The organism is Geobacillus sp. DSP4a (assembly GCF_013096875.1).
Taxonomy (GTDB): domain Bacteria; phylum Bacillota; class Bacilli; order Bacillales; family Anoxybacillaceae; genus Geobacillus; species Geobacillus thermophilus.
Genome location: NZ_SDLD01000002.1, coordinates 57,672 through 101,826, shown reverse-complemented (window position 1 = coordinate 101,826; position 44,155 = coordinate 57,672). Strand labels below are relative to the sequence as shown.

The 44,155-nt window shown below is 47.1% G+C and carries 44 protein-coding genes and 1 pseudogene (1 of these 45 running past the window's edge); 3 read left to right on the top strand and 42 right to left on the bottom strand.

What is annotated here, in order from left to right:
- Positions 1-665, top strand: a pseudogene (locus ETC02_RS01885) (IS66-like element ISGst1 family transposase); the annotation flags it as partial.
- 259 nt (positions 666-924) lie between these two features.
- Here the strand turns inward: ETC02_RS01885 and rfbD are convergent.
- The 17 genes from rfbD to ETC02_RS01800 form a co-directional block, all read right to left on the bottom strand.
- Positions 925-1,782 (bottom strand): dTDP-4-dehydrorhamnose reductase, encoded by an 858-nt coding sequence (gene rfbD, locus ETC02_RS01880; RefSeq protein WP_171698006.1) that lies wholly within the window; start codon positions 1,780-1,782, stop codon positions 925-927.
- A complete protein-coding gene (gene rfbB, locus ETC02_RS01875) occupies positions 1,779-2,792 on the bottom strand; it encodes a dTDP-glucose 4,6-dehydratase (RefSeq protein ID WP_171698005.1) in 1,014 nt (337 codons plus the stop codon). The genes rfbD and rfbB overlap by 4 nt, the downstream gene beginning before the upstream one ends.
- Before the next feature lie 2 nt (positions 2,793-2,794).
- A complete protein-coding gene (gene rfbC / locus ETC02_RS01870; RefSeq protein WP_171698004.1) occupies positions 2,795-3,352 on the bottom strand; it encodes a dTDP-4-dehydrorhamnose 3,5-epimerase in 558 nt (185 codons plus the stop codon).
- A 23-nt stretch (positions 3,353-3,375) separates the two neighbouring features.
- Positions 3,376-4,263 (bottom strand): glucose-1-phosphate thymidylyltransferase RfbA, encoded by an 888-nt coding sequence (gene rfbA / locus ETC02_RS01865; RefSeq protein WP_171698003.1) that lies wholly within the window; start codon positions 4,261-4,263, stop codon positions 3,376-3,378.
- Positions 4,264-4,530: 267 nt separating this feature from the next.
- The gene (locus ETC02_RS01860) at positions 4,531-5,421 is read right to left on the bottom strand and encodes a transposase (protein WP_171698002.1); all 891 of its coding nucleotides are present in this window, start codon (positions 5,419-5,421) and stop codon (positions 4,531-4,533) included.
- 166 nt (positions 5,422-5,587) lie between these two features.
- The gene (locus ETC02_RS01855; RefSeq protein WP_171698001.1) at positions 5,588-6,571 is read right to left on the bottom strand and encodes a glycosyltransferase family 2 protein; all 984 of its coding nucleotides are present in this window, start codon (positions 6,569-6,571) and stop codon (positions 5,588-5,590) included.
- Positions 6,572-7,791: 1,220 nt separating this feature from the next.
- A complete protein-coding gene (locus ETC02_RS01850; RefSeq protein ID WP_171698000.1) occupies positions 7,792-8,694 on the bottom strand; it encodes a glycosyltransferase family protein in 903 nt (300 codons plus the stop codon).
- Between the two features lie 614 nt (positions 8,695-9,308).
- A complete protein-coding gene (locus ETC02_RS01845; RefSeq protein ID WP_171697999.1) occupies positions 9,309-10,571 on the bottom strand; it encodes an oligosaccharide flippase family protein in 1,263 nt (420 codons plus the stop codon).
- 1 nt (position 10,572) lies between these two features.
- Positions 10,573-11,823, bottom strand: a complete 1,251-nt coding sequence (locus ETC02_RS01840; RefSeq protein WP_171697998.1) for a glycosyltransferase — start codon at positions 11,821-11,823, stop codon at positions 10,573-10,575.
- Positions 11,824-11,839: 16 nt separating this feature from the next.
- The gene (locus ETC02_RS01835) at positions 11,840-13,084 is read right to left on the bottom strand and encodes an O-antigen ligase family protein (protein WP_171697997.1); all 1,245 of its coding nucleotides are present in this window, start codon (positions 13,082-13,084) and stop codon (positions 11,840-11,842) included.
- A 176-nt stretch (positions 13,085-13,260) separates the two neighbouring features.
- On the bottom strand, positions 13,261-13,818 hold the full coding sequence (locus tag ETC02_RS01830) for a phosphoribosyltransferase (protein WP_371810004.1): 558 nt from the start codon (positions 13,816-13,818) through the stop codon (positions 13,261-13,263).
- Positions 13,778-14,530: a PHP domain-containing protein gene (locus ETC02_RS01825; RefSeq protein ID WP_171697995.1), complete on the bottom strand. Its 753-nt coding sequence runs from the start codon at positions 14,528-14,530 to the stop codon at positions 13,778-13,780. The genes ETC02_RS01830 and ETC02_RS01825 overlap by 41 nt, the downstream gene beginning before the upstream one ends.
- A gap of 94 nt (positions 14,531-14,624) precedes the next feature.
- Positions 14,625-15,227, bottom strand: a complete 603-nt coding sequence (locus tag ETC02_RS01820; RefSeq protein WP_371810008.1) for a sugar transferase — start codon at positions 15,225-15,227, stop codon at positions 14,625-14,627.
- A 115-nt stretch (positions 15,228-15,342) separates the two neighbouring features.
- On the bottom strand, positions 15,343-16,227 hold the full coding sequence (gene galU, locus ETC02_RS01815) for a UTP--glucose-1-phosphate uridylyltransferase GalU (protein ID WP_171698008.1): 885 nt from the start codon (positions 16,225-16,227) through the stop codon (positions 15,343-15,345).
- Between the two features lie 515 nt (positions 16,228-16,742).
- Positions 16,743-17,423, bottom strand: a complete 681-nt coding sequence (locus ETC02_RS01810) for a hypothetical protein (RefSeq protein ID WP_171697993.1) — start codon at positions 17,421-17,423, stop codon at positions 16,743-16,745.
- A gap of 123 nt (positions 17,424-17,546) precedes the next feature.
- The gene (locus ETC02_RS01805; RefSeq protein ID WP_020756702.1) at positions 17,547-18,917 is read right to left on the bottom strand and encodes an AAA family ATPase; all 1,371 of its coding nucleotides are present in this window, start codon (positions 18,915-18,917) and stop codon (positions 17,547-17,549) included.
- Positions 18,918-19,385: 468 nt separating this feature from the next.
- Positions 19,386-20,153: a tyrosine-protein phosphatase gene (locus ETC02_RS01800; protein WP_171697992.1), complete on the bottom strand. Its 768-nt coding sequence runs from the start codon at positions 20,151-20,153 to the stop codon at positions 19,386-19,388.
- 230 nt (positions 20,154-20,383) lie between these two features.
- On the opposite strand from ETC02_RS01800, the gene tagU reads away from it, so the two are divergent.
- Positions 20,384-21,322, top strand: coding sequence for a polyisoprenyl-teichoic acid--peptidoglycan teichoic acid transferase TagU (tagU, locus tag ETC02_RS01795; RefSeq protein ID WP_033011800.1), 939 nt, complete (start codon positions 20,384-20,386; stop codon positions 21,320-21,322).
- A gap of 32 nt (positions 21,323-21,354) precedes the next feature.
- On the opposite strand, the gene ETC02_RS01790 is transcribed toward tagU, so the two are convergent.
- The 10 genes from ETC02_RS01790 to spoIIID form a co-directional block, all read right to left on the bottom strand.
- The gene (locus ETC02_RS01790) at positions 21,355-22,140 is read right to left on the bottom strand and encodes an SGNH/GDSL hydrolase family protein (protein WP_033011798.1); all 786 of its coding nucleotides are present in this window, start codon (positions 22,138-22,140) and stop codon (positions 21,355-21,357) included.
- Between the two features lie 68 nt (positions 22,141-22,208).
- Positions 22,209-22,916, bottom strand: a complete 708-nt coding sequence (locus tag ETC02_RS01785) for a CpsD/CapB family tyrosine-protein kinase (protein WP_371810001.1) — start codon at positions 22,914-22,916, stop codon at positions 22,209-22,211.
- Complete coding sequence (locus ETC02_RS01780; RefSeq protein WP_033011796.1) at positions 22,897-23,637, bottom strand: YveK family protein; 741 nt, start codon at positions 23,635-23,637, stop codon at positions 22,897-22,899. The genes ETC02_RS01785 and ETC02_RS01780 overlap by 20 nt, the downstream gene beginning before the upstream one ends.
- Positions 23,638-23,780: 143 nt before the next feature.
- Positions 23,781-24,146, bottom strand: coding sequence for a hypothetical protein (locus ETC02_RS01775; RefSeq protein ID WP_063210967.1), 366 nt, complete (start codon positions 24,144-24,146; stop codon positions 23,781-23,783).
- 159 nt (positions 24,147-24,305) lie between these two features.
- Positions 24,306-24,743, bottom strand: coding sequence for a 3-hydroxyacyl-ACP dehydratase FabZ (gene fabZ / locus ETC02_RS01770; protein ID WP_171697991.1), 438 nt, complete (start codon positions 24,741-24,743; stop codon positions 24,306-24,308).
- A gap of 52 nt (positions 24,744-24,795) precedes the next feature.
- Positions 24,796-25,164, bottom strand: coding sequence for a DNA-directed RNA polymerase subunit beta (locus ETC02_RS01765; RefSeq protein ID WP_033011791.1), 369 nt, complete (start codon positions 25,162-25,164; stop codon positions 24,796-24,798).
- Positions 25,165-25,176: 12 nt separating this feature from the next.
- Complete coding sequence (locus ETC02_RS01760) at positions 25,177-25,998, bottom strand: flagellar hook-basal body protein (protein WP_171697990.1); 822 nt, start codon at positions 25,996-25,998, stop codon at positions 25,177-25,179.
- A gap of 18 nt (positions 25,999-26,016) precedes the next feature.
- A complete protein-coding gene (locus tag ETC02_RS01755; protein ID WP_171697989.1) occupies positions 26,017-26,847 on the bottom strand; it encodes a flagellar hook-basal body protein in 831 nt (276 codons plus the stop codon).
- Between the two features lie 123 nt (positions 26,848-26,970).
- Positions 26,971-27,972 (bottom strand): rod shape-determining protein, encoded by a 1,002-nt coding sequence (gene mreB, locus ETC02_RS01750; RefSeq protein WP_033011787.1) that lies wholly within the window; start codon positions 27,970-27,972, stop codon positions 26,971-26,973.
- A 103-nt stretch (positions 27,973-28,075) separates the two neighbouring features.
- A complete protein-coding gene (spoIIID, locus tag ETC02_RS01745) occupies positions 28,076-28,339 on the bottom strand; it encodes a sporulation transcriptional regulator SpoIIID (RefSeq protein ID WP_008880665.1) in 264 nt (87 codons plus the stop codon).
- Between the two features lie 311 nt (positions 28,340-28,650).
- On the opposite strand from spoIIID, the gene ETC02_RS01740 reads away from it, so the two are divergent.
- The gene (locus ETC02_RS01740; RefSeq protein WP_171697988.1) at positions 28,651-29,160 is read left to right on the top strand and encodes a BsuPI-related putative proteinase inhibitor; all 510 of its coding nucleotides are present in this window, start codon (positions 28,651-28,653) and stop codon (positions 29,158-29,160) included.
- Between the two features lie 20 nt (positions 29,161-29,180).
- Here the strand turns inward: ETC02_RS01740 and ETC02_RS18030 are convergent, their stop codons facing one another.
- From ETC02_RS18030 to nuoI, 15 genes are all read right to left on the bottom strand, one after another.
- Positions 29,181-29,309 carry a hypothetical protein gene (locus ETC02_RS18030; protein ID WP_255407700.1) on the bottom strand — a complete coding sequence of 43 codons (129 nt, stop codon included), beginning with the start codon at positions 29,307-29,309 and terminating at the stop codon, positions 29,181-29,183.
- Positions 29,310-29,354: 45 nt separating this feature from the next.
- Positions 29,355-29,876, bottom strand: coding sequence for a chromate transporter (locus ETC02_RS01735; RefSeq protein WP_253264072.1), 522 nt, complete (start codon positions 29,874-29,876; stop codon positions 29,355-29,357).
- Between the two features lie 11 nt (positions 29,877-29,887).
- The gene (locus ETC02_RS01730; protein WP_171697987.1) at positions 29,888-30,469 is read right to left on the bottom strand and encodes a chromate transporter; all 582 of its coding nucleotides are present in this window, start codon (positions 30,467-30,469) and stop codon (positions 29,888-29,890) included.
- 25 nt (positions 30,470-30,494) lie between these two features.
- Entirely contained in the window at positions 30,495-32,099 is a 1,605-nt protein-coding gene (locus tag ETC02_RS01725; protein ID WP_171697986.1) for a gamma-glutamyltransferase family protein, read from the bottom strand.
- A 411-nt stretch (positions 32,100-32,510) separates the two neighbouring features.
- Positions 32,511-33,398 carry a stage II sporulation protein SpoIIQ gene (spoIIQ, locus tag ETC02_RS01720; RefSeq protein WP_011232806.1) on the bottom strand — a complete coding sequence of 296 codons (888 nt, stop codon included), beginning with the start codon at positions 33,396-33,398 and terminating at the stop codon, positions 32,511-32,513.
- A gap of 186 nt (positions 33,399-33,584) precedes the next feature.
- Positions 33,585-34,616: a stage II sporulation protein D gene (gene spoIID / locus ETC02_RS01715; protein ID WP_011232807.1), complete on the bottom strand. Its 1,032-nt coding sequence runs from the start codon at positions 34,614-34,616 to the stop codon at positions 33,585-33,587.
- A 568-nt stretch (positions 34,617-35,184) separates the two neighbouring features.
- Complete coding sequence (gene murA, locus ETC02_RS01710; protein WP_033011774.1) at positions 35,185-36,489, bottom strand: UDP-N-acetylglucosamine 1-carboxyvinyltransferase; 1,305 nt, start codon at positions 36,487-36,489, stop codon at positions 35,185-35,187.
- Between the two features lie 31 nt (positions 36,490-36,520).
- The gene (locus tag ETC02_RS01705) at positions 36,521-37,276 is read right to left on the bottom strand and encodes a YwmB family TATA-box binding protein (protein ID WP_033011772.1); all 756 of its coding nucleotides are present in this window, start codon (positions 37,274-37,276) and stop codon (positions 36,521-36,523) included.
- Between the two features lie 276 nt (positions 37,277-37,552).
- Positions 37,553-37,792, bottom strand: coding sequence for a DUF1146 family protein (locus ETC02_RS01700; protein WP_063330495.1), 240 nt, complete (start codon positions 37,790-37,792; stop codon positions 37,553-37,555).
- Positions 37,793-38,169: 377 nt separating this feature from the next.
- Positions 38,170-39,663 carry an NADH-quinone oxidoreductase subunit NuoN gene (gene nuoN / locus ETC02_RS01695; protein ID WP_171697985.1) on the bottom strand — a complete coding sequence of 498 codons (1,494 nt, stop codon included), beginning with the start codon at positions 39,661-39,663 and terminating at the stop codon, positions 38,170-38,172.
- A 5-nt stretch (positions 39,664-39,668) separates the two neighbouring features.
- A complete protein-coding gene (locus ETC02_RS01690) occupies positions 39,669-41,210 on the bottom strand; it encodes an NADH-quinone oxidoreductase subunit M (protein WP_171697984.1) in 1,542 nt (513 codons plus the stop codon).
- On the bottom strand, positions 41,207-43,060 hold the full coding sequence (gene nuoL, locus ETC02_RS01685; protein ID WP_171697983.1) for an NADH-quinone oxidoreductase subunit L: 1,854 nt from the start codon (positions 43,058-43,060) through the stop codon (positions 41,207-41,209). Before nuoL ends, ETC02_RS01690 begins: the two co-directional genes overlap by 4 nt.
- Before the next feature lie 18 nt (positions 43,061-43,078).
- Positions 43,079-43,384 (bottom strand): NADH-quinone oxidoreductase subunit NuoK, encoded by a 306-nt coding sequence (gene nuoK / locus ETC02_RS01680; protein ID WP_033011766.1) that lies wholly within the window; start codon positions 43,382-43,384, stop codon positions 43,079-43,081.
- The gene (locus tag ETC02_RS01675; RefSeq protein ID WP_050367973.1) at positions 43,381-43,902 is read right to left on the bottom strand and encodes an NADH-quinone oxidoreductase subunit J; all 522 of its coding nucleotides are present in this window, start codon (positions 43,900-43,902) and stop codon (positions 43,381-43,383) included. The genes nuoK and ETC02_RS01675 overlap by 4 nt, the downstream gene beginning before the upstream one ends.
- Positions 43,899-44,155, bottom strand: partial view of an NADH-quinone oxidoreductase subunit NuoI gene (gene nuoI / locus ETC02_RS01670; protein WP_025949605.1) — the 3' portion only. 163 nt of this gene lie beyond the right edge of the window; 257 of the gene's 420 nt are visible here — the last part of the coding sequence; its start codon lies beyond the right edge, outside the window; the stop codon is at positions 43,899-43,901. Before nuoI ends, ETC02_RS01675 begins: the two co-directional genes overlap by 4 nt.

The following is a 44,155-nucleotide window of genomic DNA, read 5'->3' as shown; positions in this document are numbered from 1 at the left end:
TGCATGTCGCGTGTACATCGAGATATACATACTTGGCTCCTCACGCTTCTCGTGGAAAAAAAGCGACCGATGATATCGGGATTCTTCCCCGATATGAAGGGACGATGATGCACGATGCGTTCGGTACATATCCGAAATACACACATGCCACCCATGCCCTTTGTCATGCCCACCATTTGCGTGAGTTAAAAGGATTCATCGAACAGGGGCATACGTGGGCGATGCGCATGACCACGTTTCTGTTAGCCGCCAAGCAAGCCGTCGAAGCCCATCACGGTGCACTTTCCGAAGAAGAAGCGAGACGGTGGGAACGAGTGTATGATCGCATCCTAGAAAGAGCACAACACCGATTAGAAACGATGACGCCTCTTCCGAAAAAAGCACTCGCTTTTGTTCGACGCCTTCAAAAACGAAAGGAAGAAGCGCTGCGTTTCTTACGTGAAGTACATGTTCCCTTTGATAACAACCAAGCCGAACGCGATCTTCGCATGGTCAAAGTCAAAGAGAACATTTCGGGTACGTTTCGCGAAGAAACATTCGCGCAGTCGTTTTGCATCGCAAGAAGCATCGTTTCCACACTGACGAAACACGAAAAAAACGTGTGGGATTCGTTATGTCTTCTGTTGGCAGGCGAAACGATCGATCGAGTTCTTTCCGCTACCTAGGGCATTTTCTATGACCGAAATGCCCTATTTGTGCTGGGCTTTTTTATACACTAGCACTGGGGTGAATAGTTACCTTAAAATTGCTTTAAACGCCAAAACTACAAAAACACCTCTTGACAACGTAACTCTTAGAAAGATTATTCTCAAGTGTTTATTTTAAGATATGAAAAATGCTAGTCTATAACATCCACCATTCTATGGATTTCATCGTCATCAATTCCTCTTGGAATTATACATCCCTATTTGCAATTTAAAATTGTTATCTTAGTTTTACAAAACCATCATTATTAATAAAATCTTTTAAAGCATGCTTCCAGTTCCTCATTTTTTTAAATTTATTTAATCTTAAAGACAAATGGTCAAACACCGAATAAGCTGGCCTTGGCGCTGGTCTTGGAAAGTCCTTAGTTGTGCACGGATTTACCTTAACATCTATCCCTGCTTCTTCAAAAATAGCTTTCGCAAACTCATACCAAGAACAATGTCCCGAATTAGAAACATGATAAATGCCGTACTTTTCTGTTTGAATTATTTCTAAAATGCAATGTGCTAAATCTACTGTATACGTTGGACAACCAATTTGATCATGTACGACCATTAACTCATCTCGTTCTTGGGCCAACTTTAACATTGTTTTAACAAAATTATTTCCATGCTTTCCATAGACCCAAGAAGTTCTGACAATGAAAAACTTCGAATGTAAGTCGCGAACAAACTGTTCCCCGGCTAATTTGCTTTTACCGTATACACTAAGTGGATTCGTTGGAGCAAACTCATTGTATGGTGTAGTAGCCATGCCATCAAAGACATAATCTGTACTAATATAGACAAGTTTTGCCCCTACCGCTTCTGACGCAACTGCAACATTCCTCGTTCCATAAGCATTGATTAAAAATGCTTGATCTGGCTCAGATTCTGCTAAGTCTACTTTTGTATAGGCCGCAGCATGAATAACAACATCAGGGTTAACTTTGCCAATAATCTGTTTTACTTGTTCAAAGTTTGTTATATCTAACTCTTCTCGTCCATAACCATAAACTTCATACTCTCTATCAGCGAGTAAATGGACTAAATCGGTACCAAGTTGACCTTTTGCACCTGTCACAACCACTTTCATAGCTTGTCACCATACTGTTTTTGATAGTAGTTCATATATTCACCGGATTTAATATTTTTCCACCATTCTTGGTTGTCGATATACCATTGGATCGTTTCAACGATACCTGTTTCAAACGTATATTGGGGCTTCCAGCCAAGCTCTGTCATAATCTTCGTTGGATCAATTGCATAACGACGATCATGCCCTGGGCGATCGGCAACATATTTAATTAAATCTTTTGAAACCCCTAGTTTTTCGACGATTAGATGCACAATTTCATTATTTGTCCGTTCATTATGTCCGCCGATATTGTATACTTCCCCAGGTCTACCTTTATGAATCACTAAATCAATTGCCGCACAATGATCTTTAACATGCAGCCAATCACGAATATTTTGGCCGTCACCGTAAATCGGAAGTTCTTTCCCTTCCAGCGCATTCGTGATCATTAACGGAATGAGTTTTTCAGGGAAGTGATATGGTCCATAGTTATTAGAACATCTCGTAATGTTCACATTTAGTCCATACGTTTCATGATAAGCTCTTACAAGTAGATCCCCACCAGCTTTACTTGCCGAATAAGGGCTATTCGGTGCTAATGGTGTTTCTTCTGTAAAATATCCCGTTTCTCCAAGTGTACCGTACACTTCATCCGTTGAAATTTGCACATATTTCTTAATATTGTTGTCTTTCGCCACATCTAATAACGCTTGCGTGCCTAATACATTTGTTTTTACGAAAATATCAGGATCTATAATACTGCGGTCTACATGCGATTCAGCCGCAAAGTTCACAATAACGTCAATCTGGTGCGTTTTAACAAGATAATCCACTAGCTCACGGTTATTGATATCACCTTTCACAAATGTATAGTTCGGGTGATTTTCCACATCCTTTAAGTTTTCAAGATTACCAGCATAAGTTAATAAATCATAATTGACTACTTTATAATTTGGATATTTCTCAAGCATGTAACGGACAAAGTTGCTACCAATAAAACCTGCTCCGCCTGTAACTAAAAGATTCATTATTATCTCTCCCACTCAAAGTTGATTTCGGCATCTGCTAATAGTGGATGTTTCGTATCTTTGTCAGAAAGAATTGGATTCGTTGTCGGCCAATCAATTCCTAACGCCGGATCATTCCAAAGAATGCCACGATCATGCTCTAGAGAATAGTATTCATCCACTTTATATTGTACTTCCGTATTTTCCACTAACGTACAAAAACCATGGGCAAATCCCTTTGGTACAAGCAATTGCCGCTTATTATCCGCGCTTAAAATAAACCCTTGCCATTTGCCAAATGTCGGTGAACCTTTACGAATATCGACAACGACATCGTAGATAGCACCTCGAGTAACACGAACGAGTTTCGTTTGCGCCTTCGGATTTAACTGATAATGAAGTCCACGTATCGTTCCTGCTTGTTGTGACAACGAATGATTGTCTTGAATAAAATCAAAATCAAGCCCATATTCCGCAAAAAGCTTTTTATTGTAGCTTTCCATAAAAAAACCTCGGTGATCGCCGAACACCTTTGGTTCAATTAACAACACACCGGGCAATGAAGTCTCAAACACTTTCATAACAAGCACCCCATATTATAATATTATAAATATATTGGTTTCTTTTTCTGATTAGCAATATCTATTAAATATTGGCCATACTGATTTTTCTTTAATGGTTCAGCTAACTTTAATAATTGTTCTCTCGTAATATATCCTTTCACATAAGCAATTTCCTCAAGACAAGCAACCTTTAAGCTTTGACGTTTCTCGATTGTTTCGATAAATTGCGAAGCTTCAAGCAATGACTCATGTGTACCTGAATCTAACCAAGAAAAACCACGACCTAAAATTTCAACATGCAATTCGCCAAGTTCTAAATATGTTTTATTAACATCCGTAATTTCTAGTTCTCCACGTGCAGAAGGTTTAATACTTTTGGCAATTTCAACAACACGATTATCATAAAAATATAACCCCGTTACCGCATAATTCGACTTAGGATTTTGCGGTTTCTCTTCAATAGAGATTACTTTTCCGTTCTCATCAAACTCCACAACACCAAAACGTTCAGGGTCCTTAACATAATAGCCGAAAATCGTTGCCCCAGTTTTGCGCTCAACCGCTCTCTGCAACAACTGTGTCAAACCGTGACCGTAGAAAAGATTGTCACCTAAAATAAGCGCAACATTATCATCACCGATAAACTCTTCACCAATAATAAATGCCTGTGCCAAACCGTCTGGAGAAGGTTGCACAGCATAGGATAATGAGATTCCTAAGTCCGAACCATCCCCTAGCAATTCTTTAAAACGCGGTGTGTCACTAGGAGTAGAAATAATCAAAATATCTCGAATACCGGCTAACATCAGAACTGATAACGGATAATAGATCATTGGTTTATCATAGATAGGCAATAATTGTTTAGATACTGCTTTTGTTAAAGGATAAAGGCGAGTACCACTCCCGCCAGCTAAAATGATGCCTTTCACTATAAGCCCTCCTAATGATTTTTGTCCCAATATCCTTTATACATACTTAATTTCTAAAGGTATTTTCATATAACCCCATTTTCTAAAATCTACTTTTCCCTGCCATAAAAAACGCCTATATCAAAATATCTCTTAAACTCCTCAAGAATAGTATAATCATGGGAATGATAAACCATTGCTTCAGCAACATAAGCAATACTATATTCGACAAGTATCATTTTTGCCGCCACATTGGTATCTTTACTTAATATAGATGGTGTTGCAAAACTAGAGTAAAAACTCGAAGTTATGCATAAGGATGCAACATAACACATGCAGTACATATCGATGAAATCCATACCATCTTGGCTGTTCCAACCCGTCACTCTTTAACTCATTAAATACTCGTTCAATCTCACGACGAAGTCCAAACAGCCATTGGCCAAATCTCGTTTTCAAAAATACAGGAAGAACCCGGCCATAGGCATCTTTTCGTTCCTCGCTATTGCGGCGGTTGATAGGGGAAATGAATAGGATTCCTGATTGCTCTGCTGTTTGACGAACCTTTTCACTGTCATACGCGGCATCGCCCAATACAAATTCGATATCCCACTGCTTTAAAGAAACAAGCAATTCTGGTGCTACTGCCGCATCATTTCGATTCGCTGTGGTCAACACATGAGATAAAATGATTCCCTCGGCGGTGGTGCAGAGATGGAGTTTATATCCTTTAAACCAGTGATATCGGGTGGACACTCCCCACTTCGCCTGTGAATCGTAAAGACTGCTTCGAAGGGCCGTGCTGTCGATCAGCACGATTTGCGGATAACGTACTTCTAGATCTTTGAGCAGCTGTGCATGAAAAACAGGAAATCCTTGTTCCCGGAACCACTTCGCCGCACGGGAAAACGTAGAAAGGTGAGGGACTTCACCAAGCCCACAGGCCCGTTGAAAACAGCGAAAACACTGCAGGATGCGCACTAATTTTCGCAAGGAATCAATGGAAAAATAGGTTTTCAAAAAGAAACATTTCAACAACGATTTTTTCGACACCGGCGGTCTTCCTGTCACATACGGTGTTTCCGGCAATGATAGCGAGTCGATATACCGAAATAATGCTTCTAAAATTGGGTCAATTTCATAAGTCCATGCATGTTCGCTGTTCCAATTGGAAATCATAATAGTGTCCACCCCTTGGAGAGTTGTTTTTTTGGTCACTGTATATGATTTCCAAGGTGGTGGATTTTTTATGTGCATTTATGCATTCGTTATGCGTTTTGCAACACGTTCTATTAAAAGTTAAAATAATAACTGATACCTTGATAATCTTCACCAACTTTCTAGACTATCTTTTGGCGAAACTTAAAATTGCTCCTGAAAATCTATCAGGGAGTAATCTAAAGAGGATTTCAAAAATTACTAAAAGAGGATCATAATTAATATTTTTAATTAATTTCCACATACTCTTTACACTTAACTTTTCAAAAAATTCAATTCTATTTTCAATAAATTTTTGTATTTTTAATATTTCTTTTTGTAAATGTTCATTTTGAAAACTGGTTAATCTTTTTTGGGCATATGCAAGTTTTTCTCTTTCAAGATAAAGCTTGTTATAAATATAATCTTCTTTATTATATATTCCTTGCATTATTTTTGCGCCAATTTGATTATTCGAATGAATTCTATATCTTACCAACGGTTCTTCTATATATGCAATTTTTCCTTTACATGAAGCAAATAACGTGAGCCAATGATCATGAACATAGTATTTGTATTCAGGGAATGGTAGACTCTCTTTTGCTACATCACTTCTAATAAGCATCGCACAACCTGAAATACTGTTTCTTCTTAAAAAATACCCATATTTCTTCTCTCCGAAAACATGTTGAATTCTCTTAGAAAATCTTTTAAAACTTTTAGAAATGATAATATCATTTTCATTTATTACAGATAAATCAGAATAGCAAATTAAAGCTTCTTCTGACTTAATTTTTCTAACTAAACTAGAAATTTTATGTTCTTCCCATATATCATCCTGATCACAATAAGCGTAAAAATCTCCCGATCCAATTTTTGTTAACAACTCAAAAGTTTTATTACTCCCAAGGTTTTTTTTGTTTCGAATTATTTTATATGGAACCCTAGTTACTGTTTCTTCGACTAGCTGAATAATACTATGATAAATTTCTTCTTTTGAAAAATCATCACATATAATAAGTTCTATATTTGGATAATCTTGTTTATTAATACTTTCTAATTGTTTTCTTAAATATTCTATTTTAGGATTATAGGTGGCTAGCAGAATAGATACCAATTCCTTTTCCATCATAATATATATCCTCCCTCTAGAAATGTTGATATATCAACGTTTGTAGCCGTTTCAGGGGTGTCAAAAAAATATTTTTCGACATGGTTTCTAACATTATTTTTTAAATATGTGTATATCTTACATTGACGGGGTGCGCTTCGCGGCCACTACTGGTTAAATTTGGTTGTAGTGGGGGGAAGCGTATGGGATGCACCATGGATTTCTGCGTTGCTTATGATGACGAACCCTCCCATGTCTCCTGGCATCGTTGTGCCTACATTCCTTCGTTCGGTCTAATCATAAGGGAAAATAACCTCTATTTCCTAGAACCCGAGTTCGACAGTTTGAAGTCCATTTTAGGCAAGCACAATTTAGAAAAAGCCTTTTATATCAAGGGATTTGAGGTCGTTACACTAGGAAAATACGTTGATTTTCATAGACACACGCTTCGTAAATTTGTCCTTTTAATATCGTGTTTATGAGTTATAATGTAAGAACATATAAATCAGCGCGCCAAACTCACTTTAAAGCATCGCCAAACCTTTGTGGCTGTAGGCGTTGGATCTGCTTCTAAGAATCCTACATATCCAGCATCACTCATAGATACGCGCGTGAAGTATGCATGATCGCTCATCAACCCTTATGTATCAAGGGCTGGTGAGCAATTTGTTTGCCTAGTAAGTGTCGAACTCGGGTAGAAAAAATCATGTCCTTGTATTAATGAAAGAAACTAGATCTTATAAAACACACTATATAAATGTTAACTTTGAGTTTCAACCTTTGTATAACATTGACCCATTTGGTCATTTGGTCGACACTACTCCTAAGGAAACGAACGAAAAAGGAACAGAACCCCCTTATAAAACGATTAAAAGTAATGAATACTTATGGATTCACAGCTCGAAAGTTATGTAAAGAAGAGCGGAACATCAAAGATGCCTTTTTATGACAACGTGTGACGACCATTCGCTTGATCATGGAAGGCTACCTTGTCAAAGATGTAGTGACCATGCTAAATCTTCATCGGTCAATCCATGTCCACCTACGTGTCCTTATTCAACGAAGGATAGCTAGAGAAATTACTTGATAACCCCCTAGGAAATTCCCTTATCTCACCAAGGAACAACAAAGTGAGTGGAAATACATGATTTTACATAACACTACTACCGAATCAGGACTCGGAGCGGCTTCTAAAGATAACCGATCATTCAAACATTTCTTCGAGATAAGTATGGTTTTGCTTACTTTAAAATAAATTTCTTGTTGACACCTAATCTTCCCCTTAAACCATCATATAATCCTAATAATAAGGCATATAGACTTTTAAATTTTATTCTTGTACCTGATTTAATATTTTTGTATATTAAATATAATATAAATAAAACGGCATTACTCATAAAAATGAAATAATTTGAAACCATGCATTGTTTTTCAAAATAAACTCTGTTTCTAACACTATAGTAAACTTTTAAGGGATCCCCAGTAACAACACTTATAGCAAAATTCCCTTCCTTTTTATTCCAACTTATTTCCATATCTTCAATTATACAACTATCTAACAAAGACACTGAAATTTTGTTTTTTGCTAATCGAAAAGAGTACTCATAATCATCACAATATAAATAGAAATCTTCATTGGGTAATCCAATCTTTTCTATTATTTCTTTGGTTAACAACATTCCGCTGTATGGCAATAACTCCAATGTTTTAATTTTATTTATCGGCTTGCTTTTAAAGAAATTAAAACCAAGAAATGTATTATATTTAACAGGTTGATAATTATCATAATAGTCATTACGACTTATTCTTCTACAAAAATAAGCCTGTTTTTCTCTGTTTTCTGTTGATAAAAGTTTTATTAAAGCTCCTTTATTAATTTCTTTAATAAAATTATCATCATCTAAAAATAACACCCATTCGTTTGTATTATTTTTTTGGCTATTTTTCAATTTTAAATAGGTTTTTATTCCATAACTATACCCTTTAGCTGAACCACTATTTTCTTTTAAATTTACTAAAAAACATTTAGTAAATCTTTTGATTTTTTTATTAAGATCATAATTACAACCATTGTTAACTACGATAACTTTTTTAATTAGATCAATAGATTCTAGCGTTAACAAATTTTTTTTAATAAATTCCATCTATTCCCGTAAGTTACTGTAATAACAATAATATCAATATTAGACTCCATTTGATAAACCCGTTTCTCCTTTCTTGTAACCGACGAGCAAAATTGGTTCTTACACATATTTCTTGGGACATCGAATTACAATTAAAATTATTGTGTACTATTATTCGTTTTTTATTAGTATCCAAAAATAAATCACTGGAAATGCCATAGTTATTTACTCCATTACGTACATTATTTAAGCTATCACAAAAGAACGTAAGAACCAAATTGAACAGTTTTCGTTAAATAAGTTAGTGAACACTTTTCTGGAAATTTCAGCGTAATACCCGTCAATTGACATGGAACCTCTGCATACAGATGTTTATGAAAAAAGCGGGCAACAACAAGAGTTAATCATATGAAACGAAGCTATCAGTCAGTACGCCACTCCATGTAAAGTGCCTGTTTCTAACTGGTAAAAAATGTTCACTTTAATCAATCGAATTCTGTTCGGTTTTATGGTTCTTACGTTCTTTTGGTGAAAAATAGAGATAATGAAACGAGAAGCTAAAAAATTCTAATTTGCACACTAATTTCTCAATCAGCTTCTTCCTATCACCACGATTGCGTAAGAACCGGTTTTATTTAGCGGTCACATTCCCTTTTACTATACATATAAACTTTTATAATACCAAGAATCAGCACAGATAGCTCAGAAAGAACATACCCCATTGAACTACCCAATTCCTTTAAAGTACCAGCAAATAAACTTACAAATAATATATTAATAAATCCTGCTAAGAAAGTTGCTTTTCTTAGATATTTAGATTCTCCAAGAGGTACTAAAGTCTGTATAAATAATGAATTATTTAAAAAACTTATTAATGGGATAAAACTCATTAATAGTAAAGTAGCTTTTACGCTATTATTAAATTCTCCATGAAGAAAATAGTTAAGAATTGTATCATTAAAAATATTTAAAATCAAGATGATAATAGACCCTATCAATAGACTTAACAAAAATAATATCTTTAAAACACCCCAATTTATTTTCCTTTTCTCATTTAAAGTTTTGGCCATAAAAGGATACGTTGCCTGAAATACCGGTGTTATAATACTTTTTGTTACTTGAATTATTTTTTCACAAATTGAATAATATGCTACATATTGAGGACCTGCAAAAATTCCTAGTAGAATTGAATTTAAAATCGTATATAATGATACAGATATAGAAGATATGAATAAATCAAAACCATCCACAATCTCCTTTTTTATCAGCTTCCACTTAGGAATGATTAACTTAATTTCTTGCTTATATAATATAACCCACGAAATACATCCAGTTATCACCAAAGGAATTCCATTTATTATTGGAAGCAAATAAATATCATTTGCATTTTTAATGCATATAAAAGAAGCAAACATAGAAAAAATCCGAGCAACTAAATTTAATAAAGTGGGAATTTTTAGTTGTTCTAATCCTTGGAATAGCCAAAAAGGAGTTAAAATTAAACCAAATAAATATAAAAACATTTCTAACAATAAATTATTGGGTAGTCTAAATAAATTATTAATAATCTCACTAAATAAAACTACTATACAAAAAGCAGTAGTAAAAAACAAAAATTTTATAAACATTACACTGGTAAAAAGCTCTGCTATTTTTTCCTTATTCCTCTTCCAAATTGCCACTTTTTTTGTTGCAGATAAATTAAATCCATAGTCTATCAATATATTAAGGTATTGAATAATATTAAGAGATAACATCCAAATACCAAAAATAGTTGTCCCAAGTGTATGAGTTAGATATGGAAACAAAAATAAGGGGATAATATAATTAAAAATTTGTAAAGAACTCAAAAGAGTAGTATTCGTAATTATTCTTTTGACATCCTCTTTTATTATCATCTTAAATAACCTCTGAACTTGTATTTAAAACACAGTTAACCATATGATCGACTATTTGTTTCCATGAGTGTCTTTGAATTAACAACTGACGTTCAGTATCATTTTTTAATTCTTCCTCATGAAATTTTTTTGCCTTTTCTAGAGCAGCTAACCATTCTTCAACTGTATTAGCGATATATACACCTTTTACTTTACTAACTGAATCTGCTGGAGGAACTTGAGTCATTATAATAGGTTTATTGGCTGCAAGGTACTCATAAAATTTAAGTGGGCTCATAGATTTTGTAAAGTTGTTAATCACATGTGGAATTATACATACATCAAAATTATTAATTACAGATGGTATCTCTTCAAAAGAAACAGGTCCAACAAAATGTACGTTATTAAGTTTTTGCAATTGATCAAGAGTATGATTATTACTATCTAATACTGGTCCGACTAACTTATATTCTATCTCAGGAGTTTTTATTGCTATTTCTCTTAATAAATCAAAATTAACTCGACTTTCAATAACACCTACGTAACCACAAATAGTTTTTTTATTTTTTTCTTTAATTCGATGAAATTTACCAAATCTTTCTATATCAACACCATTTTCGATATGGTATTTTTTAACATAGGGGTTTTTATATAAAATTTCCAAATTAGCTTTTGATACTGAAAAAATAATATCAACATTTTGATCAACTTCTTTATATCTTTCTTTATTTTTTTCTTTTTGTTTGTGAGTATAAGCTCCATGTTCAGTTAAATTATCGATTGTATCAAAAATTTTAATACAGTTTAATCCTTTGTTATTTAACTCTTTAAAAATATATGATCTTGTTAAATCAGATGACCAAACCCAAGTATTTTTTGAATTCAAATCAATTTCTAATAATCTCGATATTTTGTTTATAATAAACATCAAGTATTTTTGAAATAGTAAATAGTTTTCTAATTCATTGTCACCTTTATTTAAAAAATACCAAGGAAGTTCTAAAGAAAAAATGTTTTCAGTGATTTTAAAAAGTTTGCTTCCAAAATATTCATAAATAAGAGTTTTATTGGGTAATATTTCGCTTTTTATTTCCATTCCTGTTGTTTTTTTTAAAACAACAGATTTGAAATTTCTTGCTCGATTAACTATTAATATCTTATTGATATCCGATCTTTCAGAAAGATTTTTAAGTATATTACTCTCACGAACTCTAAATCCTTCTTTCCTATAATTATGAATATCTCTCCATGGTAAAAATATTATATTAATCATTCTACAATTCAACTCACTATCTACAATGAATTTTTTGTTTATTATTATTGTATCCAATAATCAACCAGAACATAAACGAAGGTAAATACCATGAGGAAATATCAAAAGTAAGTGAAGCAAATAACATTGCTATCAGTATATACATATATACAACATTTGATTTATAACTAAAATATAATGCTCTTATTACTAATATTGATGAAATTACCATATTTACTGTCCCTAATTCAATTAACATAGAAATAAAAGAATTATCTATTACAGGAAAGTTATCAGATGGCACATATATACTTGCAAAATTATTTCCTAAACCATAACCAATTCCTGTAATATAAGATAAATCATTATTTAAATACCTTTCTAATGCCCAAGAAAACATTAGCTTTCTATGAATTACAGAAAAATCATTACTATAGTTTAATAAACTATTAAATCTATTAATAACTGAAGATTGTTCGTGCATATTAAAATAAATGAATATAATTACAAATATAATTATATTAAACGTCATTGTAATTTTTGATTTTGCGTTTGAAACAATAAAATATATTATTAAGGATAAAAAAATCCCTAACCATGTTCCCCTTGAAAAAGTATGAATAATTACATATAGTGTTAAGATAAAAGTCAACAAAAAAATCTTATTTTTCGTTTGTTTATAATAATTGATAGATAAAAAGAACAAGGGAATACAAACAAATGCCAATATTATTGGATGCCCAAGAGTACCAGCTATCCTTTTATCTCCTTCTGTTGTATAAAATGTTTTATAAGCATGTAAATCATTAACTGCGAATTGTGTTAAATCAATATCAAACATATTTATTACTAACGCACTTAAAACTTGAATACTAATAATAATTAGCAATAAATGACTAATTGATGATGAATTAGTTTTTCCAAACTTAATCTCCTCTTTATTATGGGCAAACATTATTCCTGCTAATAAAGGAAATAACATAAATAATATTTGATTTATAAAACTTGCATAATTACCATTTATCAATACGTTCAATAATGAGAACAAAAATATTAGAGCAATAATTATACTTAAAGAGTAATTTTTAACAATTTGATATTTTGAACCCGCCAACTTAATGTAACTTAAAATAAAAAAAATGATTATGAGCGCTAATAAATAATACTTCACCTTGCTAAAGAAATCTATTTGCCTTATAAAAGGAAGTTGAAGTACAATCATTATAATACCAATTAATATAATCTGAAGTTTATTTAAAAAAATATAGATATTCTTTTTCAATTCCTATTCCCCTCTTTTATTAAATATTTAATCTACCTTAATCTCATATTAATCTTAGTTTATTAGGGGATGTTGTTCGATGAAAAAAGTTTGAATACAATTCATACCTTGTACCTTCATTAATGGGTAACATTTTAGCAATTAATCTTTCCGCGCCACCAGCAACCAATCCGTTGTTAGTAGTTTTCCTTCCATTGTTGATACCTCATTATAAACTCATTATAATATTTCGAATCCTTTGACCAAGGCCCTATCAAAATATAATTTTTATATAAACTATAGTCCACTCTATAAACTTTTTTACTTTCTTCAAAATAGTTTAAACTAGCGAATTTTATTGTTTTATTCCAAAAGTTATTTCTAATAAATTCACATACCTGCTTTGCAGTATTTCCTGTATCTACAGAATCATCTACTACTAAAACATTTTCCGCTCCTTCAAGTTTATCTTTTCCTTTCTCTAGATAAACTCTTCGATCTGAATTTTTACTATGAACTCCTAATTGTAGCTCTCTTTTTCTTAAATAAATTTTTACACCTTTAGGAATTAGCTTTAAAATGGGACTAACTAGATTTTTGAATGTATTTCCTTCTCTCGTAGCATGTATTTCAATTAGTGGAACATTAAAATATTTACTGATTACATCTCCAATTATATAAGAACCTTTAGCTATGAAAACAACTACATCTGGCCTAAAATCCTGACTTATTTTCTGTGCCAGCTGCTTGCTCACTTCTTCTGTATCTTTTATTGATAATTCTAAATATCTCATTAAATTGACCCTTTCTTATTAATCTAATTATCCTAACAAATTTTGTTACCTGATGGGATATTTGGATACAATTTTTTTTTACATAACTCGCATATTTCAAAGACTCAAGAAAATCATTTTTATCAACAAATTCTTCCATCTCATTATAGTTTCTACCTAACTCAAAAAACGTATGTGCATCACTACCGATACTTTGTACCTTTTTATACTTGGTGGCAATCTCCAATTGTTTATGTGAAAAATAATCTTTTATGTTTCGTCCATTATGCACTTCAATTATATCTATTAAATCTAAATTTTTAGCTATTTCTTCCTCAGGTAAAACAGTTTTATATCTTTTTTCATCATAGGGATGTGGGATATAAACCAACCCACCTTGTTTTTTTATTTCAAGCATTGTCTCTCTTGGCGATTTACCAGGAGCTATTTTTTCTTTCAAAAATAAACCTATGATTTCTCCTTTACTCGAAAAAATTTCTTCACCAACTATAACTCTTATTCCAAATCGTTCTAAAAACTTTTTAAATTTTATTGCCCCTTCTATTTCATTATGATCCGTAATACCTACTACTTTAATTCGTTTTAGCTTTAACATTATTAAATAAAACCACTTATTTAGTAGACTGTCATGTGAATATTGAGTGTGAGTATGAAGTTCCACTCTAATTTTCATCTAATAATACACCCTTAAAAAATTATTATTTATTCTTTCTATTGTTACAAGCAGAATTTACATTTTAGGTAATAAACTTAATTTCTCACATAAGTTAATAAGCACCTTTTTTAAGCAAGACCATCCAAACAGTCTTTAAAATTATTTTTATATCTAAAAGCAATGACTGATTATATACATAGTAAAGTTCCAAGTTTACTCTTTCAGGATATCCTATTTCACTTCTACCACTTACTTGCCAATATCCAGTAAGGCCAGGCTTCACAGATAAGAACTCGCCTACCTTAACTCCATATTCTTTTAATTCTTCTTGGACAACTGGCCTCGGCCCTACTAAACTCATTTCCCCTTTTAACACGTTAATCAGTTGGGGAATTTCATCAAGACTCGTTTTGCGTAAGAAGCGTCCTAAATTTGTAATTCTTGGATCTTCGTGCGGTTCTAACTTATAATTGTTTCTTACATATTTTTCATACAGTTCTTTATCTGCTTTCAGTTTTTCCTCTGCATTGACAATCATCGAGCGAAATTTATAAATATGAAATCTTTTTCCGTTTTTTCCTACACGAACTTGTTTGAAGAAAATTGGGCCTTTCGATTCACCGAATAAGTAGAAGATGCTGATAATCAAAAAAAGTGGACTTGTTAAAACAAGTCCAATGATTGCTCCGACAATGTCGATTGTTCTTTTCGTAATAGCGTATAGTTTAGATGTATCTTCTAAACTTTGAAAGAAAGTGTATTCTACTCTTTGATTAGAAACAACCGCATCCTGTGCGGTATTCGACTTTGCCAACTCCCCGGTCCTCCTTTTATTTCTCTTCTACTTTCAGATCATTTAATAGTTTTTCCATGAATTGAATAAGGTCTTCTCTTAATTCATCATGCTGCAACGCAAACTCAATCGTCGTCTTAATAAACCCGATCTTTTCTCCGACATCGTAGCGCTTGCCCTCAAATTCGTAAGCAAACACGCGCTGGATTTCATTGAGCTTTTGAATCGCGTCGGTGAGCTGGATTTCGCCGCCGGCGCCGGCTTCTTGTTTTTCAAGGAATAAAAAGATTTCTGGTGTAAGTATGTATCTTCCCATAATTGCTAAGTTGGATGGCGCGGTGCCTGGTGCTGGTTTTTCGACGAATTGGCGGACTTGGTAGCGGCGTCCGTGTTGTTCAATTGGATCGATGATGCCGTAACGGTGCGTTTCGTTATCAGGCACTCTTTTGACACCAATAACGGAACTGAGAGTTTGTTCATATTGGTCAATTAATTGTTTTAAGCATGGTGTTTCCGCTTGGACGATGTCGTCACCAAGCAGAACGGCAAACGGTTCGTCGCCGATAAAGTTGCGCGCACACCAAACGGCATGGCCAAGTCCTTTCGGTTCTTTTTGGCGAATGTAGTGAATGTCGACTTTCGATGGTTCTTTTACTTTTTCGAGTAAGTCGTATTTGCCTTTTTGAATTAAGTTTTGTTCAAGCTCAAAAGCGTTGTCGAAATGGTCCTCGATCGCGCGTTTTCCTTTCCCTGTAACGATAATAATATCTTCAATGCCAGAGGCAATCGCTTCTTCGACGATGTATTGAATCGTTGGCTTGTCAACAATCGGCAGCATTTCCTTAGGCATCGCTTTCGTCGCTGGCAAAAATCTTGTGCCGAGCCCCGCCGCCGGGATGATCGCTTTGCGTACTTTTTTCATCCTATTTCGCGCAGGAGACTCCCACTTCAACGACCAAAGGGAGTAAGTGGGAGAGGAATGCGCGTTCCCCCCTTTCTTTTGTGTATGATATAATAAAGGCGTGGAGAAAACCGTTCAATAAAGGCACTCCAATCACGGCTACTCGATGTATGGAGTTGGTTACAGGAAACGTTGTAACCGTAAAACATCGAGCGTAGGTCCGTCTGTTGTGTGTGGAAGCCAAGTACTGCCAACAGACACACCGAGAGAATCGGTAACGATGCAGGCATGACCTGCGTCGTTGGGTAGTCGTCAACCTGCCCCCTGATGCAACCCCAAGTCAAGGAAGGAGGACGAAGTCCGTTTGCACTTCTGGGGAGTTGCAAGCCCCCACTTCAAGCGTTAGCGAAGTGGGGGTAGTTGACGTGGTACGTAACCCCCTATGTATAGTTGGCCCCTATGCCCCCGCGTATCGGTGCGTAGCTGCGCCGATGCGCCGATGCATATGGGCATAAAAAACAGCCCCTTTTCGGGACTTAGTTTGGCATTTTTGATTTCAGATTCAAGATTTCTTTTTCATGATCGATCAGTTTGTCAAACATCACATCGGATCGGCGCTGCAAGTACGAGACGGTGACATCGACGGATTTTCTTATGCTGGTGACATCGTTTAAAATGAGGGATTGATTGTGTTTGGAAATGCGCAGCTCTTCGAGGATTCGCTCTTGCATCTGCTTCATGCCGGCCATCTCGTGTTCTAGTGTTTGTTGGCCTTGTTGCAGATGGGTGATGTCTTTTTGGATTTGAGAGACCGTCGTTTCCAATGTCCGTTGGCCTTCTTGGAGCTGGACGATCTCACGCTGCAATGCATTCTGGCCTTCTTGCAACTGGACAATGTCTTTTTGAATTTGAGAGACCGTCGTTTCCAATGTCCGTTGGCCTTCTTGCAGTTGGGCGACATCACGCTGCAACGCCTTCTGCCCTTCTTGGAGCTGGGCAACGTCCTTTTGAATTTGGGAAACCGTGGTTTCTAATGTCTGTTGGCCTTGTTGCAGATGGGTGACATCCTTCTGAAGTTGTGATACGTCTTGCTGCAGCTGCGATACGTCTTGACGAATGTGTCCGACTGTTCCTTCCAACCGCTCAAGCCTGTCGTGGACTGGTTTCAGTTCTTCTTGCAAGACGGAACGAAGCAATTCTTTCAGCTCTTGGCTCATGGCTTCACCTCCTTGACGCCATTATAGCATGGCGCGGCAGGGAAACGTTACAACGTGTATTCTCCTTGTCCGGAGTCATTCAGTGGAATGCGTTGATGAGGAACTGCATGCCCCAATTCGAGGTTATTCATCCTCTCCATCCTCTTCCCCGATCTGGAATGCATACGTCTCTTCATTCAACTGCCAAATGACTTCATTGAACGTTTCCGCCGGAAAGCCGTTTTCGGTCGGAATGAGCGGCGTGATGATCGTGTCTTGGCCTTGCATGCGGAACTGGTACGCCCTCACCTTTTTCGGATCAATCGCGTCCTCATCGACATAGCCATACGTTTTCATCAACTGTTCTCTCTTTGGATGCTGGTGAAGTTTGATCAAATTGTTCACCTGTTGGAACAAAATATCGCTATGGGTGGTCAACCACACCGGCATGCCTCGGTTGGCCAACTTGACAAGCGCTGTCGCTAATATGCGCTGGACGCGTGGATGCAGATGCGCTTCTGCCTCTTCAAAAAAGAGTGAACGGTACGTTGCTTTTGATTTTAAAAACAAAATGAGCGGCGACAGTTCAGTTACAAGCGACGATGTGACGTATAACGGCAAGCGCTCTTGTTTGCCTTGTGGGCAATAGTAGAACGATGGAATCGGTCCTTTTTCTTGGTCCATGGTTCCGTTGGCAATCTCGGTTTCAATAAATCGTCCGATGTCCGCATATTTCGACTGTCCGCTTTCCTCCAAACGCAACAACGCTTGCAAGAATCGATAGACAGGCAACGTGAAGTCAAGGGATGGTTCCTCATGTTCTTCGTTGATCATCCGTTCCATCATCTCTTGCACCAGCGCCTTGTAAGACAACATGAACCCTGTTCTCGAAGCGGGCAAATACAGCGCTTCGCCAATGGCCCGCCCTTGGATGCCGCCTTGTCTGGATGGTGGGTAAAACGGCGATGTAAGTCCATCCATCAGCAAATTCCACGTAATGTATTGAGCCATGCGATACCGCTCTGTCGCTTGTCCCTTGCTTCGATCCGTATACGGGATGCGAATATAGTGTTTCCCCGTCGAAAAACGAGCGCCTTGGAGCGAATCTTTCTTTTCAAAGATGATTCGCAGCGGTTCAGAACGGCGGTACCGCTCGATGCTTAACGAACCGATCGGGATTTTGCGCCGAAAAATCGTTCGAACCAACTCGCTTTTTTTGTTTCTGAGAACATCATTAAACCATTGGACAAACAGTTGCGCTTCACGGTCTTGGATGAGGCAGTCATCGCCGATAGACGATTCAAGAAAGCGATCGATTTCCTTGTACGTGGACGTGTTCGGAGGGTCTTTTGGAAACAGCTTGCGCCCCTCGGACAACACCCCCCAAAGAAGCGACATCAGATAGCTTTTCCCACTGTTGTTGTCGCCGACAAACAACATCAACGGGGCAATATCGATTTCCCCCTGTTTGATCTTTCCAAATCGCTCAACCTTTAACGCCCAAGTTTGTTCCATGCGCGTATCGCCTCTTTTCACAGATTACGGATCCTCTATCTTTCTATTATAAACGATACGCCTGACTCATAATCACTGAATTAGATAAAAACGAGTGAAAAATCGGGCATCTAACCCGCCCTCACACCACACCCTCGACGACGGGCGTCTAAGGTGGTAGGACCGTCATCGTCCCCACCCACGGCATGGCCGAGTGCCTCCGTTGATAACGGTAAGGAGACATCACCGAAAATGAGTTGAAAACAAGAACGGAGCGGCCCGTCTTTAAGACAAGCAAATCATTTATGCGAAGCTCTTGCCGCATAAGTCAAATGATCTTAAAGAAAGGGCCGCCTTTATATATGAGCAGGCTTACGTCACTCATCGACATCGTTGTCGATCATTCCACAACTATCGAGGCCATATTTCGACAACGAAAGGGCAAAAGAAAAGGCATATGTCCTATACAATGTTATATCATCATTTCATTCAAAAGAGTCCTAGAAACTTCTTCTTTTTTTTCACCCGCTTCGGTTCGTCGCGGAACACGGCTTGGCCGCGGACGAGCAGTTCGGCGTTTTCGCGGAAGTAGTAGAGCGCCTCGGTGCCGAATTCTTTGCGGATCGTTTCGTACGCCGCGCGCAGGCGGAACGGGCGGTTCGTGATGTTATGGGCGTCGGAGGCGATGAAATGGGCCAAGTTCGCCTCGATCAGTTGGAACGAGAACGTTTTGATCTTCTTGCCGAAATGGCCGGTGACGCTCGAAGCGGTCAGCTGGGCCAGGGCGCCGCGTTTGACGAGCTGGTACAATCGCTCGGGCTGCTCGATGATTTCGGCGTTTCGCTCCGGGTGGGCGATGATCGGGATGAGCCCGTTCACTTGCATGTCAAAGAGCAGCTGTTCGGCGTATTTCGGCACGTGATCGGGCGGAAATTCGATTAAGATATACGGTGTATCGGCAAGCGTCATCACCTCGTGCCGATGAAAGCCATCCAAAAGATCGCCGTGCAGGCGCACTTCCTGGCCTGGCAGGACGGTCAAGGCGATGCCGCGCCGTTTCAATTCGTCGTTCAGCTCCGCCGCCAATGACAAGACGGACGATTTCGGGTTGTCATAGACCCCGTTTCGGTGATGGGGAGTGGCGATGATCGTCGCAATCCCTTCGCTGGCTGCCGCTTGCGCCATGGCGATGGCGTCTTCCATCGTGGCCGCCCCGTCATCGAGGCCAGGCAGAACATGGCTATGGATGTCGATCATCGTCACTCCTCCTCGCTTTTCCGTTCTACTAAACAACTATTATGGTAACATAGAAAGAATGAGCTATCAATAGACGGAAAGTGTCGAATGTTGTCGAAGTGGAAATAAAATTCCACCGGTTGAGGATAGGAGTGGCAACCGTTCTGCTTGTCTTCCAGTTGTTTTCTGAGGCAAAACGGTCTATAATCGAAGTGTTGTGAGACATTTTTTATGATAAAGGAAGAGTACCGATGCGAACAAAACGGCGAAAAAAGAAGAAATGGATCCGCTGGCTGGCGGGGCTGTTCGTTGTGTTGCTTGCCGGGATAGGAGTGTTTGCCTATTCCGTTTACCATCATGTGAAACAAACGGCCAATGAGATGCATGAACAAGTAAACTGGAAGTCGGAGAAGCGCCAAGAAGAAGTGTCGTTCGAACGGAAAACGCCGATTTCGATTTTGTTGATCGGTGTCGATGAACGGAAAGGGGATAAAGGACGCGCCGATACGCTCATTGTGATGACGGTCAATCCGAATAAACAATCGATCGAAATGGTGAGCGTGCCGCGCGATACGAGAACGGAGATTATCGGAAAAGGGACGAAAGATAAAATCAACCACTCGTACGCCTTTGGCGGAGTGGAGATGACGATGGCGACGGTTGAGCATTTCTTAGATATTCCGATTGACTATTACATTAAAGTCAACATGGAAAGCTTCCGCGACATCGTGAATGCCGTCGGCGGGGTGACGGTGAACAACCCGTTCGCGTTTACGTATGAAGGGACGCACTTTCCGAAAGGCGAGATTACGTTAAACGGCGATGAAGCGTTGAAATATTCGCGCATGCGGAAAGACGACCCGCGCGGCGATTTCGGGCGCCAGGATCGGCAGAAGCAAATTATTCAAGCGATTATTGAAAAAGGGGCAAGCTTCTCGTCGCTCGCAAACTACAGCGATGTGCTGGCGGCGATTGGGAAAAACATTAAGACGAATTTGACGTTTGACGAGATGAAAAACATTCAGGAAAATTACAAAGACGCCCGCAAGCAAATTAAGCAGCTTCATATTACCGGACAAGGAACGAAAATTAACGGCATCTATTATTTAGTTGTGCCGGAGAGCGAGCGTCTGGCGATTTCGAATGAATTAAAAGAGCATTTGGAGCTGAAGGCGACGGCGTCGCGGTAAATGAGGCGCGCACCCATATCGGGTGCGCGTCTTTACTTAGCAATAAAGTATTTCGCCAAGGCCTCGGCCCATCGTTTGGCGCCTTCTTTCGTCGGCAAGTCGCTGTCCGGGTCGATGAAGGTGGCAAATTCGTCGCTTTCATCATCCGGCCAGGCGGGCCAATGATCGAGGTATGTATAGCCGTTCTCTTTGGCGAACGCTTGCAAGGCGGCGACTTGTTGGGGGTAGTACGTCGCATTGGCGATCGGGTTCGGCGGCTGCAACATCACGACCGCGTTCGGGGCCGCATTTTTCAGTTGCCCGATCATCGCTTGAATATGTTCGAGCGAATCGTCGATCGTGACGACTCCGTTGTCGTTTAAGAGAAATGGTTCTAGCAACACAAGATCGGGTTGTTCCTCCGCCCAGTCGGCGGCGATGCGCTGTTCGTCGGCATCGGCTGTGGTGAACCCTTCATATTGATAGACAGTGATATCGAACACGCCCTTTCCGTATGCTTCGTCGAGGGCTTGTTTGAATAAATCAGGCCAACCGCCTTTCTCCGGAGTGGACTCCGAACCGGCGATCACGAGGCGGATCGGGCGGTTTTCGTTGACCGCCTGTTTCATGACATGTTGTGCTGCGGCGGGCAGTTGCTTGGCGCGGGCGAGCACCGTTTCTGCTTTATGGGCCATTTCGTCTTGTTTGGACGTCGTTTCCATTTTGGCGCGCGCCTCTTTTACTACCGCGGCGATATTTTGTTCCCAGTAGAAATGGCTCGCGACGATCAAAGTGAGGCAGGCTGCGGCGACAATGACAATCAACACAACGTTTTTCAACCGTTCTCTCCCCCTTCGTTTCTCTATCGCATGAACGGCTTCCCGCGCGCTGGGGAAGCCGTTCGTTGTTACTTGTATTGGTAGTAATAATAATGCCCGCCATCGCGATGTTTCCGCTTGTTCAAGACGACGCCGAGCAGCTTGGCGTTCGCGGCTTCGAGCAGCTCTTTCGCCTTGACGGCCGCCTCGATTTCCGTTCCCCCGCTTTCGATGACGAGGACGGTGCCGTCGCATTGGTTGGCCAGCACTTGTGCGTCCGTTACCGCCAAGACAGGCGGGGTGTCGAAGATGACAAGGTCGAACGTCTCGTACAATTGTTCGAGGCATTGGGCCATTGCGTTCGAGCTAAGGAGCTCGGCCGGATTCGGCGGGATCGGGCCGGAGGTTAAGATCGACAAATGGTCGATTTCGGTCACCTGGCACGTCGGCAACAGCGGCGCCGAGCCCGTCAAAACGTTCGTTAATCCCATGTAGTTGTTTAACCGGAAGGTGTAATGGACCGTCGGTTTGCGCAAGTCGGCGTCAATGAGCAATGTCTTTTTTCCTTGCTGGGCGAAGGCAACAGCCAGATTGGCTACTGTCGTCGATTTTCCCTCACCTAGTCCAGTCGATGTTACAATAAGCGAGCGAAGCGGGCGGTCGATGAAGGAAAATTGAATGTTCGTCCGAATCGTCCGATATTGCTCGGCAATGGGTGATTTTGGATCTTCCGCTGTAATTAAGCTTCGTTCCAATCGTTTGAATTGTTGACGGTTGCTACGAGCCAATGGTTTCACCTCTTGTCTTCATGACGGATGGCTTCCCTTTTGCTTCGGTTTGTTTTGGATTCATCATGCTTACTGCCCCGAGCACCGGCAAGCCGAGATGTTTTTCGACGTCAGCTTCGGTTTTGATCGTGTTGTCCAAGTACTCGAGCAGGAAGGCGATCCCGACGCCGGTCATGAGGCCGACGACAAAGGCGATGGCCATGTTCAGCAATGGCTTCGGTTTGACTGGGGTTTGGTTTTCTTTCACTTCCGCTTTCGAGAGAATCGTCACGTTGTCGATGTTCATGATTTTGACGATTTCGTTTTTGAACACTTCGGCTGTTTTGTTGGCGATGTTCGCCGCCATGGCCGGATCGGGATCTTGGACGGTGACGGAGAACACTTGCGAGTCTTTTTCGCTTGAGACTTGGATTTGTTCGTTCAGCTCGTCGAGCGTCTGGTCAAGGTTTAACTCGTTTTTCACTTTTTCCAAAATGGTCGGGCTTTTAATGATGACGCTGTACGTGTTGATGAGCTGCACGTTCGTCTGGATTTCGTTGAAGTTGTAGAACTGCTGCTCCGATTTCGCCTGGTTGACGAGAATTTGTGTCGATGCCTGGTAAATCGGCGTTAATAGAAAATAGCTGACCACACCGCTTACAACGGTCGCCAGCGCGGTGATCAAGACAATAAGCCAAAGCCGTTTGCGCAACGTTTCGAACAGTTCGCGCAAGCTGATTGTTTCTTCCATTGTGTACCCCCTAATCCCTCTCATCGTGTCGTTTACGGACGAATCCTAGAACATTATATCGAAAATAGGCGAATATATCTAGAAGAAATTGGTGCTAATTTGCGCCAAACGAAAAGGCCGCCTCGATCGGCAGCCTTTTTTCGTTATTCGTCTTTATTGTCTTTGTCGTTCGCATCCCGCGGGTCTTCAATCGGGTCTTCGCGGTCCGGAACCGTATCGCGCTCATCGTCGCCCGGTCCGTTGTTCGTGTCGTCTCCCGGCGGGAGTTGATTGTTTTGGTTGTCGTTCAAATCATCATCGCGGTTGTCCGGGATGCCGTCATTGTCTTTGTCGTTGTCGACGTCATCGTTTTGGTTGATGTCATCGGCCGGGTTCACGTCTTGGTCGTTGACATCGTTTTGATTGTTGTTTGGCGGCGGCGGATTGTCGTTGTCGCCATTGCATCCGGCCGCTAAAAAGAGGGCGACGACGGCGCTGAACAGTTTGAACAGCAACGCCTTGTTTTTCATGGCACCTTCTCCTTTCTTCGTGTTGTTGTGACCTTATGTAAGACCGGTCCTTGTTTATCTTTCCCAGAAGAGCGCATTTCATGCAAGGGGAATGAAACAAATGCGGAGGTGGCGTTTAGGGGCATGAACGTACGCGCCCCGCAAAGGAGCGCGCGTTGGTCAGCCGTTTGTTTTCTCACCGAGGGCGAACATGAGCTCTGTTTCGCAGACGAGTTCGCCGTCGACGGTGGCGATGCCTTTGCCTTTGCCGATGGCGCCGCGGGCGCGGAGGATTTCGACTTCCAAGCGGAGCTGGTCGCCCGGCTTGACTTGCTTTTTAAAACGGCAGTTGTCGATGCCGGCGAAAAAGGCGAGGCGGCCCCGGTTTTCCTCGCTCTGCAGGAGGACGACGGCGCCGACTTGGGCGAGCGCTTCGACGATCAACACGCCAGGCATGACCGGGTATTCGGGGAAGTGGCCGGCGAAATAGGCTTCGTTGGCGCTGACGTTTTTGATGCCGACGGCGCGCTTTCCTTCTTCGATTTCCAGAATGCGGTCAACAAGCAAAAACGGATAGCGGTGCGGGATGATCGCTTGGATTTGTTGGATGTCAAGCATAGAAACACTCCTTTTTCATGATCATCAAGACGATGACGCGGCGAGGTGCTGCTTACGTCCCTTTTTCGACAAAGTCGAGGATGTGCTGCCACGTCGAGGGGCGGAACACGTCAAGCCACGCTCCGTCGCCGATGGCGCTGTAGCCAACGACCGCGCCGGCGGCGAGGCTTAAGGCCATCAAGGCGGCGACGATGATGAGCCGAAGCCCAATCCGGATGAGCCGGGTGCGCGCGAAACGGCGCGGCTTGGCGCCGCCGCTTTCGGCCGGTTCGACCTCGGATGGCGGTTCGTTCGCTTTGTCCGCCGGTTGTTCTTCCGGCAAGGCAGCGGCCGCGCCGATGTCGGGCGGGCTGGCGGCGGAGCGTTGCTGTTTTCGCCGCGCAACGCGGGAGAGCGGCTCGTTTTTCGTTTCATTGCTCATGGCGATCTCTCCTTATGAGGAGCGCAAGTTGTTGATGATCCCGAGCATTTGTTCCGAAATGGAAACGGCGCGGGCGTTCAGCTGATACGCTCGGTTTGTCGCCATTAGGCCAACCATTTCTTCGCCAAGGTCGACGTTCGACTGTTCCAAAGCGCCTTGCTTGACGCCGATTTGGCCACGCAAATTGCCGTTGAGCTCCCGAGCGGCGCCAGGGACATCCGGCAAGGTGAAGACGTTGTCGCCCTGGGCTTCGAGAAGCTGCGGACGGTCAATGGCGGTGACGCCAAGGTTCACGCGGGCAACAACCGCACCGCTGGCATCAGTGGCCGTCAGCGTCCCGGTTGGGGAGAGCTGAAAGCCGGTTGTGCCGGTGGGAAATTCGATGGGCCGATTCGCTTCATCGAGCACCGGGCGACCGTCGCTTGTCACGAGGGCAAGACGCCCGTCCATAGGAGTGACAGAAAAGTTGCCAGCGCGGGTGTAGCCGATCGTTGTGTCACCGTTGGCATTGGCGACTTGAACGCGAAACCATTGGTTGGCGGCGGTGAAGGCGAAATCGAGCGCGCGGCCGGTCTCGACGAGCGTTCCTTGAGCAGACACAAGCATCGTCGAGGCGAGGCGCGCCCCGTTGCCGTAACGCACGCCGGCCGGCGTCTCACGTGGCGCTTCGTCGGCGGGGAGGCGGTCGACTTGCTGGGCGAGGAGCTCAGCGAAGCTCGCTTCGCGCCGTTTAAAGCCGACGGTGTTGCTGTTGGCGATGTTGTGGCTGATCGTATCAAGCCGCTCTTGCAAGGCGTTCATCGTGTTGGCGGCGGTGAGCATCGAACGGAGCACGGGCTTGTCCCCCTTTCATCATTTCAGGCGGCCGACTTCGTTGACGGCCTTGTCCAAGCTGCGGTCGTACGCTTGGATGATTTTTTGGTTTGCTTCAAACGTTCGGTAAGCCGCGAGCAAGTCGGTCATCGTCCGCTCAACGTCCACGTTCGACCGTTCGAGAAACCGCTGCTTGACGGTATACGTGACATTGCCGGGCGCCTGCGGCAACGGCCCTGTCGTGCTGCGGAATAAGCCGTTTCCTTCCTTGATCAACGTTTGCGGGTTGGCGGCGAAGGCGACGCCAAGGCGGGCGATTTCCCGGTTTCCGGCGATGATCGTCCCGTCGTCGCGGACGGCGAACGTTTCATTCGGAACGGCGATGCGCTCGCCGTTGCCATCGAGCACATACCAACCGTCTTGCGTGGTTAAATAGCCGTCCGGGCTCACGGTGAAATGGCCGTTGCGCGTGTACCGGATGTCGCCTTGGCCGTTTTCGACGGCAAACAAGAGCGCCCCGCGCTGCCCGCTTGCCGGGTCGACCGGGACTTGTCCATCGACTAAGGCTACATCAGTGGAGAGACCGGTTTCTTTAATATCCCCTTGGCGGAAGTTCGGGATGAGTTCTTGCATATAGACACCCGTCTGGAGCGGCCCGATCGCCGTTTGCGTCAGAATGGCGCGCGGCGGGGCGGTCGGGATCGGCTCGTCCTCGAGGCGGCTCATCAACAGTTCCGGAAACGCTCTCATCGCTCCTGCATCAGCTTTGTATCCCGGCGTTTCGGCGTTCGCCAAGTTGTTGGTCAGCATCTCGACGCGCCGCTCCTGGGCGAGCATGCCGCTCGCGGCGGTATACAATCCTCTTAGCATGACAGCTCCCTCGCTTGTCCATGAAAATTCGTGGCAGAAAGCCGCTGCCGGCGTTGGCGGGCGGCTTGTTGATTCCATTATAGGCGGGCGGGGGCGGCAGCCGCATCCCCTGCTTTTCCTTTTTTACACCAACTGCGATTTCGGCGCGCGGTCGATGTTCTCAAGCATCAGCCCGGTGCCAAGGGCGACGCAGTCCATCGGATTTTCGGCGATGAACACCGGCAGCTTCAGCTCTTCGGCAAGCAACTGATCGATGCCATGCAAGAGGGCGCCGCCGCCCGTTAAGATGACGCCTCGGTCGATGATGTCGGCCGACAGTTCCGGCGGCGTGCGCTCGAGCACGCTTTTCGCGGCTTGTACAATCAAGGACACCGGCTCGCGAAGCGCCCGTTCGATCTCCTCCGAACGGACGGTGATCGTGCGCGGCAGTCCGGTGACGAGATCGCGGCCGCGGACGTCGATTTCTTCGGTCCGTGCGCCTGGGAATACCGTTGCGACTTTGATTTTAATCTCCTCGGCCGTTCGTTCCCCGATGAGCAGCTTATATTCGCGCTTGATGTAGTTTAAAATTTCCATATCGAACTTGTCCCCGGCCATTTTAATGGAAGAGGCGGTGACAATGTCCCCCATCGAGAGAACCGCCACGTCGGTCGTGCCACCGCCAATATCAACGACCATGTTTCCGCACGGCTGAAAAATGTCCATTCCGGCGCCAATGGCTGCGACTTTCGGCTCTTCCTCCAAGTACACTTTTTTGCCGCCGCTTTTTTCTGCTGCCTCTTTGATCGCTTTCCGTTCGACCGATGTCGTGTTCGTCGGGCAACAAATCAAAATGCGCGGTTTGGCGAAAAAGCCTTTTAGGTCGAGCTTGCTTAAGAAATGCTTCAGCATCGCTTCCGTAATGTCAAAGTCCGCAATGACGCCGTCTTTGAGCGGCCGAATGGCAACAATATTCCCAGGAGTACGTCCGACCATTCGTCGTGCTTCTTCGCCGACTGCGAGCACTTTGTTCGTGTGTTTATCAATCGCCACGACGGACGGCTCATTGAGCACGATGCCTTTGCCTTTGACGAAAATGAGGACGTTCGCCGTGCCTAGGTCAATGCCGATATCTCGTGAGAACATACATGCTCCTCCTTGCCTCTGCCCTAAAATCATTCCTAATAGATTATTCTACCATATTTGCCCCCCGGAATGATACTGTAAACGGCAGATGGCAAGGAAAAAGTCAGTTGTTTTTCACCGCTTGCTTTTTGTACTTCTTCTTCGTCGCTTCACCGCCGCGCAAATGGCGGATCGATTTATGGTAATCGAGGATTTGCTTCACTTCTTGGGCCAGCTCCGGATTGATTTCCGGCAGCCGCTCGGTCAAGTCTTTATGCACGGTGCTTTTCGACACGCCAAACTCTTTCGCGATGACGCGAACGGTTTTCCTCGTCTCCACGATATACTTGCCAATCTTGATCGTACGCTCTTTGATGTAATCGTGCACACCACTCGCCCTCCCTAGGTTGGATGTGAGAAGTGAGAAGTGTGAAATGAGACTCGTCTTGCCACTGATGAGCGCCGCTTTCGTTGGATGTCTTGGAAGCGTCTTCGCCGCGTCGCTTGCCGGTTGTGAACGATCCCCACCTCAACCACTCTCATTGCTGTTCAATTTGTAACATTTTATTAGACAAAACGGGCATATATACCAGAAATATCAAGGCGGACAACGGTTTTTTCACAATTTTTTTGCGGTTTGTAACGGAGGGGAAATGGGAAACGACTATATGTATAGAGAGGAAAAAAGGAGGAGCTGGCATGGGCAAAGGAAAAATGATCGGCGTCGCAGCCGTGTTGGCCGGGGTGGCGGCGGCGAGTGCGCTGTTTATGTATAATAGCGGCAACGAGCGCCCGCAGGCGAAAGATGATTTGCTTGGCCCCGCTCCAGCGGGCAAACCAGCGCCCGCAGGCGGGAAAGGGATCATCGCCGGAACGTTGGAGCCGTCGCTCACATACGAAAAGCAAAACGATGCTTACGTGTTTACGTTTACGGTCAAAAACCAAACGGAGCGCGTGCAAACGGTGACGTTCACGAGCTCGAAAAAGTATGACTACATTTTGTACCGCGATGGCCAAAAGGTGAAGCAGTACAGCGAAGGGAAGATGTTTGCACAAATTTACGAAGAGCGCACGTTAAAACAAGGGGAAGAACTGTCCTTTCAGGAAACGTTCCGCGACCTAGAACCGGGGACGTATACGCTTGAGTGGTGGCTCGCCGACCAAAACTGGCCGAACGCGCGGGCGAAAGTGACGTTTACGGTGCAATGAGGCTTCGGGCGAATGACAAGTCAAACGGCCGGCCGCATGCGGCGCATGCCAAACGCCGCTCGTGCCGAGTTGGCCAACAGCCCGGTGAGAGAGGGCGCCCGTTCGCCTGTCAACGGCAACAATGACGACAAGAGGGATGCTTCCGTCACTGTGAGGAAGCATCCCTTCCATCTTTCTTTAGCCATAGAGGCCATTCATGGCGAGAGAAACACCGCCCCGTACACGAGCGCCAAGACGATGACGTACGCTGGGTGGATGCGCCATTTGCCCAGCAGCAAAAAAGCGCTCGCGGCGGTGAGAAACGCCGTTTGGCCGAGCCCGGCTCCTTCGTACGACTCGCGAAAAAAGTCGATCGCCATGATCCCAAGCATGACGGCGATCGCCGGGCGGATGTAGGCGGTGAGCCGCTTTACTTGCGGCGCGTCTTTCCATTTGTACAAGAGCTGCAAAAGAGCCATCAGCAAAATAAGCGACGGGGCGACGCTCGCAAACACGGCGACGGCGGCGCCAAGAATGCCGGCTTGTTCATAGCCGATATAGCCGGCCATTTTCGTCGCGATCGGGCCGGGAAGAGAGTTGCCAAGCGCCAGCACCTCGCTGAATTCGTTGACCGTCATCCAGCCGTAGCGGTCAACGACCTCGTGCTCGATGAGTGGGATGGACGCCGGGCCGCCGCCATAGCCCAAAATGCCGGGCCAAAAAAAGGCGAGAAACAGCTGCTAGTAGATCATGACGACGCCCTCCTTTCTCCGCCTTTGTCTCTATCCGCCGCCTTGGGCTTGCTTCGGCCGACAAACGCGGCCGCAAGCAACACTGCGACCACAAGCGCCGGATGAAGGCCGAGCCACTGCAAGGCGACAAAGCAGGCAAGAAGGAGCAGGGCGGCCGGCCGCCAGCCGAGGGCGGCGCGCGCCTGCTTGGCGAACTGCCACGTCATTTCCGCCAACATGACCACCACGACCGGCAACACCGCTTTTGTCATCCCGGCCACCCACGGCGTGTCTTTGAACGACGACAGCGCGGCCAGCAGCACGATCATCAGCACGACCGGCGGGGCGGTCGTCGCCAAGACGGCGTTCACTAAACCGAGCGCGCCGCCGACACGGTAGCCGATATAGCCGGCAAGCTTCGTGGCGATCGGGCCGGGCAAGGCGTTGGCAATGGCGAGAATTTCCGCAAACTCTTCATCGGTCATCCACCGGTATTTTGTCACCACTTCGGCGCGCACGAGCGGGATCGAGGACGGCCCGCCCCCGTACCCGAGCATGCCGACGCGAAAAAAAGCAAGAAATAAATGCCATTGGTTCATCGAAGTCATCCCTTTATCGTGAGTCTCACCAAGCGGCGACCGCCCCGTCCGTGCGCGGCTCCGTCCCGGCGGCAAGCACGCCGGTGTCAGGATCGCGCCAAATGATTTGTCCGCGGCCGAACGGACCTCCGTCTAAGGCAAAGCGAATGTCATGCCCTTTGCGTGCGAGCGCTTCGGCGATATGGCGCGGGAAGTGCGGCTCCACCAATACCGTTTTCCCTTCCATCCACTGCCAGCGGGGAGCATCGAGCGCCGCTTGCGGGTTTAAGTCAAAATCGATGGTGTTCATGATCACTTGCAAATGCCCTTGCGGCTGCATAAATCCGCCCATGACGCCGAACGGGCCGACCGGCGCGCCGCCTTTGGTCAAAAAGCCGGGGATGATCGTATGGTACGGCTTTTTCCTTGGCGCCAGCCCGTTCGGATGGCCTTCATCAAAGGCGAAGTTATGGCCGCGATTGTGCAAGGCAATGCCCGTTCCTGGGACGACGAGGCCGGAGCCGAAGCCCATGTAATTGCTTTGAATATAGGACACCATATTCCCTTCGCCGTCCGCGGCGGCCAAATAGACCGTTCCGCCTTTTGGCGGCGTTCCCGGCTCCGGCGTGAGCGCCTCTGCGCCGATTTGCGCCCGGCGCATGGCGGCAAACGACCCCGACAACAGCTCGTCTGGGCTGCAGCTCATATAACGGCGGTCGGCGATGTACGCTTTGCCATCGGCAAAGGCCAGCTTCATCGCCTCGATTTGCCGGTGGTGCGTCTCGACATCCGGGACGCTTGGCACGTCAAACCCGCTCATGATGTTGATGGCCATCAACGCGACAAGCCCCTGCCCGTTCGGCGGAATTTCCCACACTTCATAGCCACGGTAGGAGACGGAGATCGGCTCGACCCATTCCGGTTCGTACTCGGCGAGGTCGTCCGCCGCCAAAAAGCCGCCGTATTGCTTCGAGAAGGCGGCGATTTTTTCCGCCAGCTCGCCGCGGTAAAAGCTTTCCGCCTCCGTTTCGGCAATGGAGCGGAGCGTCGCCGCATGGTCCGGAGACGCCCACACTTCCCCGATCTTCGGCGCGCGGCCGCCCGGCGCAAACGTCGCAAACCACGAGGCGAACTCCGGCCCGCGAAGCGCTTCTTTGTATGTACGAAACGCCGCAGCCCAATACTTTCCGAGCACTGGCGAAACCGGATAGCCGTTTTCCGCATAGGCGATCGCTGGTGCGAGCGTTTCGGCAAGCGGCAGGCGGCCGAAGCGCTTTGACAGCGCCGCCCACGCCGCCGGCGCGCCCGGCACGGTCACCGGGGCAAAGCCGTATTTCGGCATCTCTGTATAGCCGCGCTCTTTCAGCGCTTCAATCGAGATCGCTTTTGGCGCATAGCCGCTCGCATTCAGGCCGTACAGTTTCCCATTCGTCCAGACAAGAGCGAACGCATCGCCGCCGATGCCGTTCGACGTCGGTTCGACAACCGTTAAGCAAGCAGCCGCAGCGATCGCCGCATCGATGGCGTTGCCGCCTTTTTTCAGCACCTCAAGCCCCGCTTGCGCCGCGAGCGGCTGCGATGTCGCCACAACGCCGTTTTTGGCGAACACCGTCACTCGCTGCGATGGGTATGGGTGGTATAAGTAGTCCATGGCCACGATCCCCTTTCTTTCGTTAAGTGAAGAATAAAACATTTCACAAACGAAACTGTTTCCGTTTTCATTTATTTTAAAGGAAAGAGGGGGTTATTTCCATCCTTGTTCCCAAAAAATGAAAGAATATTCAAATCATAATTTTTGGCGGTTCATCACCGAAAGATGTACTTGACTTTTAGACACAAACATAACATCGTCCCTCCCGATCGAACAAAAAATAGCCATGACTTTTTGGGCACCTATCATGAAAAACGTTTTTTATCTTATGGTGAAGAGCTTTTTTGGCTGCCGTTTTTCCCACGTCTGACTTTAGAAGCGGCAAAGCAAAAAGACCCGCCCGCTTGTCTTGGCAAACGGACAGGCCTTTTCGTCGCGTTTTTCGTTTCCTCTTGCTCGACGCCTTGTCGATTACGCTCTTGCCATGCCGATCGAGGCGTCTGGCGTTTTGTAGGATGAAGCGTCGTTGTTTTCGTCTTGATTGTTGTCGCTTGGCGTCGTCGAATGGTCGTCAGCCGATGGTTGTTCATTCGCTGGGTTTTCGTCTGTCGGCGCTGTTTCGTCACTTGGCATCAATTCTTTTTCTTTGCTCGTGGCGGCGCGATCGGTTCCCGTTTTGTCTTCCGCTTTGTCAGTCAAAGCCGTCAACGGTTTGTCGACATAATCGATCGGGTTGACCGCCCGGCCGTCTTTGCGAATTTCAAAGTGGACGTGGATGCCGGCTTCTTTGTTGAATTCGCTTTGCCCTGCCTTGCCGATCACTTCACCTTGTTTCACCGTGTCGCCGGCTTCGACTTTCACATCAGCGAGCGATTGATAGACGGTCGTGACCCCTTGTTCATGATTGATTTCGACAACATATCCCAAAATCGGGTCTTTTTCCGCTTTCGTCACCGTGCCGCTTAAGGAAGCGGTGACATCAAACGTTTTGCCGTCTTGGCGCACAAGATCGATGCCTTGGTTCGGGTGGTACGTATGATCATAAAAGACGAGGGCTGCTTCCTGTTCTGCTTCCGATGCTTTGTCATCGTAGAATGGCGTTTTCACTTGCACCGCATTTGGATCAAGCACCGGCATCGCAATCGTTTCGACCGTTTCATTGACCGGAACAGCCGGATTTTCTTGCTGGGCGGTGCCGTTTTTCGCCACGTTGTCTCTGCCCGTATTCTCCTCTTTGCCCAATTGGAACCAAAGCGCACCAGCGACGATTAATGCGGCAGACGATAAATAGATCGCCGGAAATACCCAACGTTTGCGGAACAGACGCTTCAGCGACGATTGTTTTTGTTCCTCTCTCATGTTCATCACCTCAGCAACCATTTTGAACAGAAAGAGGAAAAGATATACACATAGAAAATAATTTTTCACTTATTTTTTGACATTCGACTAGATTTTATGCAAAAAATGAGGGGCGCATGGCGAGGGGCGTCTCCCTGCCGTTTGCCCCGAACATTTGACAGAAAACCGGGGCGGCAGAACCCCGGTTCATCCATTTTTCGCGGTCAATTTGTTTAAAAACGCCGTCGCCGACGAAATATGAACGCCGCGGTAATAATATTTGACGATGTCAGCGTACGTTTTCCCTTCTTTGGCCATAAAATTGGCGCCGTATTGGCTCATGCCGACGCCATGGCCGTAGCCTTTCGTCGTAATGATGATGTCATCTCCGTTGCGCACCCAGGTGAAATCACTCGACGGCAATCCGAGCCGTTCGCGCACATCGCGGCCCGTAAACGTCTTGCCGCCAATCTTCACCTCGCCGACTCGACGGCCGGGCGTGCGCGATACAATGACGCCGACTGAGCCGTCAGCGGGCAGTTCGACCCCCAGTCTTCGCTCGAATTCCGCCACTGGCATCGTTTTTCGCTGGTAAAACTTCGGGGATTGTTTGTCCCATGGGCTGGCGACACTTTTTAAATACGGAAAATCGCTTTGCCAATAGGCTTCCGAATTTTCCGTATAGCCGTTGCTTGTCGAAAAAAACAGCGCCTCGATCGGCTCATTGTTGTATGTCAAAATTTGCCCTTGCGTGTCCATCACCGCTTTTGTCACTTTTTTCATTTTCCAATCGTAGTCGCTGCCCCATAGTTTTCGCAGTTCGTCATCGCTGTAATACACTTGGTGCGCCACTGTGTCGGTCACATTCGCTCCTTTTGGCAGGCGAAACGGCTGGTTGGCGAGCAATTGCTTCACGATGTACGTTCTTGCCGTCAACGCTTGCGCCTTTAATGCCTCGAGTTCAAATTCGGCCGGCATTTCCGCCGCAACGACGCCGATGACGTATTGCTCGAGGGGAATATGTTCGACGCGTTGTTCTTTGCTTCGATAGACCGCCACGTCGATGGACGGTCCTTCGGCTGCCTGCGACCGTTGGACTTGTTCTTGCTTGTGCAGTTGTTCGGCCAATTTGGCCACCTTCCCGTCATAAAATGGAAGAACGAGCGCCGTCGGAATGACGAGGATGGCGACAAACAGCGAGAGAGCGAGCGCCATCACCGGTTTCAGTCGTTTCACCATAGCCGAGCCCCCAATATGCATTTTCCAAGCACAAGCGGACATCGCGAATGAATGCCTGCGTTGGCTTCGGTTCGTTACTATAGTTATGGGCTCGGACAAGTATATATGACAGTTTTCTTTCCAACCAAAACCTTCATGAGCGCGTTTCGCACTCCGCCTAAAAGGCTGGTGAAAAACAACGGATTCGATCAGTTTGTGAGAAATCGCAAGGAATGACGCTATGGTGTTGCAAGGTTTTTCCATTTGAGAAACACTGTTGAAGAACAGCATTTCCCCTTAAATCGCCAGCCTGCTAAACATGAAGCCGTTGAAAAAAGTCGATGACTGAATAGGGGGCGATGGAACAAGGGGGTTTTCGAAAGCACATGTTTCACCACCGTCGCGACTTGCTTCGCGCGATGCGATCAAGCTTATGGAGAAATTTCATAAGACGGTCTTTCTCTGAGCTTCAAAACAGACCGTTAGGAACGAACGGTTGTTTTTTACCGTCCTTCGACGGTCGCCCGTGTTCCAAGAAAAAACGACCATTCCCCGCCGAAACAGGCAGTTCACGGTCGTTTTTTCGCCATTATCCGTTCCATTCGATCGCTTGGATCGGGTCGAGTTGTTCTGTTTCTTCCCGAACGCGTTCAATGTCAGCGCCAAGCGCGGCCAGTTTTTCATGAAAGCGGACATAGCCGCGGTCAAGATGACGAAGCTCGGTCACGCGCGTGTAGCCGTCCGCCGCAAGTCCAGCCAAAATCAAAGCGGCGGCAGCGCGCAAATCGGTGGCCGCTACTTCAGCGCCTTGCAGCTGGCACGGACCGTTAATAATGACAGAGCGCCCTTCAATTTTAATATCAGCGTTCATCCGGCGGAATTCTTCCACATGCATGAAGCGGTTTTCAAAGACGGTCTCGGTGACCATGCTCGTGCCTTCCGCTTTTAACAGGAGCGCCATCATTTGCGATTGCATGTCAGTTGGAAAACCTGGGTATGGCATCGTTTTAATGTCGACGGCTTTCAACGTTTCCGGACCGATGACGCGCACACCGTTTTCTTCTTCGATAATCGTCACGCCCATTTCTTCCATTTTGGCAATGAGCGAACTTAAATGCTCGGGAACCGCTCCTTGCACGAGGACGTTGCCGCCGGTGATGGCGGCTGCCACCATAAAGGTGCCAGCTTCAATGCGATCCGGGATGACGGTGTGGGACGTGCCGACAAGCTCGTCGACCCCTTCAATGCGGATTGTGCCAGTGCCGGCGCCGCGCACTTTGGCGCCCATCGCGTTCAAAAAGTTCGCCAAATCGACAATTTCCGGCTCTTTGGCGCAGTTTTCGATCACGGTTGTACCTTCCGCGAGCACCGCGGCCATCATAATATTTTCCGTTGCCCCAACGCTTGGAAAGTCCAAGTATACTTTGGCGCCGCGGAGACGGCCGTTCACTTCTGCATCGATAAAGCCGTTGCCGACTTTCACGGAGGCGCCCATTGCTTCAAATCCTTTTAAATGTTGATCGATCGGGCGCGAACCAATGGCACAGCCACCCGGCAAGGCGACGCGGGCTCGGCCGTTGCGGGCCAACAGCGGCCCCATGACGAGCACGGAAGCGCGCATTTTCCGCACATATTCAAACGGCGCTTCCACCGTCAGCGGAGCGGTCGCATCGACCGTTACCGTATTGCCGGCGATTTGCACATCGGCGCCTAAATAGCGGAGCACCTCACTGATTGTATATACATCGGAAAGAGCAGGCACATCATGAATCGTACTAGTTCCTTTTGTCGCTAATAAGGTGGCAGCGATGACGGGCAAAACGGCATTTTTTGCGCCTTCCACTTTGACGGTGCCGCTCAACCGGTTTCCGCCACGGACGATGATCTTTTCCAAGGTATTCCCCTCCGCGTCCAATTTCTCTATATTAATATTCAATGGTAATGATTGGGGTTCCAACAACGACGCGCGTCTTGCCGCCCAATCTTTCCCTCAAGGCGAGTTGCAGGTTGATCGGCTGTTGCTTGGCGGCCGGGAGAACGTTCTTCCACTGCCCAGTATATGCAGACAGGGAAACGAATGACTCTTCCCGCAGCCACTCGACCGGTTTCGCTTGAAAGTCGCGCACCAGCCGAGAAGCCTGATCGAACAAACCACCTTTCATATTACCATTGAACTCGCCTTCAATACAAGCATAAAATGTAGGGTCGTTCACAAATAGGCCGTTCGTCTTCATTTGAATGCGGCGTGCTGCTTCTTTCCACCCAATCCGGCTCCATTTGGGGCCCGTTGCTTCATAGAGGATATACGTTTGCGGCGTACCGTTTGTGACGGTCATCACGAGCTGGATTTGTTCTTGGAAGAAGGCGTGCTCGTTTTTGCCGATCGCTTTTTGCCAATGTCCGCTTTTGGCAAACGACCAGTGAAACGAACGATATGTTTGTTTCAATTCCGCCATTTTTTTGAAAAAGTCCGCATCATTTTGAATATCGTGGGCATACTCTCTTGTGTAAATGACCCAGCGGCCAAGCGAAGCACCGTGTTGCGCCAGCGTGTGCGCCATCGTTTCCATCGGTTTTGACCATTCGTCCCCCTGCGCGCCTTCCGTCCGGTATTGCCAGGCGGCGAAAAACAGGCTGGCCAGCATGAGCGCCAACAGCCATTTCATCCGGTTTTTTCTCATCTTCGTTCCCTTCCTCTCCTTACTTGTTATTGTTGCCACCAGGACAGGGAACATACGTCCAAAAAATCGACAACCGGCGATTTTTGAAATCGTTTTCATGCATAAAAATAGAGTGGACGGATCGTCCACTCGGCCGAAAAAGACCCGGCCACCCATGCAGATCAATGGCGCCATATGGAAGATGCGTCGGCAGCGCGCGGCCGATCGCATAGCCTGTTGCGGCCAAAACGAGCGTGTCGGCGGCATGAAGCCTGCCCTGCCGCGGACGGGGCGCTGCTAGTCGCGAAACAAATACGGCAAATCGGTCGACCATGCCCAATAGTCGAGGAAAAAGTTCGCAACCGTTGAGCCGATCGCAATCGTCAATAAAATGTACAGCAGCCGCCCTTGGACGACGCGGTTCGGCTTCAGAAGCACTTCAAGCCGGACAGCTTGCAGCGTCCACCACGTCACCGCTAGAAACGCCAAATGAACGATAATCGAAATCAACGCTTGTTGGCCGATGACCGGCATCATCAAGTTTCACCTCTTTCTCAAGCATATGTGAAACGGCGCATACGAAGCATTTCCTCTTTTTCGGAACGCGGCGTGCAGCCAAAGCACTTCATGCGTTTCGAAAACAGATTAAGCGTCGCATGACAAGCTCTTCTCCCCCGAAACAGCACCGGCCGCACATCCAAGGTGCTCCTCGTCCCGAAACAAAGCCAGCGGGATGAGCATTCCCCTCTTTCTATGAAAATGCGCAGGCCTTGAAACTTTCATGCTAGGTGGAAAGCAAACATTGCTCGATGGAGCTTTCCTGCGCAAAGCACGCAGCGCATCCCCTCCTTTCCAAACGAAGCCGGCGGCGCAAAAAAGAGGAGAGGCATTCTCCCTCTCCCTTTATTCTACCGTTACGGCAAAAAATCGCCAAAATGCCCAAATTGGGCGAGCACATCGTAGGCAAGCCCCGGCATCCAGCCGATCACCAGCGTTCCGAGCGCGCATACGACGACAGCGGCCGACAGCCCGGCCGGCAGCCGGCCAAGCGGCGCGGTGAACGTCGGACGGAAAAAGAGTTGAACGAGCAAATTGAAGTAGTATACATACGAGATCACCGTCGTCACCGCCATCACCGCCGCGAGCACGTAATGGCCCGGCTCGGTGACGACAAGGCCGATGAACAAATAGAGCTTGGCGATAAAGCCGGCCGTCCCCGGAATGCCGGCGAGCGAGAGCAAGAACAGCCCGAGGGCTGCAGCGAGCAGCGGGCGATGGCGGTACAAGCCGGCAAGCCCATCGAAATCATCGGAGCCGGTCTGGTGCGCGATATGCGCAACGATGGCAAACGCCCCGATGTTCATAAACACATAAGCGAGCAAGTAAATCCAAAGCGAATCGATCATCGCCCACGACATCGCGGCAACCCCGGCGAGCAAGTAGCCGGCGTGGGCGATGCTTGAATAGGCGAGCAGCCGCTTTAGGCTCCGCTGCCGGAGCGCTACAACGTTGCCGACGATCATCGTCAATCCGGCCAAAACGGCGATCACCGGCTGCATCGACAACAAGAGCGACGACGGATCCCGGCCTTCTGCCGGCGCGGCGGCAAACATCGTCACAAACAGGCGGAGCAAAAGGATGAAGCCCGCCGCTTTCGACACGACGGCAAAAAACGCTGTCGCCGGAATCGGCGCCCCTTCATATACATCCGGCGCCCACATATGAAACGGAACGGTCGCCAGCTTAAACGAAACGCCGATCAACAAAAGGAGAAAGGCGAAACCGAGCACGTACGGCTCGTTCGTCTCTTGCAGCCGGCGCGCAATGTCGCCCAGGTTTGTCGTTCCAGTCAAACCGAACACATAGCTCATGCCAAACAGCATGATAGCGGTGGCGATGCCGCCGTTAATGACGTATTTGAGCGCCGCCTCGTTGGACGCCGTTGCCGTTTTGCGCAAACCGGCCAAAATGTAAGACGAGACCGTAAGCAGCTCGATGCTGACAAACAGTGTCAACAAATCGCCGCTTGAGGCCACCATCATCGCCCCAAGCAAGGCAAACAGCATCATGTAGGCAAATTCGCCGCGGTAGCGGCCGCCTTCTTTCGGCTCCCAATCGGCGACCAGCAGCAAGGCGAGCGCTCCTCCAGCCAGCAGGATGAGCTTGAATGCCTTGGCAAACCCATCGAGCCGGAACGTATCATGCAAAATCGAAACCGGATCGGCCGGAATCATCGCCGCCGTCGCCGCCAACGCAATGACAGCGGCAGCCGCCGCGCCCCAGGCGAGCGGGCGGCGGCTTCTTTCGCTCGGCATCGCCAAATCGATCAACAACAGCACAACCGCCGCCGCAAGGATGACCCATTCGGGCGCCATCATGCCCCAATTTGCCTGCCATACGTCGTTCATATCGATCAACCTCCTAATCCGTTCATCATCGTCTCAAGCGCGGCGGCGAGCGGCGCCGCCAACAGCTGCGGATAGACGCCAACCGCCACAATCAAGGCGACGAGGATGAACGCTGGCACGGCTTCTTTTGCGCGCAAGTCGGCAGCATCCCTTTGCGCTTCACGCAAACTGGGCGCCTGCGGCTCACGAGTGCGGCCGAACGTAATCTCAAGCACGGCCCGCAGCGAATAGACGGCGGCAAAAATCAGTCCGAGCGCCCCGGCGGCCGCCAACGCCGGCTTCGTGGCAAACAGCCCGAGAAAAGCGGTGAATTCGCCGACAAATCCGGCAAGGCCCGGCAAGCCGAGCAAGGCGAGCGCGGCGGTTAACAAGTACCCGGAAAAGACCGGCATCGCTTTCGTCAGCCCGCCAAGGCGGTTCAGTTCGGTCGCCCGCATCCGCTCCGTGAGAATGCCAACGAGCAAAAACGACAAGGCGGCGATCAGCCCGTGGGCGACCGATTGAAAGACCGCTCCTTGGATGCCGGCTTCATTGAGCGCCCCGAGTCCGACGAGCACCACGCCCATGTGCGACACGCTTGAATAGGCGAGCACATGTTTCAACTCGCTCTGCCGGAGCGCCAACAGCGCGCCGTACAATACGTTTATGACTCCCACCACCGCGATGGCGCCAGCAAACGTGCGAAACTCGTCCGGAAACAAGCCGATCCCGAAGCGGATCATCCCGTACGCCGCAATCTTCAACAGCACCCCGGCGTGAAGCATGACAACCGGCGGCGGCGCTTCGACGTGCACGCGAATGAGCCAGCGGTGAAGCGGAACGGCCGGCAGCTTGACGGCAAACGCCAACAACAGCCCGCCAAGCAGCCAATGCCGCCCCTCTTCGGTGAGCGGGGCGATCAGCTGCCCTTGAGCGACCGGGTTATGTAACATCTCACGGAGCAACGCGAAGTTTGCGGTCCCGGTGCGGGCGACAAGGACGGCGATCACAACAAGCAGCAGCGCCGAGCCGAGCCCGTTATACACCAAGTAGCCGTAGGCCGCCCGTTCGCGCTCAAACCCGCCCCATTTGCCGACGAGCAAAAACATGGCGACAAGCGTCACTTCGAGGAAGAGGAAAAACCAGATGAAATTGGCGGCGGCAAATACGCCGAGCATGCCGATCTCCAATGCGAGCAGCCACATAAAATATCCTTTTTTCTCCGCTTTGACCAACAAGGACGCGGCAGCCGCCAAAGTCGCCAACACGGCGGTCAAGACGAGAAACACAAGCGACAGCCCATCGATGCTGAGCTCATAGCGGATCACATACGCTGCATCCGTTAAAAACGGAAGGTTGGCAAGCCGCACCCAATCGTGCGCCTCATCGAGCTGCTCAAGGCGAAAGCCGCGCCCCGACTGGATGAAGGCAAACAGCGCCAAAAAGAGCGGCGGCACGGTGGCGGCGGTTCCGAGCCATTGAATCGTTTTCGTATCCGTTTTGCGGACAAACGCTAATAAAAGGATGCCTAACAGCGGTGAAAAGACAAGCAGCGATAAAAAGATCATAGCCAGTCTCCCCCTGTCAACGCGAAGATGACGACCAAAATCGCCAATCCGGCCACCGTCACCGCCCCATACGTCTGCGCCTGCCCGTTTTGCCCGCGCGACCCAGCCGAGGCGGCCGCGCCGACAATGCCGGCGGCAAGCCGGGCGAGCCCTTCAACAAGGAAGCGGTCGACATACGTCAACAGGCGGCTAACGAATGACACGAACGCCACAATCGTCCACCGGTATAGTTCATCGATGTAATAGCGATGGCGCAACAATTCATACGTGTGCGGAGCGCGCGCCGACAGCCAGTCGCGCGGCACTGCCCGCTTCCCATACATGAGCCAGGCAAGGAAAATCCCGGCGAGCGACACAATGGTCGCCACCACCGCGATCCATCCTGGCGCCGCTTCATGATGGTAGGATCCGTCCGTCAGCCACTCGCCGAGAAACGAACCGAACCACGGCGTTTGAATGTACCCAGAAGCGACCGACAGCACGCCGAGCACCGCCATCGGCCCGACCATGGACGCCGGCGCTTCATGTGCCTCGCCTTGATGACGCGCCGGCCCGGCAAAGACGAGGAAAAAGAGCCGGAACATATAAAACGACGTCAACAATGCGGCCGCAACCGCGAGCCAAAAGAGGAGGCGCGGCCCGTTCGTCCAGGCGGCGGCCAAAATTTCGTCCTTGCTGAAAAAGCCGGCAAACAGCGGAACGCCGCTGATCGACAGCGCCCCGACCAAAAAGAGCGGCGCGGTCCACGGCAGCCGCCGCCAAAGTCCGCCCATCTCTTCGATGTTTTGCGTATGGACGGCGTGAATGACGCTGCCGGCGGCCAAAAAGAGCAGCGCTTTAAAGAACGCATGCGTCGTCAAATGGAAGATGGCGGCGACATAACTGCCCGACCCGAGCGCGAGCATCATATAGCCGAGCTGGCTGACGGTCGAATAGGCGAGAACGCGCTTAATATCCGTCTGCACCAAGCCGATCGTCGCGGCAAAAATGGCCGTCACCCCGCCGATCGTCGCCACAGTCATCATGGCTGCATGGCTTGCCTCATACAGCGGAAACAATGCCGCCACAAGGTACACCCCGGCCGCCACCATCGTCGCAGCGTGGATGAGCGCCGACACCGGCGTCGGCCCTTCCATCGCATCCGGGAGCCACGTATGGAGCGGAAACTGCCCGGACTTGCCGATGGCGCCGATGAAAATCAAGATCGCCGCGAGCGTCGTCATCCCCGGCGACAGCGTCCCGTCGCCGACAGCGCGGAAAATGTCGTCGTAATCAAAGCTGTGCGTTTGCCAAAAGAGCAACATCATGCCGATGAAAAAGCCAACGTCGCCGATGCGCGTCATGATGAACGCTTTTTTCGCCGCCGCTTTTGCTTCTTCCTTATAGAAGTAAAAACCGATCAGCAAAAACGATCCAAGCCCGACGAGCTCCCAAAAGATGTACGCCTGCAGCAAATTCGGCGACAGCACAAGCCCAAGCATCGCAAACGTAAACAGCCCTAAGTACGCATAAAAGGTCGAAAACCGCTCGTCTCCCGCCATATACCCTTGCGAATACACATGGACGAGCCAGCTGACGAGTGCGACGACGACGAGCATCCAGGCGTTTAGGGCGGTGGCGGAAATCCCGACCGTCAACGTCACGCCGCCTATCGTCATCCATGTCCAGTTTGCCTCATACGTCGACCCGCCGAGGCGGTCCACAAGCACCGCAAGCGCCAAAAGCAGCGACAAGAACGCCGCGGCGATGCCGACATAGGCGCTCGCTTTCCCCCATTTCCGCCCAAACAACAGCAGCAAGACAAATGAACAAAGCGGGAAGAGCGGCACAACCCAAGCTAGGTTCATCATCGTTCCCCATCCCCTTTTCTAATGTTTCAATGAATTGGCTTCATCGACTTGAACCGTCTTCCGGTTGCGGTAAAAAGCGATGAGCGCCGCCAAGCCAACGGCTGCTTCCGCCGCCGCCACGGCGATCGCAAACAGCGCGAATACATGCCCGTGAACGCCGGGATGGGGGCCGTATTTGGCAAAAGCCACGAAATTGAGGTTGACCGCGTTTAACATCAGTTCAATACAAATGAGCACAATGACCGTATTTCGCTTCGTCAGCGCCCCATACAAGCCGATGCAAAACAAGATGAGCGCCAACGCCAAGTAAGCCGATAACGTCATTCGTCCCCCGCCTCCTTGCCGTCTTTTTTCGCCAGCACAATCGCCCCGACCAAGGCGACGAGCAAAATGACGGACACGATTTCAAACGGGACTGTGTAATACGAGTACAGCCATTTGCCGATCTCCCGTGCGTTGTCGCCGGCGAGTGCGCTGCCGTCGGCGCCGAAATCGAGGCGGCGGATGCCGAAGTAGACGGCAAGGCCAAAGGCGATAACCGAGATGGCGGCAACAGCCCGATGCCAGACGCCGCCGGTCGTTTGGCGCTCCGTGTCGTCGGCGTGATGGCGCGTCAACATGATGGCAAACAGCATGATGATCGTAATGGCTCCCGAATAAATCAACACTTGCACGACAGCGACGAACTCGGCCGACAGCAGCACATACAGCCCGGCAATGCCTACAAATGTCATGACGAGGGCGATGACCATATGGACGACGTTTGTCAGCTGGAGCATCGTCACCCCGCCGGCAATCGCCGCGAGGGCGAGCAGGAAAAAGGCGATGTCGGTTCCGCTCACGGCTTATTCTCCCTTCTTACGTTCGTATCGTTTTCATCCAGCCAGGCCAAATCTTTGTACAACGCATCGCGGCTGTATTCGGCGAGCTCGAAGTTGTTTGTCATGACGATCGCTTCCGTCGGACACACTTCAGTGCATAAGTCGCACAAAATGCAAATTTCGAAGTTAATATTGTACGTCTCAATCACTTTTCCTTTTTTCGTCGGATCCGGATGCTTCTTCCCAGTCAGCTGGATGCATTCGGTCGGGCAAA

What these genes read in the sequence shown, in the direction of transcription:
- rfbD (WP_171698006.1), bottom strand. Translation starts at nt 1,782, where the DNA reads ATGAAAGTGGTTGTGACAGGTGCAAAAGGTCAACTTGGTACCGATTTA.
- rfbB (WP_171698005.1), bottom strand. Translation starts at nt 2,792, where the DNA reads ATGAATCTTTTAGTTACAGGCGGAGCAGGTTTTATTGGTAGCAACTTT.
- rfbC (WP_171698004.1), bottom strand. Translation starts at nt 3,352, where the DNA reads ATGAAAGTGTTTGAGACTTCATTGCCCGGTGTGTTGTTAATTGAACCA.
- ETC02_RS01860 (WP_171698002.1), bottom strand. Translation starts at nt 5,421, where the DNA reads ATGATTTCCAATTGGAACAGCGAACATGCATGGACTTATGAAATTGAC.
- ETC02_RS01855 (WP_171698001.1), bottom strand. Translation starts at nt 6,571, where the DNA reads ATGATGGAAAAGGAATTGGTATCTATTCTGCTAGCCACCTATAATCCT.
- ETC02_RS01850 (WP_171698000.1), bottom strand. Translation starts at nt 8,694, where the DNA reads ATGGAATTTATTAAAAAAAATTTGTTAACGCTAGAATCTATTGATCTA.
- ETC02_RS01845 (WP_171697999.1), bottom strand. Translation starts at nt 10,571, where the DNA reads ATGATAATAAAAGAGGATGTCAAAAGAATAATTACGAATACTACTCTT.
- ETC02_RS01840 (WP_171697998.1), bottom strand. Translation starts at nt 11,823, where the DNA reads ATGATTAATATAATATTTTTACCATGGAGAGATATTCATAATTATAGG.
- ETC02_RS01825 (WP_171697995.1), bottom strand. Translation starts at nt 14,530, where the DNA reads ATGAAAATTAGAGTGGAACTTCATACTCACACTCAATATTCACATGAC.
- galU (WP_171698008.1), bottom strand. Translation starts at nt 16,227, where the DNA reads ATGAAAAAAGTACGCAAAGCGATCATCCCGGCGGCGGGGCTCGGCACA.
- ETC02_RS01810 (WP_171697993.1), bottom strand. Translation starts at nt 17,423, where the DNA reads ATGAGCCAAGAGCTGAAAGAATTGCTTCGTTCCGTCTTGCAAGAAGAA.
- ETC02_RS01805 (WP_020756702.1), bottom strand. Translation starts at nt 18,917, where the DNA reads ATGGAACAAACTTGGGCGTTAAAGGTTGAGCGATTTGGAAAGATCAAA.
- ETC02_RS01800 (WP_171697992.1), bottom strand. Translation starts at nt 20,153, where the DNA reads ATGATCGACATCCATAGCCATGTTCTGCCTGGCCTCGATGACGGGGCG.
- tagU (WP_033011800.1), top strand. Translation starts at nt 20,384, where the DNA reads ATGCGAACAAAACGGCGAAAAAAGAAGAAATGGATCCGCTGGCTGGCG.
- ETC02_RS01780 (WP_033011796.1), bottom strand. Translation starts at nt 23,637, where the DNA reads ATGGAAGAAACAATCAGCTTGCGCGAACTGTTCGAAACGTTGCGCAAA.
- ETC02_RS01775 (WP_063210967.1), bottom strand. Translation starts at nt 24,146, where the DNA reads ATGAAAAACAAGGCGTTGCTGTTCAAACTGTTCAGCGCCGTCGTCGCC.
- fabZ (WP_171697991.1), bottom strand. Translation starts at nt 24,743, where the DNA reads ATGCTTGACATCCAACAAATCCAAGCGATCATCCCGCACCGCTATCCG.
- ETC02_RS01765 (WP_033011791.1), bottom strand. Translation starts at nt 25,164, where the DNA reads ATGAGCAATGAAACGAAAAACGAGCCGCTCTCCCGCGTTGCGCGGCGA.
- ETC02_RS01755 (WP_171697989.1), bottom strand. Translation starts at nt 26,847, where the DNA reads ATGCTAAGAGGATTGTATACCGCCGCGAGCGGCATGCTCGCCCAGGAG.
- mreB (WP_033011787.1), bottom strand. Translation starts at nt 27,972, where the DNA reads ATGTTCTCACGAGATATCGGCATTGACCTAGGCACGGCGAACGTCCTC.
- ETC02_RS01740 (WP_171697988.1), top strand. Translation starts at nt 28,651, where the DNA reads ATGGGCAAAGGAAAAATGATCGGCGTCGCAGCCGTGTTGGCCGGGGTG.
- ETC02_RS01730 (WP_171697987.1), bottom strand. Translation starts at nt 30,469, where the DNA reads ATGAACCAATGGCATTTATTTCTTGCTTTTTTTCGCGTCGGCATGCTC.
- ETC02_RS01725 (WP_171697986.1), bottom strand. Translation starts at nt 32,099, where the DNA reads ATGGACTACTTATACCACCCATACCCATCGCAGCGAGTGACGGTGTTC.
- spoIIQ (WP_011232806.1), bottom strand. Translation starts at nt 33,398, where the DNA reads ATGAGAGAGGAACAAAAACAATCGTCGCTGAAGCGTCTGTTCCGCAAA.
- spoIID (WP_011232807.1), bottom strand. Translation starts at nt 34,616, where the DNA reads ATGGTGAAACGACTGAAACCGGTGATGGCGCTCGCTCTCTCGCTGTTT.
- ETC02_RS01705 (WP_033011772.1), bottom strand. Translation starts at nt 37,276, where the DNA reads ATGAGAAAAAACCGGATGAAATGGCTGTTGGCGCTCATGCTGGCCAGC.
- ETC02_RS01700 (WP_063330495.1), bottom strand. Translation starts at nt 37,792, where the DNA reads ATGATGCCGGTCATCGGCCAACAAGCGTTGATTTCGATTATCGTTCAT.
- nuoN (WP_171697985.1), bottom strand. Translation starts at nt 39,663, where the DNA reads ATGAACGACGTATGGCAGGCAAATTGGGGCATGATGGCGCCCGAATGG.
- ETC02_RS01690 (WP_171697984.1), bottom strand. Translation starts at nt 41,210, where the DNA reads ATGATCTTTTTATCGCTGCTTGTCTTTTCACCGCTGTTAGGCATCCTT.
- nuoL (WP_171697983.1), bottom strand. Translation starts at nt 43,060, where the DNA reads ATGATGAACCTAGCTTGGGTTGTGCCGCTCTTCCCGCTTTGTTCATTT.
- nuoK (WP_033011766.1), bottom strand. Translation starts at nt 43,384, where the DNA reads ATGACGTTATCGGCTTACTTGGCGTTGGCGCTCATCTTGTTTTGCATC.